The following is a 56539-nucleotide window of genomic DNA, read 5'->3' as shown; positions in this document are numbered from 1 at the left end:
GCAGCTGTCTGCACCTGATGACGGCCGCGCTGCTCGCCCTCGCCGCCGTACGCGCCCTCGCCGGGCACGCGCCGCACGCCCCGGCGGTGACCGCCACCGCGGCGGCGCTGTGCGCCGTGTACGTCCTCGGCCCCCGGCTGCCCCGGCTGCGCGGCTCCACCGCCGCCGCCGCCCTCTGGCTCGCCGCCGTGGCACTGCTGTGGCTGGTGCTGCTCGCCCTCACCCCGGACGGTGTCTGGCTGGCCTTCCCGCTGTTCTTCGTCCAGCTGCATCTGCTGCCGCTGCGCGCGGCGCTGGCCGCCGTCGCGGCCACCACCGCCGCCGCCATCGCCGGATTCGGCCTCCACAGCCACACCCTGAGTCTCGGCACGGTGCTCGGTCCCGCCCTGGGCGCCGCCGTCGCCGTCGCCGTCGTCCTCGGTTACGAGGCCCTCTACCGGGAGAGCGAACAGCGCCGCCGCCTCATCGAGGAGCTCACCGCGGCCCGCAGTGAACTGGCCGCCGCGGAACACGCCGCCGGGGTGCTCGCCGAACGCGAGCGGCTGGCCCGCGAAATCCACGACACCCTCGCCCAGGGCCTGTCCAGCATCCAGTTGCTGCTGCGGGCCGCCGAGCGCGCCCTGCCGCGGCAGCCCGGCACCGCCCTCGGCCATGTCCGGCAGGCCCGCACCACCGCCACCGGCAACCTCGCCGAGGCGCGCCGCTTCGTCCGTGCGCTGAGCCCGCCCGACCTGGAGGCCCAATCCCTGCCCGCCGCCCTGGAAAGGCTGTGCGCCACCACGGCCCGTACCTCCCCGCTCGCCGTGCACTGCCAGGTCTCCGGCACGCCCACCGCGCTCCCCACCACGCACGAGGTCGCCCTGCTGCGCATCGCCCAGTCCGCGCTCGCCAACACCGTGCGGCACGCCGGTGCCGGACGGGCCGAGCTGACCCTCAGCTACATGGAGACCGAGGTCGCGCTGGACGTCGTGGACGACGGCGCGGGGTTTGTCCCCGCCGACGTGCCCGTCCCGGGCTCCGCGGCGGCGGACGGCAGCGGCTTCGGCCTTGCCGCGATGCGCGCCCGGGCCCGCGCCCTCCGAGGCACCCTCGTCGTGGAGTCCGCCCCCGGAGAGGGCACGGCGGTCGCCGTCACCCTGCCCTGTCCCGCCGCCCCGCCCGGCGCCACCGTGGAGGCCGCCCCGTGACCGCGACGGACACCCCCATCCGGCTGCTGCTCGCCGACGACCACCCCGTCGTACGCGCCGGGCTGCGAGCCGTCCTGGAGACCGAGGACGACTTCGAGATCGTCGCCGACGTCCCGACCGCCGAGCGGGCGGTCGACCTCGCCGCGCGGCTCGCGGCCGACGTGGTCCTCATGGACCTGCAGTTCGGCGGCCGGATGCTCGGCTCCCGGGCCACCGCGGAGATCACCGCCCGACCCGGTGCCCCGCGCGTCCTCGTCCTGACCACGTACGACACCGACGTCGACATCCTCGCCGCCATCGAGGCCGGCGCCACCGGCTACCTCCTCAAGGACGCCCCTCCGGAGGAACTGGCGGCCGCGGTCCGCACCGCCGCTGCCGGGAAGTCCGCACTCGCCCCCACCGTCGCGCTGCGCCTCATGGACCGGATGCGGACCCCCGCCACCGCGCTCTCCCGCCGGGAGACCGAGGTCCTCCAGCTCGTCGCCGACGGTCTGCCGAACGCGGCGATCAGCAAGCAGCTCTTTCTCAGCCAGGCGACCGTCAAGTCCCACCTCGTCCACATTTACGCCAAGCTGGGGGTGGACTCCCGCACCTCCGCGGTCGCCGCCGCCACCGCCCGGGGCCTGATCCGCCGCTGAACGCCGCGCGCCGGGCCGGATCTCGCACCCGGCCGGGGTCCATGGACCGGCACTGCCGGTGCCGGGTGCGAGAATCATCGACAGCACACGAAGCAACCGGCAGCTCACGACCGCACACGGCAGAACGACCGCACCACCGCACCACCGCACCACCGCACCACCGCTCGCGATGATCGACGATCAGGGAGACCCACCCATGGCACCCGCCATCCCAGCCTCGATGGACCGGCCGCACTTCATCGGCATCGGCGGAGCCGGCATGTCGGGCATCGCCAAGATCCTCGCGCAGCGCGGCGCCCAGGTGGCCGGCAGCGACGCGAAGGACTCCGCGACCGCCCAGGCCCTGCGCTCCCTCGGCGCCACGGTCCACATCGGCCACGCCGCCGGGCACCTGGCCGCGGACGCCACCAGCGTCGTCGTCTCCTCCGCGATCCGCCAGGACAACCCCGAGCTGGCCGCCGCCCATGAGCGCGGCATCCCGGTGGTCCACCGTTCCGACGCGCTCGCCTCCCTCATGGACGGCCTGCGCCCCATCGCCGTCGCCGGCACCCACGGCAAGACGACCACGACCTCCATGCTCGCCGTCTCCCTCGGCGCCCTCGGCCTCAAGCCGTCCTACGCCATCGGCGGCGACCTGGACGCCCCGGGCTCCAACGCCGAGCACGGCTCCGGCGAGATCTTCGTCGCCGAGGCCGACGAAAGCGACCGCAGCTTCCACAAGTACGCCCCCGAGGTCGCGATCATCCTCAACGTGGAGCTCGACCACCACGCCAATTACGCCTCGATGGAAGAGATCTACGAGTCCTTCGAGGCGTTCGTCGGCCGCATCCGCCCCGGCGGCACCCTGGTCATCGCCGCCGACCACCCAGGCGCCCGCGAGCTGAGCGAGCGGATCTCCGGCCGCTACGACATCGAGGTCGTCACCTACGGCGAGTCCCCGGACGCCGACGTCCGCATCCTCAAGGTCAACCCCCGCGGAATGACCAGCGATGTCACCGTCACCCTCACCAGCGGCAAGATCCTCACCTTCACCGTCTCCGTCCCGGGCCGCCACTACGCCCACAACGCCGTCGCCGCCCTGGCCGCCGGCGTCGCCCTGGGCCTTGCGCCGCACAACCTCGCCTCCGCGCTCGGCAAGTACACCGGCGTCAAGCGCCGCCTCCAGCTCAAGGGCGAGGCGGCCGGCGTCCAGGTCATCGACTCCTACGCCCACCACCCCACGGAGATGACCGCCGACCTGGAGGCCATCCGCGGCGCCGCCGACGGCTCCCGGGTGCTGGTCGTCTTCCAGCCGCATCTCTTCTCCCGCACCCAGGAGCTGGGCACCGAGATGGGCCAGGCGCTCGCCCTGGCCGACGCCTCCGTCGTCCTGGACATCTACCCGGCCCGCGAGGACCCGATCCCGGGCATCACCAGCGCCCTGATCATCGACGCCGCGCGCACCGCCGGCGCCGACGTCACCCCCGAGAGCGACCAGGCCGCCGTCCCGGAGGTCATCGCAGGAATGGCGAAGCCCGGTGACCTTGTTCTCACCATGGGCGCGGGCGATGTGACCGACCTCGGCCCCGCCATCCTGTCCCGCCTGGGCAGCTGAGCTGAGGAGGATCCCAGATGCCGTACGAGATCGACAAGCCCGACGAGCAGTGGCGCGCCGAGCTGACCCCCGCCGAGTACCAGGTGCTCCGCCAGGCCGGCACCGAGCCCGCCTTCGTCGGTGAGTACACCGACACCAAGACCGAGGGCGTCTACTCCTGCCGCGCCTGCGGCACCGAGCTCTTCCGCTCCGACACCAAATTCGAGAGCCACTGCGGCTGGCCGTCCTTCTACGACCCCAAGGAGTCCGACGCCGTCGAACTCATCGAGGACCGCACCCACGGCATGGTCCGCACGGAAGTCCGCTGCGCGAAGTGCGGCTCCCACCTGGGCCATGTCTTCGAGGGCGAGGGGTACCCGACCCCCACCGACCAGCGGTACTGCATCAACTCGATCTCGCTGCGGCTGGTTCCGGACGAAGGCTGAGACCTGGCACGGCGGTAGCCGGAGCCGACCGGCTCACCTGCAGGTGAGCTCGGGACCGCCCCAGTCGGCGTGGTCGGAGTCGTTGCCGTTGCCGCCGTCGGTGACCACGAGACGCAGTTGGCTGCCGCCGGAAAGATCTGCGGTGAGGTGCTTCGCGGGCTGGTCGACCGTCATCAGACCGCTGTCGGCGACCTTGGTGCCGTCCCGGTAGACCTGGAAGACCACGGAGCCGTTCGCGCCCACCTCGTCGTCGATGCCGACGTCCACGGTGAGGGCGGAGCAGGAGCCGCCGAGGTCGTAGGTGACCTCGTCGTAGGCGTGCGCGCCCAGTCCCTGGGAGTAGGTGGCTCCCTGGATGGTGAGGGGATGTCCGTCGATGCTGCTGTCCGGCCTGAACGGCGCGAAGCTGTATTTCTGGGAGCTCCACGGCCGGGTGCCCAGCGGCACTTCGTGGCCGGCCGGCGGTTTGTCCGTGGGGGTGGGGCGGGGCGAGTGCGACGGCTTCGCCGGCGACGAGGGCCGGGCGCTCGGGTGCTTCGGCTTCTTGCTGTGCGTGGGGGACGGGGAGCCCGACGGCGAACGGGAAGCGGTCGCGGAACTCCTGGCGGACGGCGGCCGGTCCGTGGCGGGGGCCGAAGAGTGGTCCGACCGGTCGCGGTGCCCGGCCGCGGCATCGTCGCGCTCCGTGCCGAGCAGTGGGCCGACGGATATGGCGACGCCGGCCAGGACGGCCACGGCGACTGCGAGCACGGTGATCCGCGCCGGTGAGAACCACGCCCGCCGGGGCTTGTCCGGCGCGTCGGGCGAGACCGTCCCCGAGAAGCTCATGCCCGCCGCGGGCGCGCCGCCGGCGCCGGACGGCCGGGCGCCGTCAGCGGGGCCGGGGCCTTCCGCCGGCTGGGCGGCCAGCCAGGACGCGAAGTCGTCACGCAGCTCGGTGTTCCGGGCCGTGTGGTGCCAGGCGTCGGCGGTATGGCGTACCGCCGCGAGCAGGGCGGCCCGCCAGGGCGGATCGGCCCCCTCTTCCGGGGCGGGGGAGTGCAGGACGTGGTTGATGGCCTCCTTCGCCAGATCCGCCGCGGCCTGGGACGAGCGGCAGCAGTCACGGGCGTAGGCCAGCACGGCCGCGTAGTGCCGTTGGTGGAACTCATTGAGGGCTATCTGGCCCGTCCGGGCCGTGCCGTCCGGAGCCCGTGTGCCGAACGGAGTGTCCGCCACCCGGCCGCCGGACAGGGATGCCGCACGGATGCGCCGGACCAGCTCGGTATCGGAGGGTGCTGTCCCACCGGTGGTGTCGCAGTGCTCTTGCATGAGTGGGCTAATGACCCTTCAACGTCCTGACGGGCCATGAAAAATACCGCAAGCAGGGCGGGTATCCGGCCGCCGGTGCCTCGTTCGGCACCGGATGGGCCGCGGGCGACGACCGGCCCCCCGGCGGCTGCGCCGTCACATCATTTCCACGATCGCCGTCACCACCAGCCCGGACCCGATGAGCCACCGGCCGCTGAAGGCGGTCAGCTCGGTGCCGTCGATCACCGGGCCGGGGACGAGGAGTTGGGCGGTGAAGGTGGCGTTCGACGGGTCGAGGGCGAGGAGGGCGTCCTCGAAGCCGAGCCAGCGGTGGGTGAGGGGGTACCACGCCTTGTAGACGGACTCCTTCGCGCTGAACACCAGGCGTTCCCAGCAGACTTCGGGCTGTGCGCCGGCCAGCCGTCGCAGCTGGGTGCGTTCCTCGGGCAGGGTGATGAGGTCGATCACGCCGGGATCGTCCAGGGGCAGATGGGGTTCGGCGTCCAGGCCGACGGTCCGTACGTCCGCGGAGCGCGCCACGGCGGCGGCGCGGTAGCCGGCGCAATGCGTCATGGCGCCCACGATGCCCGCCGGCCACAGCGGCTCCCGCTTGGGGCCGGGGAGCAGGGGAGCGGGGGCAATGCCCAGTTCGGACAGTGCGCTGCGGGCGCAGCGGCGTACGGTGCCGAACTCCTTCTGGCGCTTGGGCACGGCGCCGGACACCAGCGCCCACTCCTCGGGATACATCTCGGAGACCGGGGCGTCGTCAAAGGCCTCGGCGGTCACGACCGGGGCCGGCAGCAGTTTGTCGATCACGCGGGGGTCCCGGTGGTTGTGGCGGTGGCGGGGGCGGGCGCGGGCAGGATCCGGACCGGCCGGCCCGGTGCGCGGGAGCGGCGCTGCCACTCCCGCGGATAGCCGAGCGACACCTCCTGATGAGGTACGCCGTCGCAGACCAGCAGCCGCGGGATGTGGAGGTGGCCGTAGACCACCGTGGCGGCACGGAACCGGCGCGGCCAGTCGGCGGTCGCCTCGGTGCCGCACCACAGCGCGAAATCCGGGTACCACAGCGGGTCGGTGGGCTCGCGCACCACCGGCCAGTGGTTGACGAGCACCGTGGGCATCTCCGGTGGCAGGGCGGCGAGCCTGGCCTCGGTGGCGGCCACCCGGGCTTGGCACCACGCCTCCCGCGTCGGATACGGGTCGGGGTGCAGGAAGTGCTCGTCGGTGCAGACCACTCCGGCCTCCACCGCCTGTGCGAGGGCCGCTTCCTTGGACGCCGTGCCCGGCCGCCGGAAGGTGTAGTCGTAGAGGAGGAAGAGCGGTGCGATGACGGCCGGGCCGCCGGCACCCTCCCAGACCGGATACGGGTCCTCGGGGGTGAGGACGCCCAACTCACGGCAGATCTCCACCAGGTGCTCGTAGCGCGCGACGCCGCGCAGCTGCACCGGGTCGTGCTCCGGCGTCCACAGCTCGTGATTGCCGGGCACCCAGATCACCTTGGCGAACCTGCTGCTGAGCAGGGTGAGCGCCCAGCGGATGTCGGAGACGTACTCGCCGACGTCGCCGGCGACCAGCAGCCAGTCGTCGTCGGACTCCGGTCTTAAGCCCTCGACGATGTCGCGGTTCTCCTGGTAGCGGACGTGCAGATCGCTGACGGCCACCAGCGAGCCGCGGTGGCCGCCCCTTTGGGAGGAGCCGGGAGCGGGTGCGGGGGCGGGGCCGGTGGCGCCGGGCGGGAGGGTGCGGATCTCGTAGGTCACCCCCGAAGTAAAGACGGTACGGCGGAGAGAGTGAAGTGCGGCCCGGGCGGCGGGGCTCCGCGTCACCGGCCTGGCGGTGGGGGAGCGGGCCGGCCGCCGGACCCGCCGGACCCGCCGGACCCGCCGGACCCGCCGGACGCGCCGGACGGGGCGCCGCCGCGGCGGATGCGGGTGGCCAGCCAGAGGTCGAAGCGGTCGTCGGGGTCGTCGAGGCGGCGGCTGGTGAGGTCCATGGCCTTGTCGAGCCGGTTGCGCACGGTGTGCCGGTGGACGCCGAGCCGCCGGCTGGTGGCGTCCCACGCGCCGCCGGTCTCCAGCCAGGCCGCCAGGGTGGCGATCAGTTCCTCGCCGTGGTCCGCGAGGTCGAGCGGGCCGAGCACGGTGTCGGCGTAGCCGTGCAGCGTACTGCGGTCGCCCAGGTCGAGCAGCAGGCGGCTGGCCTGGCTCTGCCGGGCCTCCGCGGGCTCGTTGCCCGCCCTGCTGACGGCGAGCAGCCCGGCCGCCTGGCGCAGCGACACCCGGACCGCTTCGGGGGCGGTGACCGGGCCGATCCCGGCCGGGCGGCGCGGGGCGAAGCGGGCGAGCACTCCGCGGATGTCCAGCTCCTCACCCACCACCGCCTCGATGACCGCGCCCGGCGCCCCGTCCACGACCCTGACCAGGCCGCCGGGCACCGCCAGCGCCAGATCGGCGGCCATCTCCTGCGCGGCGCCGTCCGCGGACCGGGTTCCGTCCGCGGACCGGGTTCCGTCCGCGGGCCCGGTTCCGTCCGCGGACTCGGTTTCGTCCGTGCGTACGGTCCCGGTCGTCGAACCGTTTCCGCTTCCCGTTCCGTTTCCGTTTCCGCTTCCCGTTCCGGCTCCGCTTCTTCCCGTTGCGGTTCCGCTTCCGCTTCCGGTTGCGGCTGACGCGGCGCGCGCTGCCGTACGGCCCCCCGGGGCGTCCTCCGCCGCCACCACGACCCCCCGCACCCGCTCGGCCGTCAGCCCCACCGAGCGCAGCATGTCCCGGGCCCGCTCTGCGGACGGATCCTCGTCGGCCAGCAGCTCGGACAGCAGCGCCGACCGGCGGCGGCGCTCCGGCTCATCGCGGAGATGGCGGCGCTCCAGCTCCAGGGAGAGCAGCGAGACCAGGCCCGGTACGACCGCACGGGCGGCGTCGTCCGGCCGGCCGGTGAGCAGCAGCAGTCCGCGCAACCGTCGCGCGCCCAGCGGCTGCACCTCCAGCTGCTGCCCCGCGGCCGTGCTGGACGCGCTGCCGCGCAGTCCGCGTGCGGCGACCCGGTCCAGCAGCTCGTGTGCCTGCGCCGGCAGGGGCCGCGGCTCGCGCTCGCTGGTGGCGAGCAGCCGCCCGAGCGGGTCGAGCACCGCCGCGCCCACGCCGGTGGCGGCCGCCCACTCCGCCAGCATCGGCCGCAGCCCGTCACCGGTCGCCGCGGCGGTCAGCCGGCGCTGGGTGGCGAACGCCCGCTGCAGCAGTGCGCGCTGTTCGTCGGCCCGTGCGTCGAAGACCGCCTTGGTGACGGCGATGAACGGCACCTCGTCGGGCACCGTCAGCAGCGGCAGACCGGCCTCCTCGGCCGCTCGCACCAGTGGTTCCGGCGCCTCCTGGTACGGCAGTCCCTGCCCCAGCCCGAGCGCCAGACAGGCCGCCCCGCCCTCGGCCGCGTCCCGGACGTACGCCCGGCAGGCGGCCGGCTCCATCGGCAGCAACAGGCCGATGGTCATGAGGAGTTCGCCACCCTGCAGCCACTTCCCCGGCGTCGGCAGATCCGAGACCGTCGCCGCTTCGATGGTGCGGGCCAGCTGCTGCGCCGGCATGTCGTAGGTGACCGACAGGCGGAGATCGGGCCGGGCCAGCAGATCGGAGAGATGCAGGGGCATGGACACAGTGTCCATCAACTGCGGGGGGAATGGACGATCGGGCGTGGGCTGACGCGCGGGCGGGGAAGGGCGGTCGGGCGTGGACGGAGGCCTCGGGCGATCGGGCGATCGGGCGAGCAGGGGCGAGCGGGCGAGCGGGGCGGGCTGGTGATGGGGGCCCCGGCGGACGGGTTCCGGAGCGCCGACGGGCTCTGCGGATGAGTCCACGCGCCGTCGCCCGTTATGGTCGAGAGGTGGGGGAGTGGGGCTCCTCCTCACCTCCCGGACCGATCGACGGAGGGACGTGAGCGCAGTATGCAGGCGGCTTTTCTGGTGGCTACCGAGGGCACCGAACAGGTCGAGCTGACCCGGCCGTGGCAGGCGGTGACCGACGCGAGCGGCGGCCCGACGCTGGTCTCCACCCGCGCGGGAAAGGTGCAGGCGTTCCACCACCTGGACAAGGCGGACACCTTCCCCGTCGACCTGACGGTGGACGAGGCGACCGCGGCGGACTTCGACGGACTGGTGCTGCCCGGCGGCGTGGCCAACCCGGACGCCCTGCGCCTCGACGAGCGGGCCGTGGCGTTCATCAAGGCGTTCTTCGACGCCGGGAAGCCGGTGGCCGCCATCTGCCACGCACCGTGGACGCTCATCGAGGCCGATGTGGTGCGCGGCCGCACGCTGACCTCCTGGCCGAGCCTGCGCACCGACCTCCGCAACGCGGGCGCCACCTGGGTCGACGAACAGGTCCAGATCTGCACCAGCGGACCGAACACCCTGATCACCAGCCGGAAGCCGGCCGATCTGGAGGCCTTCTGCGCGACGTTCGTCTCGGAGTTCTCACACTGAGGTCCGCCGACCGGGGCCCGGCGACTGAGGTCCGGCGACCCGGGCCGGTGACTGAGACCCGGCGACCGGGGCCCGGTGACTGAGGTCCGGCGACCGCGCCTAAGGCCCGAGCACCACCACCGACTCCGGGGGAAGCCGCAGCACACCGTCCGCCCCGGGGAGCCGGGCACCGGGCCAGCCCGCCAGTGCCTGCAGCGCGGCGGTGCCGGGCGAGCCGTTGCCCTCCGTGCCTCCGCCCCCGCTGCCCGGGCCGCCCCCGCTGCCCGCGCCGCCCCCGTCCGCGCCGTCCCCGGTGAGCGGAATGGCCGCCGTGGTCTCCCGCGCGAGATTGACCGCCACCCGTAGCGGTCCGCGCCGCAGCAGGAGCCAGCGGGCCCGCTCGTCGTAGTGGACGGCGGTGTGGCGTGGATCGGGGTCGGTCAACGGCGGCAGCTCATGGCGCAGCGCCAGCAGCGTACGGTGCCAGGCCAGCAGTGCGGTGTGCGGCTCCACGGAGGGTTCGCTCCAGTCAAGGACGCAGCGGTCGCGGGTCGCGGGGTCCTGCGGATCCGGCCACTCCTCGGCGTGGCCGGCCCAGTCGTACGCGGCGAACTCGCGACGGCGCCCGGCGCGTACCGCCTCCGCCAGCTCCGGATCCGGGTGAGCGGTGAAGTACTGCCACGGGGTGGTCGCGCCCCACTCCTCGCCCATGAACAGCATCGGAGTGAACGGCGCGCACAGCACCAGGGCGGCCGCGCAGGCGAGCAGCCCCGGGGAGAGCCCGGCCGCGAGCCGGTCGCCGAGCGCACGGTTGCCGATCTGATCGTGCGTCTGGGCGTAGGCGAGCAGCCGGTATGCGGGCGTCACCCGCAGGTCGAGGGGCGCTCCGTGCACCCTGCCGCGGAAGCTGGAGTACGTCCCGTCGTGGAAGAAGCCGCCGGTGAGCGTCTTGGCGAGGGCGGCGAGCGGGGCGCGCGCGAAGTCGGCGTAATAGCCCTGGGATTCGCCGGTGAGCGCGCTGTGCAGGGCGTGGTGGAAGTCGTCGTTCCACTGGGCGTGCAGGCCGTGCCCGCCGTCGGCCCGTGGAGCGGTGGTGCGCGGATCGTTCAGATCGGATTCGGCGACGAGGAACAGCGGGCGCCGCAGCTGCCCGGCCAGCGCGTCGACGGCGGCGGACAGCGCGGCCAGGAAGTGCGGGGTGCCGTCGTCGTGCAGCGCATGGACGGCGTCCAGCCGCAGCCCGTCGAGCCGGTAGTCACGCAGCCAGGAGAGCGCGCAGCCCAGGAGGTAGGCGCGCACCTCGTCGCTGCCGGGGGCGTCGAGGTTGACCGCGGCGCCCCACGGCGTGTGATGGGTGTCGGTGAAGTACGGCCCGAACTCCGGGAGATGATTGCCGGACGGGCCGAGGTGGTTGTGCACCACGTCGAGCACCACCCCCAGCCCGTGGCCGTGCGCCGCGTCCACGAACCGCTTGAACCCGTCCGGTCCGCCGTACGGTTCGTGCACCGCCCAGGGCGCGACCCCGTCGTAGCCCCATCCGTGGCTGCCGGGGAACGGGCAGACCGGCATCAGGGAGATATGGGTGATGCCCAGGTCGGCGAGGTGGCGCAGCCGCGTGGCCGCGGCGTCGAAGGTGCCCTCGGGGGTGTACGTCCCGATGTGCAGCTCGTAGAGGGCCGCGCCCGGCAGCGGGCGGCCGGGCCACGGATGCCGCCACCCGAACCGGTCGTGCTCGACGACCGCGGCCGGGCCGCCGGGGCCGTCCGGCAGCCGCGCGGCCCGCGGATCGGGCAGCGGCGGCCCGCCGTCGAGCCGGAAGCCGTACCGGTCCCCGTCGCCGGCCGGTGTCTCGGTACGCCACCAGCCCGCGCGTCCGGCGTCGCGCTCCAGCGGGACGTCCGGCTCACCGGCCCGGTCACCCGCCCACTGGAGAGCGACCTGCCCGGCCTTCGGAGCCCACACCTCGAACAGCACGGCCGTCCTCCTTCGTTCGCTCCGGTCCCGACGGAGAAAGCATGCCCCCACGCCGCCCGGCCGCCCCTCGCGGCGACACGGGCTCTCGTACCATCCGCCCCGGCCGTCACTACGAGCCGTGCGTGCACCTGCACGGTCCGCCGCACCGACCTGCACGGTCCGCCGCACCGACCTGCACCGCCTGCCGACCGACCTGCACCGTCCCCGCGCCCACCTGCAATGTCCCCGCGCCCAACACCGCCTGGACAGCGGGTCGTGGTGGCCGGAGAATCACGCTATGACTTCGCTCGAGTTCCCCGCGCGCCCCGCGCGCCCGTCGGATGCGGACCGGGAACGCGCTCTTGATCTGCTGCGCGACGGCGCGGCACAGGGACGGCTGTCCCAGGACACCTTCCTGCGACGACTGGAACTCGTCCTCACCGCCCAGCAGCAGTCCGAAATCGAACTGGTCACTGCCGACTTGGCCGACCGGGGCAAGGTCCAGGGCACCCTCCTGCGGATGGTGGGCCGGGCCTCCGCCTTCCACATCCGGGTACGCCGCGCCTGGCGCAGAGAGCGGCTGCCCAAGCTGCTGCTGCCCGAGCCGGGCCCGCTGCCGCTGCTCATAGGGCGGGCGCCGGGCGTCGGCCTGCGCCTCAACCACGACACGGTCTCCCGTGCCCACGCCGAACTCCGCAGCGCGGGCAACGGCTGGCTGCTGCGCGACCTCGGCTCCACCAACGGGACCTGCGTCAACGGCCGCCGGGTGGTGGGCGAGGTGCCGGTCGGCCCCGGTGACCACATCACCTTCGGCCAGGTGGATTACGTCCTGACGCAGCGGTGAACGGGCGGCGCGGCCGGACCACCGCGCCGGTCCCCGACGGCCGCGCCACCGCACCCCGCCCGGGGCGCGGCAGCCGCCGCCTCATCCGGACGCACCGCGTGGCGCCGCATCCCGCCGCACCGGCCGGTCGCCCGACGGGTACGACGTCCACACCCCTTCACCGTGCGTCAGACCGGGCAACAGCCCCTGGAACTCCTGGACCCGGCGGGCCGGGAGCGAACCGCTGACCAGCCAGAAATGCCGCCCGCCGGTGGTCTCGGCGAAGTCGGCGCCCAGGGCCGCGAGACGGGCGGTCACCACGGCGAGCGCGGCGAGCGGGACCTCGGCCTCGAAGGCGTGGTACGGCTCGTGTACCCGGGTGCCGGCCGCCCGCAGCGCCCGTCCCAGCACCGGAGCCGTGACCGCGCGGAAATCCCCGGCGGTACTGAGCGGGCCGACGAAACCCGAGCGCGTCAGCACCACCCGGCAGTCCGTCACCGCCCACCCGTGCGGTCCGCACCGCAGGGTCGCCAGCGCGGTCTCCTCGATGGCCTGGTGGAAGCCGTGCGGCAGGGCGCCCAGTTCGGTCTCGTAGGTGAACACCGGGCCGGAGCCACGGGCGCCTGGCTCGACCCGGAGGCCGACCGTGGCCCAGGGACCGGTGTGGCCGCGCCTGGCGATCTCCTGGCAGGCCTCGCCGACCCCGGACGGCCGCTCGACGCACACCACCCGGCTGGGCGCGAACTCCGCCTCGATGCCGTGCTCCTGGCGCAAGGTGGCGGCGATGATCTCCTTCTGCACCTCGCCGTGCAACAGCACCGAGGTCGCGCCGCCCGGCGCGGGGCGGGCCCGTAGCAGCGGGTCCTGGTCGGCGAGCGCCAGCAGCGCGGCACGCAGCGCCGCTGCCTGGGCCGGACGGCGGGCATGGACCAGGGTTTCGAGGGTGGGGGCGGCGAACAGGGCGCCCCGGGCGGGGTCGTCGGCGGGGTCCTCGGCGGCCGGTCCGAGACGGTCACCGGTCCGGACGCCGGGCAGCCCCCGGACCACCCCGATATTGCCCGGGGTGAGCGGCCCGCCGTCACCGGGCGGCCGGCCGACGACCTGGAGAGCGGTGATCCGTCCGGTCAGTGGCCCGTCGGCGCCGTCCGCCCCCGCCCGGCGCAGCTCGACCTGCTGCCGAGGCCGCAACTCACCTCCGTAGAGCCGGATATGGGCGGCCCGTTCGCCGTTCGGCGGCTGCTGGACGGCGAAGACCGTGCCCCGCGGAGTGGTGCCCGGGAGGTCGGGCGCCGGCGGAATCAGCCGGACCATGCCCTCGATGAGCGCGCCGACGCCCTGACCGCCGAGCGCGGAGCCGAAGTACACCGGGTGCAGTGATCCGTCGGCGGTGCGGGCGGCGAGCGCCGCGCGGAGCCGGTCCGCGGTCAGCCCCGGCCCGTCCGGCCCCGCACCGTCCCGGCCGCGCTCCCGCCCTTCGGTGCCAGGCCTCGCCAGGCCCACCGGACCGACTTGACCCGCCGGACCCGCCGGACCCGCCGAATCCACCAACTGGGCCAGGACCGACTCGTCCACCTCGGCCACCACTTCGGCGATCCGCTCACGGACCCGGGGGTCCTCCAGTGAGTACGGCACCACCTCGGCCCGCGTGGTGCCGAGGCCGGTCACGGACGTCATCGGGACGGCGGCCGGTGTCAGCAGCCGGCGGATGTCCGCGAGCAGCGCCTCGTCCCGGGCGCCGGCCCGGTCGATCTTGTTGAGGAACAGCAGGGTGGGCAGCCGCAGCCGCCGCAGCGTCTTCATCAGCACCCGGGTCCTGGCCTGGACGCCCTCCACCGCGGACAGCAGCAGTACGGCACCGTCGAGCACCCCCACGGCGCGCTCGACCTCGGCGATGAAGTCGGCATGGCCGGGAGTGTCGATGAGGTTGATCCGCACCTCGCCGACGGTGAAGGAGGCGACGGCCGAGCGGATGGTGATGCCGCGCTGCCGTTCCAGCTCGCCGGTGTCCGTACAGGTGTCACCCGTGTCGACGCTGCCGAGCCGGCCGATGGCGCCGGTGTCGAACAGCAGCCGCTCGGTGAGGCTGGTCTTACCCGCGTCGACGTGGGCGAGAATCCCGATGTTCAGGGTGTGCGAAACAAGCATGGAAAGGGGTTTCCTCAAGAACTGTCGTCCGGCTGGGGCGATGAGTAGTTCCGAGGAATCCGCGCATTCCGTGCTCCTGGTGTGGGGAAGGGGCGTACGGGGTCATGGTGCCAGCCGTGCGCGGGGCCGCAACCGAATTAACGGGCGGTGGCCCGGGCCGACGTTGTGTGCTGGTGCAGTCCCCGGCCCGCCAGCGTCATGAACGCCTCTCCGACCGCCTCCGACAGTGTCGGGTGCGCGTGGAGGTGCGCGGCGACATCGGCCGGTTCGGCGTCCCAGGCCACGATCAGCTGACTCTCCGCGATCATCTCCGAGACGTGCGGCCCGACGAGATGGACGCCGAGCACCGCGCCGGTGCTCCCCGAGCTCTCCATTTCTCCCCCACTCGCCACTTCGTTCGAGCGGGGGGACCCCCATGCGCAGGAGAGCCCCCGATCGCCGTCCGCCCCGTCCGCCGCGGCGATCACCTTCACCATGCCGCCCTGACCGTGCACCATGCCCTTGGCGGTGGCGGCCAGCGGCAGGGTGTTGACCTTGATCTTCAGTCCGCGGTCGCGCGCCTCGGCCTCGGTCAGGCCGACCGAGGCGGTCTGCGGCGAGGAGTACGTCACCCGCGGCACGGTCGCGTAGTCCACCGCCCGACCCGGCAGGCCCGCCAGCGTCTCGGCCACCAACAGGCCCTCCGCGAACGAGGCATGGGCCAGCCCCAGGGACGGCGGCGGCAGCAGGTCACCGACCACATGGATGCCCGGCACGGCGGTCTCCAGCCGCGAGCGGTCCGCCGGTACGACGAACCCCCGCTCGTCCGCCGGCAGACCGGCGGCCGCAAGGTCCAGCCCGTCCGTCACCGGGACCCGCCCCACCGCCACCAGCAGCCGTTCGGTCTCGATCACCAGCTCCTGGCCCCCTGGGGTGCGCACCGTGGCCCGCACACCGTCCGGCAGCAGCTCGGTGCCGGTCAGCGTCGAGCCCGTACGCACCGCGATGCCGCGCTTCTTCAGCCCGCGCGCCAGTTGGCGGCCGACGTCCTCGTCCTCCAGCGGAAGCAGCCGCTCCGCCGCCTCGACGAGGGTGACCTCGGCTCCCATGGAGCGGTGGAAGGACGCGTACTCGACCCCGATCGCGCCGCCGCCCAGGACCACCACGGACGCCGGGAGTCCGGGGGCGAACAACGCGTCGTCGCTGGTCACGACGCGGCGGCCATCGGCCGCCAGGCCGGGCAGCAGGCGCGGCCGGGAGCCGGTGGCAAGGACGATGCCGCGCCGCGCGGTGAACTCCCCGGCGCCCTCGACGTGGACGGTGCGGGGGCCGGTCAGCCGTGCCGTTCCCCGGACGGTCCGTACGCCTGCCGCCTGCAGGTTCCCCACCACACCCTGGTGGTTGCGGGCGACGAGGGCGTCGCGGGTGGCCACCAGGGCCGACCAGTCGAGGGAGTCGACGGTGGCCTTGACGCCCCACCGCTCGCGGGCCTCCGCGATGCCGTCCACCAGCTCGGCGGCGTGCAGCATGGCCTTGCTGGGGATGCAGCCACGGTGCAGGCAGGTGCCGCCGACCAGGTCACGCTCGGCCAGCACCACCCGCAGGCCCAGGGACGCGGCGCGCAGCGCGGTGCTGTAGCCACCGGTGCCGCCGCCGATGACGAGGACGTCCGTCGTGTGCATGTCTGTCTGACTCATGTGAGCAGACTCCGCCCACCTGCGGTGATGAGTCCAAGGCAATGTTTCTATGGAGTTGATGCAGAGGCTTCATGGGGGTGTGGCTTCATGAGGCGGGCCGGTCACAGGGGGAGGGGCGGGCATGAGCCTGCGGCAGATGGAATACCTCGTCGAGGTCGTCGAGCGGGAGTCCTTCACCCGCGCCGCCGAGGCGCTGCACGTCACCCAGTCCGCGCTCTCGCATCAGATCAAGGCGCTGGAGAGGGAGGTCGGCGGCCCGCTGCTGGAGCGGATGACCCGCGGCGTGCGGCTGACCGCGATGGGGCGGGCCTACTTCCCGCATGCCGAACTCGCCGTCCGCAGCGCCCGGCAGGCCCGCCGTGCCGCGCTCGCGGCGGGCGGCGCCCGGAGCGGCGAACTGCATATCGCGACCGTGCACGCACAGGCGATCGGGGTCCTCCCGGAGGTCTGCGCACGCTGGGCCCGCGAGCATCCGGGCGTGCGTCTGGTGCTCCATGAGTACGCCACCACCGAGGAGTTGTCCGAGCAGATGGCCCGCGGCGTCGCCGATATGGCGCTCGGCCCGCCTCCGCGGGAGTGGCCGGGGCCGGTCACGGTCGTGGGACAGGAACGGATGGTGCTGGTCGTCCCGCACGGTGACCCGCTCGCCGCCCGGGAGTCGGTACGCCTCGCGGAGCTGGCGGACCGCCCGTGGGTGCGCTGCAGCCTGGAGCCGTTGGTCGGCGGACGGCGCTGGCTGGACCTGGAGTGCGAACGGGCCGGCTTCACACCGCGTACCGCCGTCCGCACCCAGCACAGCTCGACCGCCGTCCGGATGGCCGCGGCGGGCGTCGGCGTGCTGCTGACCGCGGCCCATGAACTCCTCGGCCTGGACTGCGCGTCGGTGCCCACCGACCCGCCCTGGCACCGCGACATCACCGTCTTCTCGCGGGTCGAACTGACCGGCGCCGCCGCGGAGTTCACCGGGTACCTCAGCGCGGCGGGGACCACCGGCGACGCCGGTACCTGACGCCCTCTCACTCCGCCACGAACAGCGCCACCGGTGACACCGCCAGCAGCTCGCTCAGCCCCACCGCCGCGCCCCCCGGCAGCTCGCGGCCGGTCAGCAGCTCGCGCCAGGGGCCGCCCGGCGGCAGCCGCAGCAGGGTGTCCCACCAGCCGCCGGTCTCCACCAGACGCAGCGACAGACGGGTCACCACCGTCAGCACCCGGCCGCTGCGGCAGAACGCCACACAGTGCTCGGCCGCCGGGCCCTCCGCGTACACCGGCTCGTACGACGCGGCGGCGCCGAACCACTGGGGACGGGCGCGCCGCAGCCGCAGTGCCGCGGCGGTCAGCCGGAGCTTTTCGGCGGACAGATCGCGTGGCGCGACGCCGGCGTCCAGCTCGGACAGCAGCTCCGGACCGAAGCGGGCCGGCCGCCTGTTGTCCGGGTCGACCAGTGCGGCATAGGCGCGTTCGGTGCCCTGATAGAGGTCGGGGACGCCCGGCATGGTGAGATGCAGCAGCGCCGCGCCCAGCACATTGGCGCGGACGAAGGGGGCGACTTCCTCGTCCAGCGCGGTGAGCGGTGCGGCCGTGGGACCGCACGGCCCGTTGCGTACGAACTCCTCGACCGCCTCCTCGTAGCCCGTGTCCGGCTCCGTCCACGAGGTGCGCAGCCCGGCCTCCCGTGCGGCCTTGAGGACCGCGGGCGCCACCCGCTCCGCCGCGGCTCCGTCGCGAGGCGCACCCAGGCCGAACGCGGTCTGCCAGGCCAGCCACGACACCATCGGATCCGCCGGCCCCGCGCCGCCCTGCCCACTGACGCCGACGTCGCACACCGCCTCCTCGGCCATCGCGCCCAGCACGTCCCGCCACCGGTCCGGGCACTCCGACAGCACCGCGATCCGGGCCCGGACATCGGCGCTGCGCTTGGTGTCGTGCGTGGAGAGCACCGTGCCGGCCGCCGGACGGTCCCGCTGCACCCGTGCGCAGTACGCATGGAACGCCTCCGGGGGAAGCGCCGGTTCCCCGGGGGCGCCGCCGACCTCACAGGCCGACAGCAGCACCGGATAGCGGTAGAAGGCGGTGTCCTCCACGGACTTGGCGTGCAGTGCGGACGCGGTCTGGGCGAACCGCGCGGCGAAGTCGGCGCAGTCCCCGCGGTCGTGATCCGGGTGTTCCGGCAGCCGGCCGAGCGCCAGATCGTGGATCAGATCCACCGCCCGCGCCTCCTCGGGCACCCGGAAGGCGGTGCGCGCCCCCGCCGCGGCCGTGCCCAGCATCGCCGCGTCCTGCTCGGCCTGACCCGGGTCCGCGGGGTACGGACGGTAGACCGGAAGCCGCACCATCAGCTCACGGATGGCATGGCGCAGCGCCCAGGGCGCATGGTCGCCCGGCTCGGGGACGCGGGCGCTGACGCGGGCCGCGGTTCGCACCAGCCGCTCGACCTCCGCGGCCAGATCGTGCGTGATGACCTCGTACGCGGCCCGGCGCACCGTCTCCTCCCAGTCGCCGCCCTCGTCGGCCAGCGGGGTGACGAAGTCCCGGTAGTGGGAGAAGAGCCGTCCGGCGCCCTGCGGGCAGACGAACAGACCATCGATGTGGCGCAGGGCGTCATAGCCCGTGGTGCCCGCGCAGGCCCAGCTCTCCGGCAGCAGTTCACCGCCGGTGAGGATCTTCTCGACCACCGTCCAGCGGCCGCCGGTCCCTTCGTGCAGGCGGGCCAGATAGCCGCCGGGATCCACCAGGCCGTCCGGATGGTCGATGCGCAGCCCGTCGATGACGCCCTCGCGGATCAGCCGCAGCACCGTGCCATGGGTCGCCTCGAAGACCTCGGGGTCCTCGGCACGGACCGCGATCAGCTCCGCAATGGTGAAGAAGCGGCGGTAGTTGAGCTCACTGCGGGCCAGCCGCCACCAGGCGAGGCGGTACCACTGGGCTTCCAGGAGGCGGGTCAGTTCCAGCCCCTCCGTACCGGGACGCAGCGGAAAGGCATGCTCGTGATAGCGCAGCACGTCGCCCTCGACGCGGAAGTGCCGCGCCTCCTCGCCGAGCCGGCCCCCGAGCACCGGCAGCAGCAGCCGGCCGCCGTGTCCGGCGTCCCAGTCGATGTCGAACCACCGCGCGTACGGGGACGCCGGGCCGTCGCGCAGCACCTGCCACAGCGGGCCGTTCAGCGACACCGGCCCGGGCACGGCCATATGGTTCGGCACCAGGTCCACGACCAGCCCGAGGCCGTGCGACCTGGCCGTCGCCGCCAGCGCCCGCAGCCCCTGCTCGCCGCCCAGCTCGGCCCGTACCGCCGCATGATCGACCACGTCATAGCCGTGTGTGGACCCCGGCACCGCCTCCAGGACCGGCGAGAGATGCAGATGGGAGACGCCCAGCGCGGCCAGATGCGGGACCGCCCGCTCGGCGGCGGCGAACGGGAAGTCCGGCTGGAGCTGCAGCCGGTAGGTGGCGGTCGGCGACGGACTCGGTGGCTGCGTCATGGGGACACCCGTACCCCGCTGACGGCCCGTTGTCTCCTCCCTGCCCGGCATGAGCGTCGTCCTTTCCTCCAACGGGGCGGGCGGAACGGCCGTAGATCTCCGTACGTCCCGTGCCTGGGGCGTGCGGACCGCGCCCGGATGCCCCGTCCGGTGCACGGCCTGCGCGCCTCGATGGCGCCAGGCCTTGTCCCTGGCCGCCTCCGGCCGGCTCGCCGAGGCCCACGGCCCTTGCGCCGCCTTCGCCGTCGCCGTCGGAGCCGCCGCGGCGATCCTCGTCCTCGCTCTCGGCTCCCCGGCCCGGCGCCCCGCCGCCGCTAGGCCGGCCGCTGCAGCACCAGCAGGCTCCGGCCGATGAGCGTCAGCCGGTCGCCGGCCTTGACCTTGGCGCCGCCGCCGTCCGCCACCGCCTGGGGCCGGTCGGTGTCCACGATGATCTGCCACTGCCGGCCGAGGTGCGCCGGAACGATGAACTCCTTCTCCTGGTCGTGGGCGTTGAACATCAGCAGGAACGAGTCGTCGGTGATCGTTTCGCCCCGCGGACCCGGTTCGGAGATCGAGCTGCCGTTGAGGAACACCGCCAGCGACTTGGCGTGCACCGACTGCCAGTCGCGCGGCCCCATCTCCTCGCCGCCCGCCGTGAACCACGCGATGTCGGAGAGCTCGTCGTGGGTGCCCTCCATCGGGTGCCCCTGGAAGAACCGCCGGCGCCGGAACACCGGATGGTCGCGCCGCAGCCACACCATCTGCCGGACGAACTCCAGCAGTGCCCACTGCTCCGCGTCCCTCTCCGGTGCCGCGTCCCCCGACGACGCCTCATCCGCCTCCGACGCCTCGTACGCCTCTTCCGTGGCCCCGGCCTCGCCCGGTGTGCCGGCGCTCCCGCCCGGTCCCCGCTCCGGCCAGCGCACCCACGACAGCTCGTTGTCCTGGCAGTACGCGTTGTTGTTGCCGTCCTGGCTGCGGCCGAACTCGTCCCCGTGGCTGAGCATCGGCACGCCCTGCGACAGCATCAGCGTGGCGACGAAGTTGCGCATCTGCCGCGCCCGCAGCCGGCGCACGCCGGGATCGTCGGCCGGCCCCTCGGCACCGCAGTTCCATGACCGGTTGAAGCGCTCGCCGTCCCGGTTGTCCTCGCCGTTGGCTTCGTTGTGCTTCTCGTTGTACGCGACCAGATCGTGCAGCGTGAAGCCGTCATGGCAGGTCACGAAGTTCACCGAGGCCAGCGGCCGCCGCCCGTCCTCCTGGTAGAGGTCCGACGAACCCGTCAGCCGGGATCCGAACTCGGCCAGGGTGCGCGGTTCGCCCCGCCACAGATCCCGCACGGTGTCGCGGTACTTCCCGTTCCACTCGGTCCACAGCGGAGGGAAGTTCCCCACCTGGTAGCCGCCCTCGCCGACGTCCCACGGCTCGGCGATCAGCTTCACCTGGCTGACGACCGGGTCCTGGTGGACCAGGTCGAAGAACGACGACAGCCGGTCCACCTCGTGGAACTGCCGGGCCAGCGTCGCCGCCAGATCGAAGCGGAAGCCGTCCACCCGCATCTCCTGCACCCAGTAGCGCAGCGAGTCCATCACCAGCTGGAGCACATGCGGGCTGCGCATCAGCAGCGAGTTCCCGGTGCCCGTGGTGTCCATGTAGTACTGCTTGTCGTCCGACAGCCGGTAGTACGAGGCGTTGTCCAGCCCCCGGAACGACAGCGTCGGGCCCAGATGGCTGCCCTCGGCGGTGTGGTTGTAGACGACGTCGAGGATCACCTCGATACCGGCCTGGTGCAGTGCCCGCACCGCCGTCTTGAACTCCAGCACCTGCTGCCCGCGGTCGCCCCAGGACGCATAGGCGTTGTGCGGGGCGAAGAACCCGATGGTGTTGTAGCCCCAGTAGTTCGTCAGTCCCGCGTCCACCAGCCGGTGATCCTGGACGAACTGGTGCACCGGCATCAGCTCCAGCGCGGTCACCCCGAGCTTGGTGAGGTGGTCGATGATCGCCGGATGCGCCAGCGCGGCATAGGTGCCGCGCAGCTCGTCGGGTAGCTCCGGATGGCGCATCGTCAGGCCCTTGACATGGGCCTCGTAGAGCACCGTCTCGTGATACGCGGTGCGGGGCGGGCGGTCGTCACCCCAGTCGAAGTACGGGTTGACCACCACCGACGCCATGGTGTGCGGCGCCGAGTCGAGGTCGTTGCGGACCTCGGGACGCCCGAAGTGGTAGCCGTAGACGGCCTCGTCCCAGTCGATCCGGCCGCTCATGGCCCGTGCGTACGGATCGAGCAGCAGCTTTGCCGAGTTGCAGCGCTGCCCCCGTTCCGGTTCGTACGGACCGTGCGCCCGGAAGCCGTAGCGCTGCCCCGGCATCACCCCCGGAAGATACGCGTGCCGCACATTGGCGTCGCTCTCCCGCAGCTCGACGGCGGTCTCCGAACCGTCGTCGTGCAGCAGACACAGTTCGATGCGCTTCGCGGCTTCGGAGAACACCGCGAAGTTGGTGCCCGCCCCGTCATAGGTGGCACCCAGCGGATACATCTGTCCCGGCCAGACCTGCATGGGTAGACTCTTCCACTTTCTTCTCGGGCGCAGCGGCGACTCCACGACGCACATCCGCGAAACGAATCGAAATCCTTCCCCAACTTTTCGCAACTTCTCGCACACAGAGGGCTTTTCGCGGGATCTCCGCTCAATGGTGGAGCAACCTGTCGCGATGTCGGATCGTCCTACTGGTCGTCCTGTTGGAGGACGGACGGGGGATCCGACATGCATGTCACGGAATGTGACAGCAGGGGGGAACCGTGCGCCACCTGATGCACCGCCACCTCGGCAAGGTCCTCGCGGGCACCGCCCTCGCGCTGACCGGCACCGCCGTCATGGCCGCGATCACCTTGCCCGCCGGCGCGGACGCCGCCGACGGAGCGAGCGGCCGGAGCCGGCCCGGAGCGGCCGGCCCGTCCGTGCCGGGACACGATCCGGGGCCACCGCCGCCCGGCGTCGTCGAGGCAGCCGGACCGCAGGGGGAACGCGGCCGGGGACGGGATCCGCTCACCGGCGACGAACTGAGGCGCGCCCGGGATCTGGCCCTGCCGCGCACCCGGCGCGGCGTCGCCGCCGACGTCACCGGACGGCCCGGGCCCGAAGCCCTCACCACCGACCTGGCCGAGCCCGCCCCCGCGGAGGCCGAGCTCGCCGACCCGCCGCGCCGGGCACTGGTCTCCTTCTACGACTACCGGAGCGACAGCTACCTCACCACGACCGTCAACCTCACGACCTCGAAGGTGGAGTCGGCGGACACCCAGCACGGCGTCCAGCCGCCGCCCAGCCACGCCGAGGCCGTCGAGGCGTCCCGGCTGCTGATCGCCGACCCGCTGGGATCCGGGCTGCGCCAGGACTATCGGGAGGCCACCGGACGCGACCTCACCGGTCCCGACCCGCTCGCCGTGACCGGCTTCGTCTACCGCGGCCGCGCGGAGGGCGAGGCGCCGGGCGCCCTGGGCGACTGCGGGGAACACCGCTGTATCCGCCTCTTCACCAAGGTGAAGAACGGCCCGTGGATCGACACCCGCCGCTTGGTGATCGACCTCAGCGCCCGTACCGTCGCCCGCCTCGGCTGACCGCCCTGCGCACCGCCGACCCCGCCACTCCTTCCCCGGGAGCCCTTGTATGCCCGAAAGACGCCCCGCCGGTACCCGCCGCCCGCGCCGCCGTGCCGCGGCCCTCACCGCCGTCCCCGTGCTGCTCATGGCGACCGCCCTGCTGACCGGCTCCGCCGCCCAGGCCGCCCCCGAAGCCCCCGGCGCCCCCCTCCGTGCGGGCCCGGCCGCCCCCGCTCCCCGCTGCAGCGCCGCCTACCGCATCACCCAGACGCTCGAGGGCGGCACCGTCTGGCGGATGTGCTGGCACTACGAGGGCAATGCCGGCCTCGTCCTGGACGACGTCTCCTACCAGCCCAAGGGCGAACGCGCGCCGATCAAGGTGCTCACCACCGCCAAACTCGCCCAGATCCACGTCCCGTACGACGACGGCGGCAACGAATACGACGACCTCACCGGTCAGGGCTTCGCCCAGGGGCTGATGAAGCTCGATCCCGCCGAATGTCCCGGCGGCACCATCAAGACGGTCAGGGTGCCCGGTGCCTATGACGCCGCGCACCCCGACGTCAGCGGCCTGTGCGCCACCACCCGCGCCCGCGGCCACGCCTACCGGGTGGGCCCCTACCCCGGCGAGCACGCCAGGACCTACCAGCTCCAGGGCAAGGACCTGCTGCTCTACACCGTCAACAAGACCGGCTGGTACGAGTACATCAGCGAGTGGCGGTTCTCCGGCGACGGCACCATGACCCTGCAGATCGGCGCCACCGGCACCCTCTCACCCAGCGACTTCGACGCCGGCGACGGCCGTGGCACGCCGATCGGCAAGGGCGCCAAGGACTACGCCACCAGCCACAGCCACAACGTCTTCTGGCGGCTGAACTTCGGCCTGGACGGCAGCGCCGCCAACAAGGTCGAGCAGTTCGACTCCGCGACCACCATCCGACCCGGCGGCAGCACCCCCACCATCCGCACCACCCGCACCCCCGTCACCAAGGAGCTGGCCGGGGACTCCGGCCCGCTGCGCTGGTGGCGGGTGGTGAGCGACACCGGAAAGAACCAGGACGGCCACCCGCGCTCGTACCAGATCGTGCCGGGCCCCTCGACCAGGTACACCGGACGCAGTTACACCACACATGACATCTACTTCACCGAGTACAACAAATGTGAGCAGTTCGCCAGCAACAACCTGGCCAACTGCGGCTCGCGGGCCGGCAAGAGCGTCGACACCTGGGTCAACGGCCAGCCGCTGAAACACCCCATCGCGTGGGTCAACATCGGGTTCCATCACATCGCCAGGGACGAGGACCAGGAGCCCATGCCTGTTCACTGGCAGGGCTTCCAGCTGGTTCCCCGTGACGTCACCGCTATGAATCCGCTCACTCCACCCGCACTGTCCGGGCACAACGGGCACTATGGGTAAGGGGAGTTGGTAACCGACTCGACCCATCCTGCTGCACCGCCTCCCGCACCGCAGTAGTCTGCCTTGATCGTTGGCACGGGGGTTCGGAAGGCGGTGGCAGGTGAGCGGCGGGCTGGAGTTGCCCCCTGGTGACGAGAGTCATGAGGGCCATGAGGGCGGCTCCGTCGACGCACCGCCCGGCGCGGTGTCCCTGGCACGCCCGCTGGAAATCGGGGCGGAGCTGGACTGGGGCGCCGACGCCTGGAGCGAGGTGCGCACACGAGCCCGGCGGGCCGGCCGCGCCTACATCTGGCTGAATCTCGTCGAGCAACGGCTGCGGGCCGTCGTCGCGGCCGTGCTGCGGCCCATCTACGAGCCGGTGCACGGCGACGAATGGGTCATCGCGGCGGCCGGTCCCGCCGGGCAGGAGTGGGTCCAGCGCGCGGTCGCCGTCCGCGAGGTCAGCCGTCGCAAGGGCTACCTCCTCGACCCCGCCGACGACAACATCGTCAGCTTTCTGACGCTGCCGCAACTGCGCGAACTGATGGTCCAGCACTGGCCCTGCTTCGAGCCGTACTTCGACGACCGCCGCGAGGTCGAGCTGGCCCTCGACGAACTCGAGGTCGCCCGCAACATCGTCTCGCGCAACCGCGCCCTGTCCGAGACGGTCCTCGCCCAGGCCGAGCGCGCCTCCGCCCGCCTCCTGGACATCCTCGGCTCCGGCGTCGGCACCCGGATCTCCGGACGGCTGCCCATCGACGCGGTGGAGGACCTGGTCGGCGATCGCTACGCGGACGTGATCGGGGTGCACTCCGACCGGGTGCGGCTGCAGCGCCAGCTCCCCGCCGAGGACCTGTTCGGCAACGCCCGCCGGCTCGACGCCGTCGGCATAGGGCTGAACCTCCTGGTCCAGAACTATTCGGGGCGCCGGCTGGTCCGGCTCGCCGAATCCGGCTGCCGTGTCCGCCTGCTCTTCCTCAACCCGGCCAGCAGCGCGGTCCGCCGCCGGGAGCGCGAAATCGGCCTGAAGAAGGGCGAGATGAGCCGCTCCATCGAGATGAACATCCTCCACATGCGACGGGTACGCGCCCGGCTGCGCGACCCCGGTGCCTTCGAGATCCAGGTCTTCGACGAGACTCCGCGCTTCACCGCCTACCTCGTCGACGGGGACGGCCCCGACGGCGTGGCCGTTGTCCAGCCCTACCTCCGCAAGAGCCGTGGCATGGAGTCCCCCGTCCTCGTCCTCCGCGGCGGCGGCCGGGAGGTCGTCCGCCAGGACGCCCGGGACGGTGACCACGGCCTCTTCGAGACCTACCGGGAGGAATTCGAGAGCATGTGGGCGGATTCGCGGCCGGTTTCCTGACCGTGTCCGCGGGGCGGCGGAGGCGTCTTACGGGGTCCCCGTGATGCCTCCGTCGACCCGCAGCTCGATCCCGTTGACGTAATCGGCGAGCGGGCTCGCAAGGTAGGCGACCGCGGCGGCGATGTCCTCCGGGCGCCCCAGCCGCCCGCTCGGGTTGGGCGCGTACTCCGCAACGATCTCCGCTTCGTCCGGTCCGCCCTCCGGGCCCGCCCCGGGGCCCTCGCCCCCGGCCGCCCGCTCCTCGAACATCCGGGACATGGAGGGGGTGGCGATCACCCCCGGACTCACGCAGTTCGCGGTGACACCGGTCCCGGCGAGATGCCGGGCCAGGCTGGTGGTCATGTTCACCACGGCGGCCTTGGCGGCGGAGTACGCCACCATGTTGGGCAGTGGGGTCCGCACCGCCCGGCTGCCGATGGTGATCACCCGGCCCCACCCGTACGCCCGCAGCGACGGCAGCAGCGTCTGACTGACCCGCACCGTCGGCAGCACGTTCCCCTCGAAGGCGGCCCGCCAGTCGGCCGGCCGGGAACTCTCCCAGTCGTGCTCCGCGAACGGACCGGCGTTGTTGACGAGGATGCGGGCCCCGAAGTCTCGTGCGGTGAGGGCGACCTGCTCGGCGACGCCCGGCTCCGTCAAATCCCCGAGCACCACTTCGGCCCGTACGCCGCGGGCCGCGACCTGCTCGGCGACGGCCGCCGCGGCTCCCGCGCTGCGCCCGTGGACGAGGACGTCGCAGCCCTCGTCCGCCAGCATCCCGGCGATCGTCGCCCCGATCCCCGAGCTGCTGCCCGTCACCAGCGCGCCCTGTCCTGCCAGCCGTAGGTCCATGGCGGTCAGCCTAGGGCTGCGGGCCGCCCGTGGCTGCCCCGTCGCGATATGCGGCCGGTCGATTGTCAGTGGTGCGTGGGAGAGTGGGCGAGCAACGGGGGAAGTACCACCGAAGGAGGCCGCATGAGCGAGCGTAGCGAGGATTCGGCATGAGCTGGCATCAGGAGCTGTTGGTCAGCTTCGACCTGGAGACCACGGGCACCGATGTCGAGCGGGACCGTATCGTCACCGCCGCGCTGATCCGGTTGGAGGGGGACGGCCGCGCGGCCGGGCAGCAGACCTGGCTGCTCGACCCGGGGGTTCCGATTCCCGAGGAAGCGGCGGCCATTCACGGCATATCCACCGCATATGTCCAAGAACACGGCCGCCCGCCGGCCACCGCCATAGAGGAAATCACCGAGGCGCTGGCCGAGGCCCTGCGCGCGGACATCCCTCTGGTGGTGATGAACGCCCGCTACGACCTCTCCCTCCTGGACCGCGAGTGCCGGCGCCACGGCCTGCCGACGCTGACCGAACGTCTCGGACACGCCCCCGCGCCGGTCATCGATCCCCTCGTCCTGGACAAGCATGTGGACCGTTACCGCAAGGGAAAGCGTGCACTGCAGGCGCTCTGCGGCCACTACGGCGTCCGGCTGGACGGTGCCCATGAAGCGGGCGCCGACGCGGCGGCCGCGGCCGGGGTCGCCCGGCGCATCGGGGAGACGTACCCGGCCGTCGCCATCCCCTCGCCCCGTGCCCTCCACGCGCTCCAGGAGCAGGCGGCCGCCGAACAGGCCGCCTCGTTCCAGGCGTATTTGCGGCGCTCCGGCGACCCACGGGCGATAGTCGAGCGGGCCTGGCCCCTGATTCCGTACCAGGCCGGGGCCGCGGCCGAAGCCGAGGCCTGAGCGAGAGCGGAGGGCGTCGTCACGGCCGTGCCGCGTGCCGGGGCCCGCGAACTTCCCGAAGACAGCGGGTGGGGGCCCCTCTCCCGGCTCCTCCGGGCACCCCTCTGCTTCTTCCCGCTTCTCTCCGCTCCGGGAAGCCCGGATCAGGCCTCCGGCCATGCGCCTCAGAACGGATACCACCGCACCGTCGCGTCCTTGTCGCGCAGTGAGGCGATCCGGCGCCGGAACTCCTTGAGCGCCGCCGGGTTTCCGGGCGCGTGCTGGGACACCCAGGCACAGCTCGCCGTCTCCCGGGAGCCACGCAGCACGGCGCATCCCTCCCAGTCCCGTACATCCCAGCCGTAAACGGACACGAAGGTGTCGTACGCGTCCGGGGACAGGCCATAGCGGTCCCGGCTCAGCGCCATGACGACCAGGTCGTGTTCCCGCAGATCGGAGGAGAAGGTCTCCAGGTCGACCAGCACCGGTCCGTCGGGCCCGACATGAACGTTGCGGGTCAGCGCGTCGCCATGGATGGGGCCGCGGGGCAGATGCGGTTCCAGGGCCGTGGCGGCCGCCGCGAAGGCGTCCCGCCGCCCGCGCAGATACTCCGCGTCGGGGGCCGACACGGCGTCGTCGGCCAGCCGCAGCCACCGCTCGACGCCACCGAGCAGTTCGCGCCGCGGCAGCGCGAACGGTGGCTCCGGCAGAGCATGGACCCGCTTCAGCAGGACGGCGAGATCGTCCGGCCCGGCCGGCCGGACGGCCTCCGGCAGCCGGTGCCAGTAGGTGACGGGATGTCCGTCGACCAAGGTGGCCACGGGCTCCGCGGCCCGTACGGCCGGCACCCCCTCGGCCGCCAGCCACCGCGCCACCGCCAGTTCCCGTTCGGCCCGCTCCAGGAGTTCGGCGCTGCGGCCCACCCGTACGACCGGCCCGTTGTCGCCGAGGGCGAAGACGGCGTTCTCGCCGAGCGCGAGCAACGCGGCGTCGGCCGCCGCATCGGGGCGTCCTGCCGAGGCCAGTACGTCCCGGGCGCGCGCTTCGGTGAAGGCGGCGGGGCTCGGTTCGGTCATCGGGTGCCTCCTGGGGTACCTCCTGCGGTGCGTGAACGCGACCAGTGTTGCAGGTCCGCCGGAGCAGCCCGGAAGACCTCCGACGTGGAAGATCCTCCGAGGAATCCGGCCAGGACCTTGACGGGATGTGGCCGCCGTCACGACGATGACGGCGGCCGGGAGCGAGCGGCAGTGGTCGGTGGCGGCGGGGAACGGCCAAAAGCGACCGGAAGCGGCCGGCAACGGCCGATGGGGGAGAGACGGGGGAGAGGGGACGGGATGGCAGGGGTGCCGACCGCGGGGGCACACGACGGCAGACCGGCCGGGCCACGCCGCGGGGAGTTGCGGCCGTGACCCTGGCGACCGCGCCACGGCGGTCTCCCGCAGCGGCCGCGGACCGTGCCGCCCGAATCCGGCGTGCTCACGGCGCCTGGTTCCTCGTGCTGCCGGCTCTGATCCCGATCCTGGTACTGAGCGTGGGCCCGCTGCTCTACGGTATCGGACTGGCCTTCACCGACGCCCAGTCGGGCCGGACCCAGGCCACCCGTTTCGTGGGGCTGCTGAACTTCTCCGACCTCTTCCACGACACCCTGTTCTGGGACTCCTTCCGGATCGGGCTGGTCTGGGCCTTCGGGGTCACCGTCCCGCAGTTCTTCCTCGCCCTCGGCCTCGCCCTGCTGCTCCACCTCCCGCTGCGGCTGCGCTGGGCGGCCCGGACGCTGGCGATCATCCCGTGGGCGATGCCGGAGGTGGTCGTCGGCATCATGTGGCGGCTGGTCTACCACCCGGACGCCGGCATCCTGAACGAGACGCTGCGCAGCCTCGGACTGTCCGGCGCCCCCGACGGCCGGGATTGGCTGAGCGGCCTGGCCACCGCCCTGCCCGCGGTCATCGTCGTCGGCATCTGGGCCGGGATGCCCCAGACCACCGTCACCCTCCTGGCCGGCCTCCAGAACGTGCCCCGCGAACTACACGAGGCCGCGTCGATGGATGGCGCGGGCGCCTGGCGCCGCTTCCGTACGGTCACCTGGCCCGCGCTCAGGCCCATCGCGCTCGCCGTCACCGCGCTCAACTTCATCTGGAACTTCAATTCCTTCGCCCTGGTCTTCGTGCTGACCGACGGCGGGCCGGGCGGCCGGACCCGGCTGCCGATGCTCTTCGCGTACGAAGAGGCCTTCCGTTACGGGCAGTTCGGCTATGCCGCCACGATGGGCCTGGCCATGGTCGCGGTGATCTCGGTCCTGCTGGCGGTCTACCTGGCCGGCCGGCTGCAGGGGGACGACGACCGGTGAGGGGACGACGACCGGTGAGCGGCGGGGAGAGCAGCGGCACGGGGGACGCCCCCACCGCCCGACGGCACACGGCCACCACCCGCACCCGCCAACACCGTGCCGCCCCCACCGCCCGGCGCACCGCCACTCCCACCGCCCGGCGTACCGCCACCCGCACCGGCCAGTACGCCGCCCTCGTCGCCTATCTCGCCTTCCTCGCCTTCCCGTTCCTCTGGCTGATCTCCACCGCCTTCAAGCCACCGCGTGAACTCGGCAGCATCCACCCCACGTGGATCCCCGAGGCGCCCACCCTGGAGAACTTCCGGCAGGCCTTCACCCAGCAGCCACTGCCGGCGGCCGCGGGCAACAGCCTGCTGGCCGCGGCGGTTTCCGCGCTGATCGCGATCGTGCTGGCGACCCCGATGGCGTATGTCCTGGCCCGCTACCGCAACCGCCTCTCGCGGGCGGCCACCGGCTGGGTCGTGATCAGCCAGGCCTTTCCGCTGGTATTGGTGATCATCCCGCTCTTCCTGATCCTGAAGGGACTCCATCTGGTGGACTCCCGGACCGGTTTGATCATGGTCTATGTGGTCTGGTCGCTGCCGTTCGCCCTGTGGATGCTGACCGGCTATGTCCGCGCCCTGCCACCCGAGTTGGAGGAGGCGGCGGCCGTGGACGGCGCCGGCCGGCTCCGTACGCTCATCTCGGTCACCGCACCGCTGCTCGCGCCGGGCATCGTCGCCACCGCGCTGTTCGCCTTCATCACCGCCTGGAACGAATTCTTCTTCGCCCTGGTCCTGCTCAAGTCACCCGGGAAGCAGACGCTGCCGGTCGTCCTCACCCACTTCCTCGGGGCGGAGGGCGTTGCCGACCTCGGGCCGCTCGCCGCCGCCGCACTCCTCGCCACCCTCCCGAGCCTGCTCCTCTTCGCCGTCATCCAGCGGCGGATCACGGGCGGGATGCTCGCCGGGGCGGTGAAGAGCTGATGCCCCGCGGCGACAACACCCCCGCGCCCACGGCTCGTTTCAGCCGGCGGGGCCTGCTCGCGGCCGCCGCCGCACTGCCCGCCGCGGGGCTGCTGCCGGGCTGTTCCGGCGACCGGCGACGGCACGCGTCCGGCGGCCGGATCACTCTGCGCTTCCAGTCGCTGGCCTGGCAGCAGGACTCCCTCAAGGCCACCAAGCACCTGGTCGCAGCATGGAACGGACAGCATCCCGAGGTCCAGGTGCAGTACGTCCAGGGTGCCTGGCCCACCGTCCACGACCAGCTGCTGACCTCCTTCGAGGGCGGCGAGGCGCCGGACGTCATCCACGACGCCGCCGACGACCTCGCGGACTTCGCCTACGGCGGGAATCTCGCCGACCTCAGCTCTCTCCTGCCGCCGCGCCTGAGACGCGACATCCCGCAGCGGAGCTGGGAGACCGCCACCTTCGACGGCCGGGTGTACGGCGTCCCGTTCCTCCAGGAACCGCGGGTGCTGATCGCGAACCGCGCGAAGCTGCACCGGTCAGGCGTGCGCATCCCGACGCCCGAACGCCCCTGGACCTGGGAGGAGTTCAGGGAGGCGGCGCGGCGGCTGACCCACGGCACCGGCCACGGCGTCGCCTGGCCCCTGAAGGAACCGGTCTCGGCGACCCTGAACCTCGCCCTGTCCACGGGCGGCCGGATGTTCCACCGTCGTCCCGACGGAAAGGTGGAGGTCCGCTTCGGCCCCGCCGACCAGGTGGTGCCGCGCACCATCCACGACCAGGTGAACGTGGACCGCAGCGCCTCCCGTACGACCCTGGGCATGGGCGGCTCCGACACCCTCCCGGGCTTCTTCGCCGGGCGTTATGCCATGGTGCCGCTCGGCTTCTCCTACCGTCAGCAGATCGCCCAGCAGGCGCCCAAGGGCTTCGACTGGACGGTGCTGCCCGCTCCCCGGGGCACCACCCCGGACCAGGGGGTGAGCCCGCAGACGCTGTCGATCGCCGAGGACTGCCCGTACAAGGAGGCGGCGATGGCCTTCATCGACTTCCTCCTCCGCCCGCCGAACATGGTCCGGCTCGCACTGGGGGACTGGCTGTTGCCCACGGGACGGGAAGCGCTCAGGGATCCGGCACTCCGGGTCGCCCGGTACGACTGGGCGACCGGCACCGCGCTGGCGAGCTCCCTGCGCTCCGCCCCGGCCCAGTCCGTCCGTGGCTACCCGGAGTGGAAGGACAAGATCGCCACCCCTGGCCTGCAGGAGTACTACAGCGGGGCCGTCGACCTGGACACCGTGCGCAGGCGCCTCGTCCGGGACGGCAATCTGGTCCTGGCCCGCTATCAGCGATGAGGGGCGCGGCGCGCACCTGACCGCATATCTCTCAACTGGCCCTGAAGAAAGCCGTCATGAGCGCGACAAGCACTCTCGTGACACCCCTCATCCGGCGGGCGGGCCGCGGCCGGCCGCAGGTGTCGTCCACCTCGACGTCACCCTCCATTGCGGCTGTGTAAACGGAGTTGAGTCGGTCCGGTTCAACTAGCCGTTCCTTTTGACCACTTCTGAAACCTTTCCCAATTCACCGGCCTTGTTGGCTATCTCACACGCTCTGGCGAGCCTTGAATTGAACTCATCAATCAGACAGGGTTTCGAACCAGTCCGGCGCAGATCTTCCGGTCTCGTCGGGCTATTGCGCAACGCTTTCCCCCACACCACGAACGAGGAGAATCCTCGCAATGGCTCACAAGCGTTCCAGCAAGAAGCGGCTCGTCACGGCGATATCCGCCGCGGTAGCCGCCACTGGTATCGCCGCCGTCACCGCGGTCACCGCGGGTGCGTCGCCTGCAGCCGAAGGCAAGATCTACGGAGCCGAGGCCAAGGGCGCCGTGAACGGCAGCTACATCGTCATGCTGAAGAAGTCGGTCCGTACCGCCGAGAGCGGTGACCTGGCGTCCAAGTACGGCGGCAAGGTCAAGCGGCAGTACTCCTCCGCCATCGACGGCTTCTCGGCAAGCGGTCTGAGCACGGAAGAGGCCAAGCAGCTCGCCGCCGACCCGTCCGTCGACAAGGTCGTGCAGAACAAGAAGTTCCACATCAACGCCAGCCAGGCCAACCCGCCGTCGTGGGGCCTGGACCGTATCGACCAGGCGGACACCAAGGGCGACAAGAAGTACGCCTACCCCGACGCCGCGGGCGAGGGCGTCACCGCCTACGTCATCGACACCGGAATCCACATCAGCCACAAGGACTTCGGCGGCCGCGCGTCCTACGGCTTCAACGCCATCGACAAGGGCGGCAAGGCCGAGGACGACAACGGCCATGGCACGCACGTGGCCGGCACCATCGCCGGTACCGAGCACGGTGTCGCCAAGAAGGCCAAGGTCGTGGCCGTCAAGGTCCTCGACGGCCAGGGCTCCGGCACCACCGAGCAGGTCGTCGCGGGCATCGACTGGGTCACCAAGAACCACAAGGGCCCCTCGGTCGCCAACATGTCGCTCGGCGGCGGCGTCGACGAGGCGCTGGACACGGCCGTGAAGAAGGCCATCGACGCCGGTGTCACCTTCGGCGTCGCGGCGGGCAACGAGTCCTCCGACGCGGGCCAGAGCTCCCCGGCGCGCGTCAAGGAGGCCATCACCGTGGCCTCCAGCACCAAGGACGACGAGCAGTCCGACTTCTCCAACTTCGGCAGCGCGGTGGACCTTTACGCCCCCGGTTCCGACATCACCTCGGACTGGAACAGCGGCGACGACGCCACCAAGACCATCTCCGGTACGTCCATGGCGACCCCGCACGTCGTGGGTGCTGCCGCGGTCTACCTGGCCGGTCACAAGGACGCCAAGCCGGCCGACGTGGAGAAGGCCCTGACGGCCGGCGCCACGGCCGGCAAGATCAGCAACCCGAGCGAGGGTACGCCCAACAAGCTGCTGAAGGTCGTCAAGTAGTCACCTGACCACCTCAGCTCCACCCGCCGGCCGCCGCGCTCGCCCCCACGGGGCGCGGCGGCCGGCGTCATGGTGTTCCGCGGCAGTGGTGCGGGGGTTTGCGAGGGGCAGGCGCGGGTGGTGGTCCGGGCGGCGTACCGAACGCAGGTGCGCGCCACAAGCGACGCTGGATAACCTCGCGTTGAGCCGCGCCGGGCGGGGGCGAGGCGTACGTGTGCGGACGGACCCCGACCCACGCAATCGACCAGGACGGTGGTAATCCGAATCCATGGCAGATCACGACCTGACCGGCTTTGACCGCAGCACCTTCACCCATGACGGCGCCACCCGCCGGATTCTGCGGCGCGGCACGGGGCCCGCGGTGATCGTGATGGCGGAAATACCCGGCATCACGCCCAAGGTGCTGGCGTTCGCGGAACGTGTCGCCGCCCTCGGCTGCACGGCCGTGCTCCCGGTGCTGTTCGGCACGCCCGGCCGCGATGCCGACCCTGCGTCCGCCGGCCGGCTGAAGTCCGGGCTCTACACGGCCTCATCCCTGTGGAAGGTGTGTGTGAGCCGGGAGTTCACCGTGCTGGCCACGGGAAAGTCCTCCCCGGTGGTCACCTGGCTGCGGGCCCTGGCCGCGCATGAGCACCAGCGCTGCGGCGGCCCCGGCGTCGGAGCTGTCGGGATGTGCCTGACCGGCGGTTTCGCCCTGGCCATGGCGGCCGATGAGCGCCTTCTCGCCCCCGTGCTGTCCCAGCCGTCCCTGCCGCTGCCTCTCACCCGGAGCCGGGCCGCCGGTATCGATATCTCCGCCGGCGACCTGGCCGCCGTGCGGGGCCGTTGCGAGCGTGCGGACCTCCGGGTCATGGGGCTGCGGTTCCGTTCGGACCGGTTGGTACCGGGCGACCGGTTCGCCTTCCTGCGCCGCGAACTCGGCGCGGCGTTCACCGCCGTCGAACTGGACGACGACACCGCGAACCCCGATGCCGTGCTGCCACCCCACTCCGTGCTGACCGAGCACCTCATCGACGAACCCGGCCAGCCGACCCGCGCCGCGCTGGACGACGTACTCGACCTCTTCCGCACCCGCTTGCTCACACCGCAGCCCGGCGGCCCGGCGGCCGGAACCCCGGCCACCCCAGAAGACGCGTGACCCCACGCTCCCCACGCTCCCCGCGCTCCCACGCGCGCTGACCCGCTCCTCCTGCACGGGCCCCCGTCCTGGCAACTCCTGTGGATGACTCCTCCCCGACTGGTTATCCACAGGAGGTAGCCTCCGCAACCATCGGGCGGCTCCTCCCCCTACCGTCGGTGACATGCACGGAGGACTGCCGTTCATCGGCATCAGCACCATGGTCTACGGCCTGATCGGACTGTTCACGGTCGTAGTCGGCGCAATCCGCAAGACAGGGGGAGATCGAGTTGCACACCATCACCGTCATCGTGCCCGCTCACAACGAGGAGGAAGGGCTGCCGGCCACACTGGAGTCGCTGGCACACCAAACGCTCCGGCCTGACCGGATCCTGGTCGTGGACGACGCCTCCACGGACCGTACGGGCGAGGTGGCAGCGTCACACGGCGTCACGGTGCTACGCCCGCCCCGCAATCTCGGCAGCAAGGCCAAGGCGCAGAACTACGCCCTTCCACACTGCACCACCGACCTCGTCCTGGCCGTCGACGCGGACACCGTCCTCGCACCGGACTACATCGAGAGAGTCCTGCCCGTCTTCGACGACCCAAGCGTCTCGGTAGCGGCAGGCACGGTCCGCACCCGCCATACCCGCACGATCTGGGAGCGCGGCCGCTCGACCGAGTACCTTTTCGGCTTCCACTGGCACCGCCCGATCCAGGCCCGCGCCAACAGCCCCATGGTGTGTTCGGGCTGCTGCTCCGTCTTCCGTCTCTGCGATCTGACGGCCTTCGGCGGCTTCCCCGAACGGACCATCGTCGAGGACATGGATTTCACCTGGTCGCAGCAGATCGCGGGCAGACGCGCGGTCTACGTCTCCGACGCGGTCGCCCTGGCCGCCGACCCGGAAGACCTCACCTACCTCCGTAAACAGGTCTGGCGCTGGATGGCCGGCTTCTGCCAGAACGTCCGCCTCCACCTCGGACAACTGCTCCGCCACAAACCCCTGCTGGCCCTCTGGGTACTGCTGGCCCTCCTGGAAATCCTCACCGCACCGCTCTGGTGGGCCACCCCCTTCGTGATCGCCGCGACCACCGACCAGCCACCCGCACTCGCCTTCGCCTGGTGGGCCGGAGCCGAACTCCTGCTGACGACACCACCCCTCATCTACGCCGCCCGCCGACGCAAACTCCCGCTGCCGGCGGTGCTGCTGAACATCCCCTGCGTCTACGCCACCAAAGCCGTCAACCTCGTCTACGCCTGGAAGGCCCTCATCGTCGAACTACTGCTGGTACCTCTCCACCTGGCCCGCGGCCTCACGGTGTACGAAAAGGGCCGGGCCGATACCGCGCCGGCCCGGACGGCGCTCGCAGGCGGCTGACACACACCACGTCCATGACCAACGTTCCGGAGCGGCCCCACCCGGCATCCCGCGTGGCCGGGAGGGGCTGCCTCGCCTGGCCGGCCGCGCGCCGCAGCTGTTCGGCAGCGACGGCGGCAGCCGGGGGACGTAGCGCCACTGCCGCTTTGGCGTCACCGCGACTCCGGTGGCGGAGGCGCCGGCAATGCCGGGTCCACGGTGCCGTGGTATTTCCGTTGACACAGCAGACTCCGTCCGACCGCGACCTGTTGAGCGAGGCCGACCTCTACCGGCTCTGCTGTCCGGCAATACGCTGGTGACGAAGGACACCGTGCCCGCAAGGCGACCCTGACCTGCGTCATCTGCCCGCGCTGCGTATCCGAGTGACCTTTCCGATGCCCGCTGGGAGTCGATCGAGCCATTTCTGGTGGCCTGGCGGGCCGGGCGGTGCCGACATGCTTGGGATTGCGGCCGCCCACCTGAACACGACCTGCGTGAGATCATGAACGCAATCCTGTACGCGGACCGCACCGCCGTGCAGTGGCGCTATGTGCCGTACGACTTCCCGCCGCGACCCCGCAAGGCCGCATCAACCACTGATTCCGGGATGAAACAACGGGAGAAACGACCTCTGAGCGCGCTGCTGTTGCTTCGAGGCTTGCGGTTTATGTCCTTTCGCCTTTGCCGCAACGTGGTCGTAACAGGAGTTGCCCTGTCAGGCAGGTTTCCTGCATTGCTGGAGTTACGAAGCGTCGTACGGAGCGTCGTGCGAAGCGTCGTACGGAGCGAATTCGAGGGTGTCCGGTGGAAAGCCCCGAGGGAAGACGGTGACCCGACGGACGCTTCCTGGAAGGAGGGCGGCTTCTTGTACGACGTGCGGCACGCGTGGATCGTCGGCCGGCGCGGGATGGCCAACTGATGCAAGGCGGTGGTCAGCCTGGCCGGGCTTTGCAGGGTCATCGTCCTGCTGGACACCGCCCGTACGCGGCGAAGCCGGGGGTCCACCAGGCCCGTGCGTCCGCGGTGATCGCGAAGGCCTCGATCCCGTCCAGTGACCGTAGCCACTCACGGGAGGTGTCGCCCATGGCGAAGGCGGCCGTGGCGAGCGTGTCCACCTCGGTGAGATGGCGGCCGACCAGCGTGATCGACGCAAGGTCCGTAGCCGGCCCGCCGGTGCGCGGGTTGAGGATGTGCGGGCCGCGCTCGGCGGTGCCGGACGTCGCGACGGCCAGGTCCCGGCCGGTGACCACAGTGGTGAGGTCCCCGGGGGACAGCGGGTGGGCGACGCCTATCTGCCAGGGACGGCCGGGTGCGGCCTCGCCCCGGGTCTGGATGTCGCCGCCGCCGTTGACGCTGTGATGACGGGCGCCGGCGTCGTACAGCAGATGCGAGGCGCGCTCGACCGCCCAGCCCTTGACCACGGCCGAGGGGTCGAGGCGGCCCCCGGAGGTGGCGGAGAACCAGCCGTTACTGGAGCGCGTGGCGGCCCGGCACAGCTCAAGGACCTCTGCCACCTCGGGATCGCATTGCTGCTCCGTCAGCTCACCGCGGCCCAGGCGACTGATCTGGCTGCCAGGGCGGTAGGTCGAGAAGACCTCGTCCACCCGGTGCAGCCAGGCCACGGCGTCGGCCAGTGCCCGGTTGACCGCGCGGGTAGGTGCGCTGCGGATGTCGAAGGAGAACACGGTGCCCATGGCGTGCTCGGCATGGCGCAGCGCGCCGGGCTCAGGCACGGGCGTGGTCCAGTGCGCTCTGCAGCGAGGAGATATAGCCCTGGCTGGTGAACGTCGCACCGGACACGGCGTCGATCTTCGCGCTCTGTGCGGCCAGCGCCTCCCGCGTGAGCAGGGGGACGGCATGGGCGCTGGCGCCCTCGTCGTGCTCGCCCTTGAGTACGGCGATCGTGGTGAGCCTGCCTTTGACCAGGGTGACCCGTACCTGCACCGGGCCGCGCTGGGTGCCGATGGTGTCCCCGGTGAAGGTGCCCGAGGCCCTGTCGACTTCCGGGGTGGACGGGACGGCGCTCGGTGACGTGCTGGGCGCGGGCCCGGCGGGAGAGGCGGCTGCGGCCGGGCTCTGGTGGGGTTTCAGTGCCAGCATCAGGAACAGGCCTGCGACGGTGGCGGCGGTTGTGGCAACTGCTCGGTTCATGGGGTGGTCTCTCCTCAGAACGTGAACGACTCGTGGTGGATGCGGCGGCGTGGTACTCCGGCGTCGCGCAGGGCGCCCTTGGCGGCCTCGGTCATTCCCGGTGGCCCGCACAGGTAGACGTCATGGGAGGCCAGGTCCGGGATCACGTCGCGCAAGGCGTCCGCCGTCAGCGGCAGGGGGTTCCCGGCCCCTTCACCGACCGCGTAGTGCACCCGTGCACCACGGGCCGCCGCTATGTCCTCCAGCTCGCTGCGCAGCGCGAGGTCCTCCACGCGCCGGGCGAAGTACACCAGCGTCACCTCGCCGGGCAGGGTTTCGAACAGCGGGCGCAGCGGGGTGATGCCGACACCGCCGCCGAGCAGCAGCACCTTCGAGCTGCTGCGGCGGGCGGCCGTGAAGGCTCCGTAGGGCCCTTCCGCCCACACCCGTGTGCCGGGCTGGAGCCGGGCCACCGCCCGGCTGTGGCCGCCGGCCTCCTTCACGGTGATCCGAAGATGGCGTGGGTCGGCCGGCGCGGAGAGCGAGAACGGGTTGGCGGTCCACCACTGGCCGGGTGCGAGAAAGCGCCAGCGGAAGAACTGACCGGGCTGCGCCCGCAGTTCCTCCAGGTGCTCTCCGGTCAGGTAGACCGAGACGACGCCGGGAGCTTCCGGGTGGACCTCGGCGACCCGCAGCCGGTGCCGCAGAGCCCGCCGTACGGGGGTGAGAAGGCGGTTCCACAGCAGCAGCGCCGCCACCCCGAGGTACAGCGTGTACCAGGCGAGTTGGGCCGGCCGGTCGGCCACGAAGTCCTCGCCGTTCGACAGCTGATGGAAGAAGGCCAAAAACACCGCGAGATAGGTGCAGAAGTGCAGATAGTGCCAGGTCTCATAGCTCATGCGGCGGCGTGCGGCGCGGGCGGACACCGCCCCCACCCCGACGAGCAGCAGCAGGCCGATCGTGGCCCACAGCACGTCCTGGTACTGGAACACCAGCGTCGTCGTCTGGTCGATCACGTTCGTTCGCGCGGTGATCGAGGAGCCGCAGATGATCAGCGCGGTGTGGGCGAGGGCGAGGAAGACGGTGTACCGCCCGCCGGTCGCATGCCAGCGGGCGAGCCGGTCGGTACCCACCACCCGGTCCAGCACCGGCACCCGCGCCATCAGGGCGAGCAGAACCGCGCAGGCATAGCCCGCGAGCAGCCCGGTGATCCGGCCCGCGCCGGTCAGCCAGCCGTCCGGACCGACGACCGATGGCGTATGACGCCACCACAGGGCCAGCACGGCGACGGCACCGCCGAAGACCACCACCAGGACCCCTTCCGCGGGAAAACGCCGGAGCCGCCGGGCCGGCGGTGGAGCGCGGTGTGGGACGGGCCCGCCGGTGCGGGCGTGCGGAACGGTGGTCATGAGGACTCCCCTCGGCGAATACTTCAGGCCACCGGCGGGACCGTGCGCAGGGCGGCGGCTCCGTCGGAGGGCACACCGTGCCAGCGCAACTTCTGGGTTTCCGCTGAACGGGGCGCTGCAGAGCCCCCGGAAGCGGACTCAGAGGAAACTCAGAGCTTGGGGCGGGATACTGCCGGGACCATGGACACGCCCGATACCTCCGCCGCCCCGCCCGGTCTGCACCGCCCCGACGGCACACCGGTGCGGGTGCTCGTCGTCGATGACGAACCCGACCTGGCCGGAATCCTCTCCGACGTCCTGCGCTCCGAGGGCTGGGAGGTCCGTGTCGCAGGCACCGGGGAGGAGGCGCTCAATGCCGGCCAGGACTTCCGGCCCGACGCGGTGGTGCTGGATGTGATGCTCCCCGACATCGACGGGCTCCAGGTCCTGCGGGGGCTGCGCGCCCAGGCGCCGGGGGTGTGCGTGCTGTTCCTGACGGCCCGCGACGCCGTGGAGGACCGCATCGCCGGCATCACCGCAGGCGGCGACGACTACGTCACCAAGCCGTTCAGCCTGGAAGAGGTGCTGGCCCGGCTGCGCGGGCTGCTGCGCCGGGCCGGTATGACCCGGTCCACGGACACCACGAAGCTGCTGGCCTTCGGCGACCTCGTGATGGACGAGGACGCCCGTGAGGTGTCCCGCGGCGGCCAGGTGGTGGATCTGACGCCGACCGAGTTCGAACTGCTGCGCTTCTTGCTGCGCAACCCCCGACGGGTGCTCAGCAAGGCCCAGATCCTCGACCGGGTGTGGAGCTATGACTTCGGCGGCCAGGCGCATGTGGTCGAGCTCTACATCAGTTATCTGCGCAAGAAGATCGACTCTGGGCGTTCCCCGTTGATCCACACGGTGCGCGGAGTCGGATACGTACTCAAGTCGGACCCGCGGTGAAACTCCCCGCCCTGCCGGCCCTGCGCAGCCTCCGCGCACGGCTCACCGTCGGGCTGGTGGCCCTCCTGGCGCTGAGCTGCCTCGCGGTCGGAGTGGCCACCACCACCGCCCTCGAAGGCTTCCTGATACGCCGACTCGATCAGCAACTGGCTGCCGTCGGCGGTCATTTCCCGGCGAGCCTGGACCCGGCGAAGGCATCCGGCGGGAACAACGGTGGTCCCGACACCCGCGGACAGGCAGCCGGCACCTTCGGCGCCTGTGTGCTGGGCGGATCGGTGACCCGGGCCGCCGTGGTCGGCGAGCGGACCGAGAACCCGGTGCCGCTCACCGACGCCGACCGCCGGGTGCTGGCACAGGTGCCCGCGGACGCCCGGGGCCGCAGTATCCGGCTTTCCACGCTCGCCGAGTACCGGGTGATGGGCATCCGGGGCCCGGCCGGTGATGTGCTGATCACCGGGCTGCCGCTGCAGCCCGTCGCGGACACCGTGAGCCGGCTGGAGCTGGTGGAGGCGGTGGTGTTCGGGGCCGCGTTGCTGGTCACGGGGATCGCCGGCGCGGTATGGGTCCGGCTGTCGCTGCGCCCGCTGCGGCGGGTGGCGGCCACCGCCTCGCGGGTGGCTCAACTACCGCTCGCCGGAGGCGAAGTGGCGATGCCTCCACGCGTCCCGGACACCGACCCCCGAACCGAGGTGGGCCGGGTCGGCGGCGCGTTCAACCGGATGCTGCAGCACGTCGAGGAGTCACTCGCCCGCAGACTCGCCAGCGAGCAACGGCTGCGCCGGTTCGCCGCCGACGCCAGCCATGAGCTGCGCACCCCCGTTGCCTCGATCCGCGGGCACGCCGAGCTGGCGCTGCGCAGCCGCGGGCCGGTGCCGGGCGAGGTGCGGCACGCCCTCGACCGGGTCCGCTGCGAATCCGTGCGCATGGGGGAGCTCGTGGACGACCTGCTGCTGCTCGCCCGGCTGGACGCGGGGCGCCCGCTGGCGGCCGAGCCGGTGGACCTGACCCGTCTGGTCCTCGACGCGGTGAGCGACGCGCACGCCACCGGGCCGGAACACCGCTGGGTACTGCGGCTTCCCGAGGAACCCGTGGTGCTCCGGGGCGATCAGCGCGGACTTCAGCAGGTGCTCACCAATCTGCTCGCGAACGCCCGCACCCACACTCCGCCGGGAACCCGGGTGACGGTAGGCCTCACCGCAGGTGACCACGAGGTGGAAATCCTGGTCCAGGACGACGGACCCGGCGTACCGGAGAAGCTGCAGTCCGAAGTCTTCGACCGGTTCGTCCGCACCGACAACGGGCGTTCGAGGAGCGTGGGCGGCACGGGCCTGGGCCTGGCAATCACTCAGGCGGTGACCACAGCGCACGGCGGGCGCGTCGCCTTGACCAGCCATCCGGGCTACACCGCATTCCAGGTGTGGCTCCCCCGCATCGAGGAACCATAGCCTCGACGGCCGTCCCTGGGATGCGGCACGTCAGTCAAGCCGACTGGCAGACTGGGCGATGGCATCTTCGATCTGGTCCTGCGAGGGCACGTCGCGGTCACCCGGAACCTGCGCGGAACCTGCGCGAACGCTGTCCGATGTCCTGCGTCCGCCGGTGAAGCGAGGTCACGGTGAGGCGGGCACCTTCAGGCACAGGGGCATCGCCGCTGGACAGCGGGACGCCCGGCCTTGGGGACCGGAGCAGAGGAACCGTGGCCGGCAGCGGTACCACCGGTCCCCAGGCCAGAGGCGTCACTTGAGCTCGATCACCAGGCCGAAGTCGTTGCCCCGGTGCCAGCCCGTGCTGATCTTCGGGCTGCCGTGGGTGTCGTTGGCCCAGCCGTAGAAGTGCTGCCAGGTCACGTCGTCGCCATACCAGTGGTTGTAGTCCGTCTCCGCGTACGCCTGGACGGCTTTGCCGTCACGTTTGGTGTCCCACAGGTAGAAGGCGCCGGAGACGTACGACTTGCCGTTGACCTTCTTGGTGCACTCCATGTACTTCGCGGCGCCGCCGTTGATGTGGATCTCCTTCCAGCCGGAGCACCTGTTGGCTGCGGCCTCCACGTGCCCGGCGGACGGAGCCGACGGTGCGGCCGGCGCGGCCGGGGCGGCGGTCGCGGCCGGGGCGGCAATGAGGCCGCCCGCCAGGGCCAGTCCGGCGGCTGCCAGAGCGATGCGCTTGCGTGACGTCACGGTCGATCCCTTTCGTCGGCCGGCGGACGGTCCCCCCGTTGGGACCCCGTGGCCCGTCGGCACCACACCACCGTGCCCGGCCGCCCCGGCCCCTCCCAGTGGTCCCGGGGCAAGTGACGTCCTCCTGGGATCCCACCCTTGTGACCTGCTCAGACGTCGCCAAGGGTGGGACGCGAAGGGGGACGGCTCAGCAGGCCGGTACCGCGGAGGTTGCGGCGGCGCAGGGCAGAGCGGCGGGCCGGACGTTGCCGGCTTGCGGACTGCGCACTCGATGACGACCAAGTGCGGTGGAACAACGAGTCTCTGAGCCGTCCCGTAACCCCCGTCAGACCGATTCGCCGGGCCTCAGATACCGGTAGCGGTTGCCGGTCTCCTCGGCGAGCCAGCCATTGACGCTGTTGAGGCCGCGCTCGTTGAGTTGGGCGTCGTGTATCGCAAACGCCCGCTGCGGTGAGACCGCCTTGACGAAGTCGATCGCTTCCGCAGTCTTCATCCACGATCCCTGGACCGGGACCAGGAGCGTGTCCACCGGTTGCTCGGGTACGTGGAGCGAGTCACCGGGGTGGTAGACCGCCTCGTCGATGAGGTAGCCGAGGTTCGCGCAGTCCGGTTGGCCGCCGTAGATCAGTGCGTGACGGCCGCCTACCGCCCGTATCCGGAACCCGGCCGCCATGAACTCTTCGTCGGGGGTCGCCCGGAGCACGTTCAGCCGCGGGATGTCCGCCCCGGCCGGGGCGTAGACCGGTACGCCGAGCCCGGCCAGGCGCAGGACGTCGATGTGATCGGCGTGTTCGTGCGTCACCAGCACGGCGTCGGCGCCGGTCAAAGCGGCCGGCTCGCTCCATATCCCGGGGTCGATGACCAGCACCCGGCCATCGTGTTCAAGCCGCACACATGCGTGGGTGTATTTGGTGAGCCGCATGGCGTCCCAGCGTACTCAACGGGCTGTGTCCGTTCTTGCTCCGAGGCCGTCATCACACCAGCCGGAGCAAGGACATCTCCCCGGTGGCGCCTTGCGGTGACGGGACAGCCCTTGGCCGGCTATCGGTGGCGGCCGGGTTCGGCCTGGCGCCGGGTGGCGTGGAGGGAGCCGAGGAGGTGGAGGGCCTGGGCGCTGGGGCTGCCTGGTTCGGCGTGGTAGATGACGAGTTGCTGGCCCGGGGCGTCGCGTACGTCGAAAGCCTGGTAGGTGAGAGTGAGGGGGCCGACGCCCGGGTGGAGGAGGTGCTTGGCGTTCTGGGTCTTGCCGCGCACGGTGTGGGAGTTCCAGAGACGGGTGAAGTCCGCGCTGTGCTCGGTGAGGGTACGGACGAGTGCGCGCAGACGTGGATTGTCCGGTTCAAATCCGGCTGCCTGGCGCAGGTTGGCGACGGTGGCCTGGGCCGCCCGGTTCCAGTCCGTGTAGAAGTGCCGGCTCGCGGGGTCGAGGAAGGTCATCCGGGCCAGGTTGTCCGCGGGACCGAAGGGGGCGTAGAGGGCATCGGCCAGCACGTTGGTGGCGAGAAGGTCCATGGTCCGGCTCATGACGAACGCCGGCGTGTTCGGGTAGCCGTCCATCAACTGGCGCAGTGCGGGACTGACCAGTTCGGCGGAGTGGTCGGACGGCTGGTCGATCGGGGTGGCCCCGGCCAGACGGTGCAGGTGTGCTCGGGCGTCCGCGTCGAGGTGCAGCGCGCGGCTGAGGGCATCGAGCACCTGGGATGAGGGGTTGCGCTCGCGCCCCTGTTCCAGGCGGGTGTAGTAGTCGGCATTCACGCCGGCCAGGACGGCTACCTCCTCACGGCGCAGTCCGGCGACCCGGCGCGTCCCGTAACTCGCCACGCCGGCGTCCTCCGGCTGCAGACCGGCGCGGCGCGCGCGCAGGAAGTCTCCCAGGTGGTTGTCGTCCATGTGCTCAGGTTAGGCGGAGACTTCGGAAGGCTGCCCGGGTGTGTTGCACCCAGGCGGCACATGTCCTGGTCGGCGACCGCTGACCTGCCCAGACTCGGTGAGCAGAAGGAAATCGGAGCAACCGAGGAGAAGGGGCCGCCATGGCCGGGACTGCTGATGACGACATCGTCGACGTGGTCGGAATGTGGGTGACCGCGGATGGTCACATCCGCCAGGAACTGCTGCCTGACGGTCGCTATGACGAGGCCCGCGGCGAGCGGCGCAGCGCGTACACGGGCCGGTACACGGTGACCGGCAGTCACCTGGACTACGTGGACGACACCGGGTTCAGCGCGACGGGCGACAACCGGGACGGGGTGCTCCACCACGAGCATCTGGTGCTGTACCGGGAGGAGAAGGCGTCGTGAATCGGGGCGTCACCGTGGTCGCCGCCCCGGTGGCCGGCGCCGGGCGGCAGACGAACGGTGACAGTGATTCTCTTGCCGGCCGGATACGGCGCCGGCATCGCCCCCGCCAACGACGACGTTCCCAGCCCTCCCCGGTCCACGGCGACGTCCTCCTCTCGACCGCACAGCGATTCAGGTGCCCGCAGCGGCGCTCGCCCGACCTCACCCTCCCCCTCCCGCCTCCAAGGAACGCACCATGACATCTGCCGCCCCGTCCACCGAAGCCGCCGAGTTCGCCGGAAAGGCCGCCCTTGTCACCGGGGCCGCGCGTGGCGTGGGCAAGGAGACCGTGGCGCTCCTCAGCGCGCGCGGCGCCCGTGTCGTCGCCGTCGACCTACGCCCCGAAGTCAAAGCGCTGCCGGACGAAATTCCCGGCGTCCTGGCGATGACCGGCGACATCACACGGGAAGAGACCGTTGTCCAAGCGGTGAAGTCAGTTGTCGACACCTTCGGCGGACTGGACATCCTCGTGAACAACGCCGGACGCACCCTGAACAAGCCCATTACCCAAACGACCGCCGAGGACTGGGACGCCGTGATGGCGGTCAACGCCCGCGGCTCCTTCTTCTTCGCCCGCGAAGCCTTCCGCGCGATGAAGGCCCGTGGCGGCGGATCCATTGTCAGCACCGGCTCCTACGCGGGCACCGTCGCCCTGCCCGAAGGCGCCGCCTACAGCGCGTCAAAGGGCGCTCTGGCCCAGCTGACCAAGGTGCTTGCCGTCGAGGGCGGGCCGCTGGGCATCCGTGCCAACCTCGTTGCCGCGGGCGTCATCGAGACCGATTTCCTCGACACGTTCCGCTCCGACAGCCGTGCGTACCTGGCGTCCTTCGCCGACGCGCAACCTCTGGGCCGAGTGGCGCAGCCCGAAGAGATCGCCGAGGTTCTGTGCTTCCTGGCCTCACCACGCTCCAGCTTCATCACAGGAGCCGTGGTCGCCGCTGACGGCGGCTTCACCGCGGTCTGATGCCTGCCCCACCAGGCCGGGTGCGTCATGGCTGAGGCCGGCATATCCATGCACGGTCGACGGTGTCCCACCTATCCGGAACGGCGGAGCAGCGGAACGGCGGAGCAGCGGAACGGCGGGTCCGGACGTGATCCGGACATGATCTGGGTGTGACCGGTTGTGATCCGGGTGGCCGAGCGGTGCCGGAGTCCGCTCCGTGTTCTCCTTGGAATGGAACGACGCCGACCCGCCCGGCGGCCTTAAGGAGGTGTGGCCAACGTGCTCTCAGCCTGTAGTGGCCGACTTGGTGTCCGATAGGTTCGGCCTGGTGGGGTGATAGCCGTTGGCATCCGGATGGACGTCCCGGTATATGGCGCGGGAAACGGTCTCTATGGTGTCGATTCCGTAATCCCACCCTTCATTTGCGGCGTGGCCTTTGGGAACTCTGTTGTTCTCGGTGAGCACGGCCAGCCCGGAGTCGTAGCCCTGGCCCGTGAGGGCTGCCATGCTGTTCACTTTCCAGTCGCCTTTGTCAAACGGCTCGACATCGGGGTTCTGGCTGCGCTGCATCCAGCCGTCCTTGACATGGATCACGGAGTCGAGCGGCGCGCCGGCTGTGGCGCCCCACCGCTGCTTGCTCTGAACCTGATGCATCAGGCCGAGCGCGTAAGCCCGGCCCTTGCCGCCGATGACCGAGTCGTCGTCACCCGAGAAGATGCGCAGGAGCTTGGCCTGGTCGCCTGCCGTGACCTGGGTGAGGCCCCAGGAGCCTTCCCGGTCGAGGACGGTCTCCTTCATTCCGGCCTTGTCGAGGAATTCCTGGATCCTGACGGGGTTCGGCTTCGCGGGATCTTTCAGGTCGGACAACTGCTTCCACAGTGTGGTAGCGGAGTCGTTGTCCGAATCGGTGATCATCTTGCGTGCGAGAGCGTCTTCGGCCTCGGTCAGGGTGCCACCGCTCCGGTACAGCAGGGCTCCGAGGATTATTGTCTTTGCCGTGCTGGCCGAGTCGTACCTTTTTGAAGAGTCAGAAGTGCACCTGGTCCCGGTGGGCCGGTCGTAGAAGGAGAGCGAGGCCATGCTCTCCCGGCTTTTCAGTGCCTTGGATATGTCCCTCGACAGTTTGCTGGCCAGCTCTTGATTGCTGGAGGTGCATCGCACCGTCGAGGCGGCTGCCTTGGCTCTCTGCGGTGCCGCGACGGACGGGGTAGCCGCTGCGATCGATCCGGCAACCGCTCCCGTTCCTATGGCCGCTGCGGTGAGCGTCGAAAGCCATCTCATATCTGATCACTGTCCTTCGGGGTGCCTGAACAATTTGCTTGAGGGAGCGGGAATCACTGCCCCGTCGCGCCGGCAGCGCCGCCGCCGGAGGCGGATGATGGCAGTGGCAGTGGCAGTGGCAGTGGCACTGGCACTGGCACTGGCAGGGGCGGGTGGCATGACTGCTCCTGGAGAGCTCCACGTTCCCGCCCATCGTGTCCGCCGTCCGCCTCCCGATTCGTCGCTCCCAGGTCGGAATGCGCCACCTACCCAGGTACCGCAGCACAGTGCCTGGAGAGTCCTGAGGGATAACGGTCTCACTGCCCTGAGAGGGGCCCGGGGGACCCCGGCCCGGGACTCCGGAGGATGGTGACACACCATCAAATTCCTGCATATCACGATGTCGATGTCCCCTCGGGGCGATGCCCGCCTGGTGGACGCCGGCGTGAAGCGACTGCAGTGACATGGCGGAGGGCGGGCCGCGGGCCGTGGCCCGATGCCCGCGCTCCGATGCCCGTGAGACCCGAGGCCCGTGGCGCTGTCACAGCGGCCTTGTGGCGTCTCCGGCCACGGGCGATGCCTGCCATGGCAGACCGCCAGACCGCCAGACCGGCAGGCACCGTCACCGCCGTGGCGACCCACTTGAGGCTTCGGCCGACCCCTGGTTCCAACATGGCAGGCCCTGGGCGGCATCGCGCGGCGTTCGCCCTGTGACACGGCTGCCCCGCCCGAACGGGCAGGCCGGCTGGAGCCGGTGGGTTTCCCTCAGAACGCCGGAATCCGCTCGGGGACGAGTCCGGTCTGGCGCAGGAGGCCGTACAGGTCGGTCTCACCCCAGAATTCGACGATGCGTCCGTCCCGGAGCCGGTAGGACTTGACCCCGGTCATGGTGAGGTCCCGGCCTGTGCGGTCGTGGGTGTAGGTCAGGGTGAAGGCCACGGTGACACGGTCGTCCGCCGCAAAGAGGTCATCCACCTGAACGCGACAGTGGGACAGGCCCGGGGTCAGCACCGACTGCTCGGGGTAGTGCCGCCCCTGAACGTGCCGGCCGGCGCCGTGGACGAGTACGTCCTCCGCCACGAGTTCCGCGAGGTCGGCAACCCGCTGCGTCTCGAAGACGCGGAGGTAGCGGCGGACGACATCGGCGTTGCGCTTGCTGGTGGCCACGGCGGAGTCAGTCATGGAGGGGACCGTATCCACCGGCCGGCCGGCATTGCCAGGCCCGCCGGTGCCGGCCGCGTGGCGGGCGATGAGTTTGCGCCGGTCCGGGAGTCAATACGGGTGCAGGCTGATTCCGCACCCGAAAGGAAGCGTCATGAGCAAGCTGATCGTCACCGCATTCGTCACCCTGGACGGCGTCATGCAGGCCCCCGGCGGTAAGGGCGAGGACGTCGACGAAGGGTTCGAGCACGGCGGCTGGCAGGTTCCGTACGTCGATGACGACTTCATGCGACTGATGACGGAGGTCTTCGAACGGACCGCGGATCATCTCCTGCTCGGCCGGAAGACCTACGACATCTTCGCCGCCCACTGGCCCCGTGTCACCGACGAGAACAATCCGATCGCCGTGAAGCTCAATGCCATGCCCAAGTACGTTGCCTCGCGGACCCGGAACAGCCTGGAGTGGAACAACTCCCGTCTGCTGAAGGGCGACGTCGCCGAGTCCGTCGCACAGCTCAAGGCGCAGCTCGACGGCGTGATCATGACGCAGGGCAGCAGCGACCTCATCCACACCCTGCAGCGGCACGACCTCGTCGACGAGTACCGGCTGCTCGTCAACCCCGTGATCCTCGGCACCGGCAAGCGGCTCTTCGCCGAGGGTGCCGCCCCTGCCGCCTGGACGCTCACGGAATCCCGTGCCACCGGTGTGGGGGTGCAGTACTGCGCCTATGAAAAGGCAGGGAAGCCCGCGTACGGATCCTTCATGCTGGACGAGCAGGGCTGAGGACGCTCGACACGCACCTCGTCGCGGCCGGTGCGCGACCGGCGGCCCCGGGCACACTCCGTGGCCAGTGGCCAGTGGCCAGTGGCCAGTGGCCAGTGGCCAGGGGGCCCTTGGGGCGGCCCGTCGCGCCGTACCTCCCCGGCCGCGTCCGAGCGACGTCTCAGCAGCGGGCGGGGCACACCACTTCGGCCCCACCGGCCACCACAAATCAGCTCCGTACGCGGCCGGCCAGCAGGGTGCCCGCGGTGGCCAGGACCAGTCCGCCGAGGGTCAGCGGGCCGAGATGCTGGTCGAGCACCAGGGCGGCGAAGCCGGCCGTGACCATGGGAACCAGGTAGAAGAGGCTGCTCACCTGGCTGGTGCCGTGCCGTTGCAGGAGCCCGTAGAGCAGGCCGACGCCGACGATGGAGTTGATGAGTGCCGCCCACAGCAGCACCGGCCAGTAGCCGGCGGTGAACGTGACGTCGAATCCTTCCGCGAACAGGGCGGGCAGCAGCGCGGTGACGGCGGCGGCCAGCAGCTGTACGGCGTTGCCGGAGACCGGTTCCATGCCGTGGCAGAACCGCTTCTGGTAGACGGTGCCGGCCGAGATGCCGAGGAGTGCCAGGACGACGAAGCCGAGTCCGGCGAGGTGGTCGGCGTCGAAGTGGAGCCCTTCGCCGACCGCGAGTGCGACCCCGCCGAGCCCCAGCACCAGCCCCAGGCACTGGCCACGGGTGACACGTTCGTGCAGGACGGGGACGGCGATCAGCGAGGCCGTCAGCGGGTAGAGCGCGATGATCAGTGCGGCGAGGCCGGACGGGACGCCGAGGTTCATGCCGACGTAGATGCTGGAGAACTGGACGGCCTGCACCAGGACACCGGCGACGGCCAGATGCGCCAGCAGGCGGCCGCGGGGTAATGCGCGCCGGCCGGCCAGGGCGAGCACCAGCAGAATCCCCCCGGCGAGGGCGAAGCGCAGGGCCGCGAAGGTGTAGGGGGCGGAGTGGCGCAGGCCGAGTTTGCCGGAGATGAAGCCGGAGCTCCAGACCAGTACGAGGGCGACGCGGGCCAACAGGTCGCCGCGGCCGAGGCCGCGTGGCGCGGTGGCGGTCGCGCTAGTGGTCGCGCTCGTGGCCGGGGGCGGAGCGGAGGCCGGGGCGACTTGGGTGGGATGCAGCTGCATGGCATGTCCTGATCTCTTGGTGCCGCTCGCGGATCCGCCGGAGCAGCTTCTGTGCGTTAAAACGCACACTAGTGCAGAATAAGGTTCGATGTAGGGGAGGGCTCAGATTTCCTGTGGGGCTGTTGTTGTCTGCGGGGCTGCTGTTGCAGCGACAGGCAAGAAGGTGCGGCGCCCGGAACGGCACACGGAAAAGCCGGGGCACCTCAGTGCCCCGGCTCGCCACCGGCTGCCCCGGCTCGCCACCCGCCCGTCCCTTCCCCGGGGACGAAGCCGTCAGTAAAGGCTGGAGAAGAGCAGCGCGACCATCCGCGCGGGCTTGTCGGTGTCGTTGCGGAAGGAGTGCGGATACCCCGCCGACCAGCGCGCGCAGTCCCCGGTCCGCAGGGTGTGGTCGACGCCGTTGTACCGGGTCACCAAGGTGCCCTCGGTCACGATGATCAGGTCCGTGCCCTCGTGCTGAAGGTCCTCGCCCAGCGCGCTGTGCGGTGCGAAGTCCCCCTGGACCACCTGGTATCCCAACTCCGGTGCGCGCAGCACCCGATAGGTGATGCCGGGCGCGCGCTCGATCACCGGCTGTTCACCGAACGGGAACAGGGACGGCGCCGCCTGGCCGGGCGAGAAGCCGAGGAACGACCCGACGTTGTGCCCGAACACCTTCGCCAGCCGGCCGAGCCGTTCCAGCGCGATATCGGTCTCGCCCCGCTCCAGTGCCGCCAGGAACGAGACCGAAAGGCCGCATTCGGCAGCAACCTGACGCAGTGACATGCCCCGCTGGGCCCGCAGCCGGCGCAGGACCTCCCCCGGAGCCGGAAAGCCCAGTTCGGGGTCCGGGCGGTGGGCTGCCGGATGCTTCGGGGAGTCCGGGGCGGTCATGGCCGCATCTTAGTCGAGCACGTCAGGTGTCCTGTTTCGTCTTCCTGCTCGGTGCCGGAGGCAGCAGCAGGGTGCCGGCCCGTTTGAGGGTGCGGATGACCGGTGCGGTCTCGATCGTGCGGATCGCGTCCAGGGAGGCGATCCGTTCCGTGAGGTAGCGGGAAAGGTCTTGTGCGTCACGGCAGTTGACGGCGGCGAGCAGGTTGGTCGGACCGGTGGTCATCGCGACCAGGGAGGCCTCCGGATGACCGGCCATCGCGGTTGCCACGGCGGTGAGCTCCGAGGGCTGAACGGACATCCAGAGCCGGGCTTCGGCACGAAAGCCCAGTGCGGCCGGGGGGACGTCCACCAGGAAGATCAGGACTCCGGCTCGGCGCAGGGTGGCGATGCGGCGCCGGACGGTCGCGTCCGACCAGCCGGTGACGGTGGCGAGTTCGGCGTAGCCGGCCCGGCCGTCCCGGCCCAGGGCCTCAAGGAGGGCGCGGTCGCCTTCCCCCAGATCCATCGAGGCCTCCGCGTCCACCTTCACGTCCGCCTCCACGTCCGCCTCCGCGTCCCTGCCGGCGGCGGGAGACGGGGTGAGGAGGGCGGCCTGTTCCGGGGTGAGCCACGCGGTTCCCGCCCAGTTGTCGGGCAGGGCGTAGTGGGTGAGCAGGAGATGGGCCGAGACCGAGGTGACGCGGGCGGTGCGGGGCAGTTGGTGCAGGAGCAGCGCGTCGCTCTCGTCGCTGGAGCGGGTCTGCGTGCTGAAGGAGATCTCGGTACCGCCGGACAGCAGATGGACGAAGGAGGTGTCGTTGCGCTTGGCCAGTGCCGTGGCCATGGCCCCGGCCGCGTCGGGGGTGCAGCGCAGCCGGATGGTCCAGGCGCTGTAACCGAGCCGGGCGCCGTTCAGGGTACCGACCACACGCAGGAGGCCGGCGGTACGCAGCCGCCGGTAGCGGCGGGCCACGGTGTTCTCGGAGACGCCAAGGGCCCCGCCGATGGCGCGGAAAGCGGCCCGGCCGTCGACCTGCAGGGCGTGCACCAGCCCCCGATCGACCTCATCGAGAATGACGGTATCTGCCTTCATCGGACCCACCATGCCAGTATCCGGCAAGGGGTGGGCCATGGGTGGTGGAATCCAGGCCCGTCACCGGAGCGTGTGAGCGATCCCCCGCCTCCCGTGAGAGGAAAGCTCATGCGCCCCTGGTGGCCGCTCGTGGCGATCTGCCTCGGCACCTTCCTGTTTCTGCTCGACACCACCGTCCTGAACGTTGCCCTGCCCGCCATCGGCACCGATCTGCACGCACCCCTGTCCGGGCTGCAGTGGGTGGTGAACGTCTACACCCTCGCCCTGGCCGTGCTGATGCTCCCCTTCGGCTCCCTCGCCGACCGGTTCGGCGCCCGCAATGTCTACGTCGCGGGTCTCACCGTCTTCGCCCTCGCCTCGCTGGGCTGCGCACGCGCGCCTGACACCGGGCTGCTGATCGCCTCCCGCGCGGTGCAGGGTGTCGGCGGCGCGGCCATGTCCGTGTCGGCCTTCGCCCTCATCGGCGCCCTCTACCGCGGTGCCGGCAGAGGCAAGGCGATGGGCGTCTTCGGTGCGGTCACCGGCCTGGGTGCCGCGGTCGGCCCGATGCTCGGCGGCGTACTGACCGAATACCTCAGCTGGCGGGCCGCCTTCCTCCTCAACCTCCCCCTGGTGGCCGGCGCCATCGCCCTCACCCTGGGCGTCCTCGGCAACGACCGCCGGCCGCGGGCCCACCGCTTCGATCTGTCCGGCACCGCCGCGTTCGCCGTGTGCACCGGCGCCCTCGTCCACGGGCTCACCCGGGCCGGCGAGGACGGCTGGACTTCCACCGTGTACGCCTCGGTCGCCCTCGCTGCCGTCGCGCTGGTTGTCTTCGTCGTCCTCGAACGCCGCCGCGCGCACCCGATGTTGGATGTACGGCTCTTCGGCCGGGCCTCCTTCGCGGCGGTGATGGTGTGCGTCCTGGCCTCCTCGGCGGCCTTCGCGGCGCTCCTGTTCACCTCGGTGTGGCTGCAGTCGGACCTCGGTCTCGGCCCGGTACGCGCGGGGCTGGCCCTGATGCCCCTGGCCCTCGCCTCGTTCGCCACCTCACTGCTCGCCGGACGGACCCTGCACGGCGCCTCGCCCCGCCTCGTCGTCGGCACCGGGCTCCTGCTCAGCGGTACCGGCTGCGCCTTGCAGAGCGGTCTCGACGCCACGTCCACCGCGAGCTCGGTGGCCCTTGGCCTCGCGGTCACCGGCATCGGCATCGGCCTGATGGGCCCGGCCATGGCGGGGGCCGTCTTCGCCGCCGTTCCCGCCGACCGCGGCGGCATGGCGGCCGGGGCGATGACGACCTTCCGCCAGCTCGGCCCGACCCTGGGCATCGCGGTCTTCGGTGTCCTCTTCCGGACGGGTTCCGGCGCCGCACCGGCCGAGGGCCTGAAACGGGTATACGTCGCCGCCGCGGCCGTCGGTCTGATCGGCGCGGCTCTCGCCTACATCTTCGTCCCCGAACCCGCAGCCGTGCGGGCGGCCCGGAGTCCCCGTCGGGGCGCCGGGCGTACTGATCACGACCGTGAACAACGCTCGTGATCAACGCACCTAGCGTGCGGCGAGCCGCCCCAGGAGGGCGGCGCTCCGAGCCAGCAACGCCCGTTCCTCGTCCGTGAGTTCGGCCTCGATGGCCTGGGCGAGCCAACCGGCCCTGCGGCCGCGCTCCGCTTCGAGCGCGGCCCGGCCCGCGTCCGACAGCTCGACCAGCGACTTGCGGCCGTCCGTGGGGTGCGCCCGGCGGGTGATCAGGTTCTGTTCCATGAGGAGCCCCACGGCCCGGGCCATCGACTGGGGGCGTACGCGCTGGTCGGCGGCGAGGTCGCTGGTGGTCATGGCGCCGTTGCGGTCGAGTGCGCCGAGTACGGCGGCCTGGCCCAGCGGGATGCGGTCCTCGTCTTTGACGCGTCGGATGAGCTTACCCATCGCGGTGCGCAGTTCGGCGGCGATGGCGGCGGCTTCCGGGGTGGGCATAGGGCACTTTACCTCGTTGACCAGCAAGGTTGTGCACTTACCTGTACAGCAATGCTGTACAGCAAAACTGAGCAGCATTGCTGTAGGGTTTGGTGTCGTCGGGCTCAGCGCCAGCGTGGTCGCAGCCGGGCCACGGCACACGACAACGGGAAGGAACTCCCATGTCCGCAACGGCAGTCGGAACCGTCAGCGCCGCCATCGAGACCGTCACCGCCCGCCGGATCATCGACAGCCGCGGCAATCCCACGGTCGAGGTCGACGTCGTCCTGGCGGACGGGTCCCCGGGGCGCGCGGCCGTACCCTCCGGCGCCTCCACCGGCGCCCGGGAGGCCGTGGAACTGCGCGACGGAGACTCCGCACGCTGGCACGGCAAGGGCGTCGACCGCGCGGTGGCCCACGTCAACGGGGAGATCGCGGCGTCCGTGCGCGGCCGGGACGCGGCGGACCAGGCGGGTCTCGACGCCGCGCTGGTCGCCCTCGACGGCACCGCCGCGAAGTCCCGGCTCGGCGCCAACGCGATCCTCGGCGTCTCCCTCGCCGTCGCCAAGGCCGCCGCGGCGGCCCACGGCCGGCCCCTCTACCGCTACCTCGGCGGCGTCGGCGCCCGCCTCCTGCCGCTGCCGATGATGAACATCGTCAACGGCGGCGCCCACGCCGACAATCCGCTGGATTTCCAGGAGTTCATGATCGCTCCCGTGGGCGCGGACACCTTCGCCGAAGCCGTCCGCATGGGCAGCGAGGTCTTCCACACCCTGCGCCGCGATCTGCTGGCCGCCGGGCATTCCACGGGCGTCGGCGACGAGGGTGGCTTCGCGCCCGCGCTGCGTACCGCCGAGGAGGCGCTCGACTTCGTGATCACCGCCATCGAGCGCACCGGCTACCGCCCCGGCACGGACATCGGCCTGGTCATGGACCCCGCGTCATCGGAGTTCTTCCGCGACGGGGTGTACGACTACGCGGGCGAGGGGGTGCGCCGTACCCCCTCCGAGCACGCCGACTACCTGGCCGGGCTCATCGACGCCTATCCGGTCGTCTCCATCGAGGACCCGATGGCGGAGAACGACCTGGACGGCTGGCGCGAGCTGACCGCCCGTGTCGGGGACCGCTGTCAGCTCACCGGTGACGACGTGTTCTGCACCAACGAGACGCTGCTGCGCGAGGGCATCCGCACCGGCGTCGGCAACTCGGTCCTGGTCAAGGTCAATCAGATCGGGACCCTGACAGAGGCGCTGGCCGCGGTGGCCACGGCCCACCAGGCGGGCTGGACGGCCGTCATGTCGCACCGCTCGGGCGAGACGGAGGACACCACCATCGCGGATCTGGCGGTGGCGACCGGCTGCGGACAGATCAAGACCGGCTCGCTTTCCCGCTCCGACCGTACGGCGAAGTACAACCAGCTGATCCGGATCGAGGAGGAGCTCGGCGACTCGGCGCTCTTCGCGGGCCGCTCGGCGCTGCGTCGGGCGTGAACAGCAGGCAGGACCGGGGACCACGCGGGCCCCGGTCATGATCGGGGCCCGCTCGCGTGCCGGGAAGGAGAGCGCCAACTCCGAGCCGACCGAGCGCGGCCTGCGTTCGCCGCCTGGAGTTCGGCCAGGCCGGCGGAGTTCCTGGTCGCCGGGGAGGTGGTCGACGACATCGGCCACGAGGCCTGCGCATCCTCGCACCGCGAGGCAGGCGGGACGTTGAAGACCGGCCCCGGCTGCCTTCACTCGCCACCTGACCGCCCTCCGCGAGATTGCCGACCGGACCCCGGTCGGCGATCTCGACACCGAACCCACCCGCCAGTCACTGTGGCCCTCACCGGTGAGGGAGAGCCAGGTGCGGGTCCGCGCCCGTCGACCGTCCGGAGAGGTCCTAGTGATCTGGTTCGGAGATGCGTGAGCAGTAGCGGCAGATCCGGTCAAGGATCTGGTCGGCGGTCTTGGTCCATTTGAAGGGCCGGGCATCGT

General features: G+C 71.6%; 47 protein-coding genes and 1 pseudogene. 25 read left to right on the top strand and 23 right to left on the bottom strand.

All coding sequences use genetic code 11. From position 1 onward, the window contains the following. Positions 1-17: 17 nt before the first annotated feature. From ACGFR7_RS33680 to msrB, 4 genes are all read left to right on the top strand, one after another. Entirely contained in the window at positions 18-1187 is a 1170-nt protein-coding gene (locus ACGFR7_RS33680; RefSeq protein WP_393326761.1) for a sensor histidine kinase, read from the top strand. Beyond that, positions 1184-1825: a response regulator gene (locus tag ACGFR7_RS33675; protein WP_393326697.1), complete on the top strand. Its 642-nt coding sequence runs from the start codon at positions 1184-1186 to the stop codon at positions 1823-1825. The genes ACGFR7_RS33680 and ACGFR7_RS33675 overlap by 4 nt, the downstream gene beginning before the upstream one ends. 196 nt (positions 1826-2021) lie before the next feature. Next, positions 2022-3419, top strand: coding sequence for a UDP-N-acetylmuramate--L-alanine ligase (gene murC, locus ACGFR7_RS33670; RefSeq protein ID WP_393326694.1), 1398 nt, complete (start codon positions 2022-2024; stop codon positions 3417-3419). Positions 3420-3436: 17 nt separating this feature from the next. Then, positions 3437-3844, top strand: a complete 408-nt coding sequence (msrB, locus tag ACGFR7_RS33665) for a peptide-methionine (R)-S-oxide reductase MsrB (protein WP_393326691.1) — start codon at positions 3437-3439, stop codon at positions 3842-3844. Positions 3845-3877: 33 nt separating this feature from the next. Here msrB and ACGFR7_RS33660 read toward each other — a convergent pair whose 3' ends face one another. The 4 genes from ACGFR7_RS33660 to ACGFR7_RS33645 form a co-directional block, all read right to left on the bottom strand. Beyond that, positions 3878-5155: an NPCBM/NEW2 domain-containing protein gene (locus tag ACGFR7_RS33660; protein WP_393326688.1), complete on the bottom strand. Its 1278-nt coding sequence runs from the start codon at positions 5153-5155 to the stop codon at positions 3878-3880. A gap of 135 nt (positions 5156-5290) precedes the next feature. Then, the gene (locus tag ACGFR7_RS33655) at positions 5291-5950 is read right to left on the bottom strand and encodes a 4'-phosphopantetheinyl transferase (protein WP_393326686.1); all 660 of its coding nucleotides are present in this window, start codon (positions 5948-5950) and stop codon (positions 5291-5293) included. Continuing rightward, a complete protein-coding gene (locus ACGFR7_RS33650) occupies positions 5947-6897 on the bottom strand; it encodes a metallophosphoesterase family protein (RefSeq protein ID WP_393326683.1) in 951 nt (316 codons plus the stop codon). Before ACGFR7_RS33650 ends, ACGFR7_RS33655 begins: the two co-directional genes overlap by 4 nt. A 62-nt stretch (positions 6898-6959) precedes the next feature. Beyond that, the gene (locus tag ACGFR7_RS33645) at positions 6960-8780 is read right to left on the bottom strand and encodes a PucR family transcriptional regulator (protein ID WP_393326680.1); all 1821 of its coding nucleotides are present in this window, start codon (positions 8778-8780) and stop codon (positions 6960-6962) included. A gap of 294 nt (positions 8781-9074) precedes the next feature. On the opposite strand from ACGFR7_RS33645, the gene ACGFR7_RS33640 reads away from it, so the two are divergent. Further along, positions 9075-9608, top strand: coding sequence for a type 1 glutamine amidotransferase domain-containing protein (locus ACGFR7_RS33640; protein WP_393326677.1), 534 nt, complete (start codon positions 9075-9077; stop codon positions 9606-9608). Positions 9609-9707: 99 nt separating this feature from the next. Here ACGFR7_RS33640 and treZ read toward each other — a convergent pair whose 3' ends face one another. Beyond that, a complete protein-coding gene (treZ, locus tag ACGFR7_RS33635) occupies positions 9708-11561 on the bottom strand; it encodes a malto-oligosyltrehalose trehalohydrolase (protein ID WP_393326674.1) in 1854 nt (617 codons plus the stop codon). Between the two features lie 277 nt (positions 11562-11838). Here treZ and ACGFR7_RS33630 point away from each other — a divergent pair, with 277 nt between their 5' ends. Next, positions 11839-12384 (top strand): DUF1707 and FHA domain-containing protein, encoded by a 546-nt coding sequence (locus ACGFR7_RS33630; RefSeq protein ID WP_088800562.1) that lies wholly within the window; start codon positions 11839-11841, stop codon positions 12382-12384. Positions 12385-12465: 81 nt separating this feature from the next. Here ACGFR7_RS33630 and ACGFR7_RS33625 read toward each other — a convergent pair whose 3' ends face one another. Both ACGFR7_RS33625 and ACGFR7_RS33620 read right to left on the bottom strand, forming a co-directional pair. Then, the gene (locus ACGFR7_RS33625) at positions 12466-14508 is read right to left on the bottom strand and encodes a GTP-binding protein (RefSeq protein WP_393326672.1); all 2043 of its coding nucleotides are present in this window, start codon (positions 14506-14508) and stop codon (positions 12466-12468) included. A 137-nt stretch (positions 14509-14645) separates the two neighbouring features. Continuing rightward, positions 14646-16184 (bottom strand): dihydrolipoyl dehydrogenase family protein, encoded by a 1539-nt coding sequence (locus ACGFR7_RS33620; protein ID WP_393326670.1) that lies wholly within the window; start codon positions 16182-16184, stop codon positions 14646-14648. 121 nt (positions 16185-16305) lie between these two features. On the opposite strand from ACGFR7_RS33620, the gene ACGFR7_RS33615 reads away from it, so the two are divergent. Further along, positions 16306-17193: a LysR substrate-binding domain-containing protein gene (locus ACGFR7_RS33615; RefSeq protein ID WP_393326667.1), complete on the top strand. Its 888-nt coding sequence runs from the start codon at positions 16306-16308 to the stop codon at positions 17191-17193. Between the two features lie 7 nt (positions 17194-17200). Here ACGFR7_RS33615 and treY read toward each other — a convergent pair whose 3' ends face one another. Both treY and glgX read right to left on the bottom strand, forming a co-directional pair. Beyond that, positions 17201-19660, bottom strand: coding sequence for a malto-oligosyltrehalose synthase (gene treY, locus ACGFR7_RS33610; RefSeq protein WP_393326664.1), 2460 nt, complete (start codon positions 19658-19660; stop codon positions 17201-17203). A 314-nt stretch (positions 19661-19974) separates the two neighbouring features. Further along, the gene (gene glgX / locus ACGFR7_RS33605; RefSeq protein WP_393326661.1) at positions 19975-22200 is read right to left on the bottom strand and encodes a glycogen debranching protein GlgX; all 2226 of its coding nucleotides are present in this window, start codon (positions 22198-22200) and stop codon (positions 19975-19977) included. 242 nt (positions 22201-22442) lie between these two features. Here glgX and ACGFR7_RS33600 point away from each other — a divergent pair, with 242 nt between their 5' ends. From ACGFR7_RS33600 to ACGFR7_RS33590, 3 genes are all read left to right on the top strand, one after another. Beyond that, the gene (locus ACGFR7_RS33600) at positions 22443-23258 is read left to right on the top strand and encodes a Tat pathway signal sequence domain protein (protein WP_393326660.1); all 816 of its coding nucleotides are present in this window, start codon (positions 22443-22445) and stop codon (positions 23256-23258) included. A 49-nt stretch (positions 23259-23307) separates the two neighbouring features. Further along, positions 23308-24657 carry a copper amine oxidase gene (locus ACGFR7_RS33595; RefSeq protein WP_393326657.1) on the top strand — a complete coding sequence of 450 codons (1350 nt, stop codon included), beginning with the start codon at positions 23308-23310 and terminating at the stop codon, positions 24655-24657. A 100-nt stretch (positions 24658-24757) separates the two neighbouring features. Beyond that, positions 24758-25999 (top strand): SAV2148 family HEPN domain-containing protein, encoded by a 1242-nt coding sequence (locus tag ACGFR7_RS33590; protein ID WP_393326655.1) that lies wholly within the window; start codon positions 24758-24760, stop codon positions 25997-25999. Positions 26000-26026: 27 nt separating this feature from the next. Here ACGFR7_RS33590 and ACGFR7_RS33585 read toward each other — a convergent pair whose 3' ends face one another. Then, positions 26027-26830 carry an SDR family NAD(P)-dependent oxidoreductase gene (locus ACGFR7_RS33585; protein ID WP_393326653.1) on the bottom strand — a complete coding sequence of 268 codons (804 nt, stop codon included), beginning with the start codon at positions 26828-26830 and terminating at the stop codon, positions 26027-26029. A gap of 149 nt (positions 26831-26979) precedes the next feature. Between ACGFR7_RS33585 and ACGFR7_RS33580 the strand changes: the two genes are divergently transcribed. Continuing rightward, positions 26980-27717, top strand: coding sequence for an exonuclease domain-containing protein (locus ACGFR7_RS33580; protein ID WP_393326650.1), 738 nt, complete (start codon positions 26980-26982; stop codon positions 27715-27717). Positions 27718-27881: 164 nt separating this feature from the next. Here ACGFR7_RS33580 and ACGFR7_RS33575 read toward each other — a convergent pair whose 3' ends face one another. Continuing rightward, positions 27882-28772: an aminoglycoside phosphotransferase family protein gene (locus tag ACGFR7_RS33575; protein ID WP_393326648.1), complete on the bottom strand. Its 891-nt coding sequence runs from the start codon at positions 28770-28772 to the stop codon at positions 27882-27884. A gap of 329 nt (positions 28773-29101) precedes the next feature. On the opposite strand from ACGFR7_RS33575, the gene ACGFR7_RS33570 reads away from it, so the two are divergent. The 7 genes and pseudogenes from ACGFR7_RS33570 to ACGFR7_RS33540 form a co-directional block, all read left to right on the top strand. Then, positions 29102-30043 (top strand): carbohydrate ABC transporter permease, encoded by a 942-nt coding sequence (locus tag ACGFR7_RS33570; RefSeq protein WP_393326645.1) that lies wholly within the window; start codon positions 29102-29104, stop codon positions 30041-30043. Positions 30044-30057: 14 nt separating this feature from the next. Continuing rightward, entirely contained in the window at positions 30058-31008 is a 951-nt protein-coding gene (locus tag ACGFR7_RS33565; RefSeq protein WP_393326644.1) for a carbohydrate ABC transporter permease, read from the top strand. Then, a complete protein-coding gene (locus ACGFR7_RS33560; protein ID WP_393326641.1) occupies positions 31008-32339 on the top strand; it encodes an ABC transporter substrate-binding protein in 1332 nt (443 codons plus the stop codon). The genes ACGFR7_RS33565 and ACGFR7_RS33560 overlap by 1 nt, the downstream gene beginning before the upstream one ends. 383 nt (positions 32340-32722) lie before the next feature. Beyond that, on the top strand, positions 32723-33928 hold the full coding sequence (locus ACGFR7_RS33555; protein WP_393326638.1) for a S8 family serine peptidase: 1206 nt from the start codon (positions 32723-32725) through the stop codon (positions 33926-33928). A 268-nt stretch (positions 33929-34196) separates the two neighbouring features. Next, a complete protein-coding gene (locus ACGFR7_RS33550) occupies positions 34197-35066 on the top strand; it encodes a dienelactone hydrolase family protein (protein ID WP_393326635.1) in 870 nt (289 codons plus the stop codon). A 269-nt stretch (positions 35067-35335) separates the two neighbouring features. Then, positions 35336-36424 (top strand): glycosyltransferase, encoded by a 1089-nt coding sequence (locus tag ACGFR7_RS33545; RefSeq protein WP_393326632.1) that lies wholly within the window; start codon positions 35336-35338, stop codon positions 36422-36424. 346 nt (positions 36425-36770) lie between these two features. Continuing rightward, positions 36771-36971, top strand: a pseudogene (locus ACGFR7_RS33540) (transposase); the annotation flags it as partial. A gap of 388 nt (positions 36972-37359) precedes the next feature. Here ACGFR7_RS33540 and ACGFR7_RS33535 read toward each other — a convergent pair. Genes ACGFR7_RS33535 through ACGFR7_RS33525 form a run of 3 tightly spaced genes read right to left on the bottom strand, consistent with a single transcriptional unit; the run spans position 37360 to position 39942 of the window. Further along, positions 37360-38097, bottom strand: coding sequence for an FAD:protein FMN transferase (locus ACGFR7_RS33535; RefSeq protein ID WP_393326758.1), 738 nt, complete (start codon positions 38095-38097; stop codon positions 37360-37362). A 31-nt stretch (positions 38098-38128) separates the two neighbouring features. Continuing rightward, positions 38129-38554 carry an FMN-binding protein gene (locus ACGFR7_RS33530; RefSeq protein WP_393326629.1) on the bottom strand — a complete coding sequence of 142 codons (426 nt, stop codon included), beginning with the start codon at positions 38552-38554 and terminating at the stop codon, positions 38129-38131. Positions 38555-38568: 14 nt separating this feature from the next. Next, positions 38569-39942 carry a ferric reductase-like transmembrane domain-containing protein gene (locus tag ACGFR7_RS33525; RefSeq protein ID WP_393326626.1) on the bottom strand — a complete coding sequence of 458 codons (1374 nt, stop codon included), beginning with the start codon at positions 39940-39942 and terminating at the stop codon, positions 38569-38571. A gap of 180 nt (positions 39943-40122) precedes the next feature. On the opposite strand from ACGFR7_RS33525, the gene ACGFR7_RS33520 reads away from it, so the two are divergent. Beyond that, positions 40123-40869, top strand: coding sequence for a response regulator transcription factor (locus ACGFR7_RS33520; RefSeq protein ID WP_393326624.1), 747 nt, complete (start codon positions 40123-40125; stop codon positions 40867-40869). After that, positions 40866-42314, top strand: a complete 1449-nt coding sequence (locus tag ACGFR7_RS33515) for a sensor histidine kinase (RefSeq protein WP_393326621.1) — start codon at positions 40866-40868, stop codon at positions 42312-42314. Before ACGFR7_RS33520 ends, ACGFR7_RS33515 begins: the two co-directional genes overlap by 4 nt. Positions 42315-42605: 291 nt before the next feature. On the opposite strand, the gene ACGFR7_RS33510 is transcribed toward ACGFR7_RS33515, so the two are convergent. The 3 genes from ACGFR7_RS33510 to ACGFR7_RS33500 all read right to left on the bottom strand — a co-directional run bounded on the left by ACGFR7_RS33510 (position 42606) and on the right by ACGFR7_RS33500 (position 44936). Next, positions 42606-43046, bottom strand: a complete 441-nt coding sequence (locus ACGFR7_RS33510; protein ID WP_393326618.1) for a hypothetical protein — start codon at positions 43044-43046, stop codon at positions 42606-42608. A 325-nt stretch (positions 43047-43371) separates the two neighbouring features. Continuing rightward, the gene (locus ACGFR7_RS33505; protein WP_393326616.1) at positions 43372-43968 is read right to left on the bottom strand and encodes an MBL fold metallo-hydrolase; all 597 of its coding nucleotides are present in this window, start codon (positions 43966-43968) and stop codon (positions 43372-43374) included. 119 nt (positions 43969-44087) lie between these two features. Then, the gene (locus ACGFR7_RS33500; RefSeq protein WP_393326613.1) at positions 44088-44936 is read right to left on the bottom strand and encodes a helix-turn-helix transcriptional regulator; all 849 of its coding nucleotides are present in this window, start codon (positions 44934-44936) and stop codon (positions 44088-44090) included. A gap of 140 nt (positions 44937-45076) precedes the next feature. Between ACGFR7_RS33500 and ACGFR7_RS33495 the strand changes: the two genes are divergently transcribed. Together ACGFR7_RS33495 and ACGFR7_RS33490 are read left to right on the top strand one after the other, a co-directional pair. Then, entirely contained in the window at positions 45077-45343 is a 267-nt protein-coding gene (locus ACGFR7_RS33495) for an Atu4866 domain-containing protein (protein ID WP_393326610.1), read from the top strand. 235 nt (positions 45344-45578) lie between these two features. Then, complete coding sequence (locus tag ACGFR7_RS33490) at positions 45579-46346, top strand: SDR family NAD(P)-dependent oxidoreductase (protein ID WP_393326608.1); 768 nt, start codon at positions 45579-45581, stop codon at positions 46344-46346. Between the two features lie 264 nt (positions 46347-46610). Here ACGFR7_RS33490 and ACGFR7_RS33485 read toward each other — a convergent pair whose 3' ends face one another. After that, positions 46611-47606, bottom strand: coding sequence for a hypothetical protein (locus ACGFR7_RS33485; RefSeq protein WP_393326605.1), 996 nt, complete (start codon positions 47604-47606; stop codon positions 46611-46613). Positions 47607-48350: 744 nt separating this feature from the next. Further along, on the bottom strand, positions 48351-48767 hold the full coding sequence (locus tag ACGFR7_RS33480; protein ID WP_393326602.1) for an ester cyclase: 417 nt from the start codon (positions 48765-48767) through the stop codon (positions 48351-48353). A 133-nt stretch (positions 48768-48900) separates the two neighbouring features. On the opposite strand from ACGFR7_RS33480, the gene ACGFR7_RS33475 reads away from it, so the two are divergent. After that, a complete protein-coding gene (locus ACGFR7_RS33475; protein WP_393326600.1) occupies positions 48901-49530 on the top strand; it encodes a dihydrofolate reductase family protein in 630 nt (209 codons plus the stop codon). Between the two features lie 208 nt (positions 49531-49738). Here ACGFR7_RS33475 and ACGFR7_RS33470 read toward each other — a convergent pair whose 3' ends face one another. The 3 genes from ACGFR7_RS33470 to ACGFR7_RS33460 form a co-directional block, all read right to left on the bottom strand. After that, complete coding sequence (locus ACGFR7_RS33470; RefSeq protein ID WP_393326597.1) at positions 49739-50695, bottom strand: DMT family transporter; 957 nt, start codon at positions 50693-50695, stop codon at positions 49739-49741. Positions 50696-50968: 273 nt separating this feature from the next. Beyond that, a complete protein-coding gene (locus ACGFR7_RS33465; protein WP_393326594.1) occupies positions 50969-51568 on the bottom strand; it encodes a cupin domain-containing protein in 600 nt (199 codons plus the stop codon). A 22-nt stretch (positions 51569-51590) separates the two neighbouring features. Further along, positions 51591-52640 (bottom strand): Lrp/AsnC family transcriptional regulator, encoded by a 1050-nt coding sequence (locus ACGFR7_RS33460; RefSeq protein WP_393326592.1) that lies wholly within the window; start codon positions 52638-52640, stop codon positions 51591-51593. Positions 52641-52748: 108 nt separating this feature from the next. Between ACGFR7_RS33460 and ACGFR7_RS33455 the strand changes: the two genes are divergently transcribed. Continuing rightward, positions 52749-54155, top strand: a complete 1407-nt coding sequence (locus tag ACGFR7_RS33455) for an MFS transporter (protein WP_393326589.1) — start codon at positions 52749-52751, stop codon at positions 54153-54155. A gap of 9 nt (positions 54156-54164) precedes the next feature. Here the strand turns inward: ACGFR7_RS33455 and ACGFR7_RS33450 are convergent, their stop codons facing one another. Next, positions 54165-54587, bottom strand: coding sequence for a MarR family winged helix-turn-helix transcriptional regulator (locus tag ACGFR7_RS33450; protein ID WP_393326586.1), 423 nt, complete (start codon positions 54585-54587; stop codon positions 54165-54167). Between the two features lie 161 nt (positions 54588-54748). Between ACGFR7_RS33450 and eno the strand changes: the two genes are divergently transcribed. Continuing rightward, positions 54749-56056: a phosphopyruvate hydratase gene (gene eno / locus ACGFR7_RS33445; RefSeq protein ID WP_393326583.1), complete on the top strand. Its 1308-nt coding sequence runs from the start codon at positions 54749-54751 to the stop codon at positions 56054-56056. Positions 56057-56539 lie beyond the last annotated feature (483 nt).

Source organism: Streptomyces sp. NPDC048516 (assembly GCF_043199875.1).
In the GTDB taxonomy this organism is placed as follows: domain Bacteria; phylum Actinomycetota; class Actinomycetes; order Streptomycetales; family Streptomycetaceae; genus Streptomyces.
The sequence above is the reverse complement of the archived record's forward strand: the minus strand, read 5'-3'. Positions and strand labels throughout refer to the sequence as shown.

What these genes read in the sequence shown, in the direction of transcription:
- ACGFR7_RS33680 (WP_393326761.1), top strand. Translation starts at nt 18, where the DNA reads ATGACGGCCGCGCTGCTCGCCCTCGCCGCCGTACGCGCCCTCGCCGGG.
- murC (WP_393326694.1), top strand. Translation starts at nt 2,022, where the DNA reads ATGGCACCCGCCATCCCAGCCTCGATGGACCGGCCGCACTTCATCGGC.
- msrB (WP_393326691.1), top strand. Translation starts at nt 3,437, where the DNA reads ATGCCGTACGAGATCGACAAGCCCGACGAGCAGTGGCGCGCCGAGCTG.
- ACGFR7_RS33660 (WP_393326688.1), bottom strand. Translation starts at nt 5,155, where the DNA reads ATGCAAGAGCACTGCGACACCACCGGTGGGACAGCACCCTCCGATACC.
- ACGFR7_RS33645 (WP_393326680.1), bottom strand. Translation starts at nt 8,780, where the DNA reads ATGCCCCTGCATCTCTCCGATCTGCTGGCCCGGCCCGATCTCCGCCTG.
- ACGFR7_RS33640 (WP_393326677.1), top strand. Translation starts at nt 9,075, where the DNA reads ATGCAGGCGGCTTTTCTGGTGGCTACCGAGGGCACCGAACAGGTCGAG.
- ACGFR7_RS33630 (WP_088800562.1), top strand. Translation starts at nt 11,839, where the DNA reads ATGACTTCGCTCGAGTTCCCCGCGCGCCCCGCGCGCCCGTCGGATGCG.
- ACGFR7_RS33625 (WP_393326672.1), bottom strand. Translation starts at nt 14,508, where the DNA reads ATGCTTGTTTCGCACACCCTGAACATCGGGATTCTCGCCCACGTCGAC.
- ACGFR7_RS33620 (WP_393326670.1), bottom strand. Translation starts at nt 16,184, where the DNA reads ATGAGTCAGACAGACATGCACACGACGGACGTCCTCGTCATCGGCGGC.
- ACGFR7_RS33615 (WP_393326667.1), top strand. Translation starts at nt 16,306, where the DNA reads ATGAGCCTGCGGCAGATGGAATACCTCGTCGAGGTCGTCGAGCGGGAG.
- treY (WP_393326664.1), bottom strand. Translation starts at nt 19,660, where the DNA reads ATGACGCAGCCACCGAGTCCGTCGCCGACCGCCACCTACCGGCTGCAG.
- glgX (WP_393326661.1), bottom strand. Translation starts at nt 22,200, where the DNA reads ATGCAGGTCTGGCCGGGACAGATGTATCCGCTGGGTGCCACCTATGAC.
- ACGFR7_RS33595 (WP_393326657.1), top strand. Translation starts at nt 23,308, where the DNA reads ATGCCCGAAAGACGCCCCGCCGGTACCCGCCGCCCGCGCCGCCGTGCC.
- ACGFR7_RS33585 (WP_393326653.1), bottom strand. Translation starts at nt 26,830, where the DNA reads ATGGACCTACGGCTGGCAGGACAGGGCGCGCTGGTGACGGGCAGCAGC.
- ACGFR7_RS33580 (WP_393326650.1), top strand. Translation starts at nt 26,980, where the DNA reads ATGAGCTGGCATCAGGAGCTGTTGGTCAGCTTCGACCTGGAGACCACG.
- ACGFR7_RS33575 (WP_393326648.1), bottom strand. Translation starts at nt 28,772, where the DNA reads ATGACCGAACCGAGCCCCGCCGCCTTCACCGAAGCGCGCGCCCGGGAC.
- ACGFR7_RS33560 (WP_393326641.1), top strand. Translation starts at nt 31,008, where the DNA reads ATGCCCCGCGGCGACAACACCCCCGCGCCCACGGCTCGTTTCAGCCGG.
- ACGFR7_RS33555 (WP_393326638.1), top strand. Translation starts at nt 32,723, where the DNA reads ATGGCTCACAAGCGTTCCAGCAAGAAGCGGCTCGTCACGGCGATATCC.
- ACGFR7_RS33550 (WP_393326635.1), top strand. Translation starts at nt 34,197, where the DNA reads ATGGCAGATCACGACCTGACCGGCTTTGACCGCAGCACCTTCACCCAT.
- ACGFR7_RS33535 (WP_393326758.1), bottom strand. Translation starts at nt 38,097, where the DNA reads ATGGGCACCGTGTTCTCCTTCGACATCCGCAGCGCACCTACCCGCGCG.
- ACGFR7_RS33530 (WP_393326629.1), bottom strand. Translation starts at nt 38,554, where the DNA reads ATGAACCGAGCAGTTGCCACAACCGCCGCCACCGTCGCAGGCCTGTTC.
- ACGFR7_RS33525 (WP_393326626.1), bottom strand. Translation starts at nt 39,942, where the DNA reads ATGACCACCGTTCCGCACGCCCGCACCGGCGGGCCCGTCCCACACCGC.
- ACGFR7_RS33520 (WP_393326624.1), top strand. Translation starts at nt 40,123, where the DNA reads ATGGACACGCCCGATACCTCCGCCGCCCCGCCCGGTCTGCACCGCCCC.
- ACGFR7_RS33505 (WP_393326616.1), bottom strand. Translation starts at nt 43,968, where the DNA reads ATGCGGCTCACCAAATACACCCACGCATGTGTGCGGCTTGAACACGAT.
- ACGFR7_RS33500 (WP_393326613.1), bottom strand. Translation starts at nt 44,936, where the DNA reads ATGGACGACAACCACCTGGGAGACTTCCTGCGCGCGCGCCGCGCCGGT.
- ACGFR7_RS33495 (WP_393326610.1), top strand. Translation starts at nt 45,077, where the DNA reads ATGGCCGGGACTGCTGATGACGACATCGTCGACGTGGTCGGAATGTGG.
- ACGFR7_RS33490 (WP_393326608.1), top strand. Translation starts at nt 45,579, where the DNA reads ATGACATCTGCCGCCCCGTCCACCGAAGCCGCCGAGTTCGCCGGAAAG.
- ACGFR7_RS33485 (WP_393326605.1), bottom strand. Translation starts at nt 47,606, where the DNA reads ATGAGATGGCTTTCGACGCTCACCGCAGCGGCCATAGGAACGGGAGCG.
- ACGFR7_RS33480 (WP_393326602.1), bottom strand. Translation starts at nt 48,767, where the DNA reads ATGACTGACTCCGCCGTGGCCACCAGCAAGCGCAACGCCGATGTCGTC.
- ACGFR7_RS33475 (WP_393326600.1), top strand. Translation starts at nt 48,901, where the DNA reads ATGAGCAAGCTGATCGTCACCGCATTCGTCACCCTGGACGGCGTCATG.
- ACGFR7_RS33470 (WP_393326597.1), bottom strand. Translation starts at nt 50,695, where the DNA reads ATGCAGCTGCATCCCACCCAAGTCGCCCCGGCCTCCGCTCCGCCCCCG.
- ACGFR7_RS33465 (WP_393326594.1), bottom strand. Translation starts at nt 51,568, where the DNA reads ATGACCGCCCCGGACTCCCCGAAGCATCCGGCAGCCCACCGCCCGGAC.
- ACGFR7_RS33460 (WP_393326592.1), bottom strand. Translation starts at nt 52,640, where the DNA reads ATGAAGGCAGATACCGTCATTCTCGATGAGGTCGATCGGGGGCTGGTG.
- ACGFR7_RS33455 (WP_393326589.1), top strand. Translation starts at nt 52,749, where the DNA reads ATGCGCCCCTGGTGGCCGCTCGTGGCGATCTGCCTCGGCACCTTCCTG.
- ACGFR7_RS33450 (WP_393326586.1), bottom strand. Translation starts at nt 54,587, where the DNA reads ATGCCCACCCCGGAAGCCGCCGCCATCGCCGCCGAACTGCGCACCGCG.
- eno (WP_393326583.1), top strand. Translation starts at nt 54,749, where the DNA reads ATGTCCGCAACGGCAGTCGGAACCGTCAGCGCCGCCATCGAGACCGTC.